This is a genomic window from Amycolatopsis sp. NPDC114504, assembly GCF_055633595.1.
The window spans coordinates 1-55,408 of sequence record NZ_JBVKDU010000006.1; the positions used below are offsets into that span (position 1 = coordinate 1).

57 protein-coding genes are annotated in these 55,408 nt (G+C 70.4%); 39 read left to right on the plus strand and 18 right to left on the minus strand.

Translation table 11 applies throughout. The features are described from left to right. Positions 1-359: 359 nt before the first annotated feature. The 3 genes from ACZ7PG_RS41670 to dnaE form a co-directional block, all read right to left on the minus strand. Positions 360-1,553, minus strand: a complete 1,194-nt coding sequence (locus ACZ7PG_RS41670) for a low temperature requirement protein A (RefSeq protein WP_470244730.1) — start codon at positions 1,551-1,553, stop codon at positions 360-362. A 420-nt stretch (positions 1,554-1,973) separates the two neighbouring features. Continuing rightward, positions 1,974-3,455 (minus strand): MFS transporter, encoded by a 1,482-nt coding sequence (locus tag ACZ7PG_RS41675; protein ID WP_470244731.1) that lies wholly within the window; start codon positions 3,453-3,455, stop codon positions 1,974-1,976. Positions 3,456-3,528: 73 nt separating this feature from the next. Continuing rightward, positions 3,529-7,113, minus strand: a complete 3,585-nt coding sequence (gene dnaE, locus ACZ7PG_RS41680) for a DNA polymerase III subunit alpha (protein ID WP_470244732.1) — start codon at positions 7,111-7,113, stop codon at positions 3,529-3,531. Between the two features lie 559 nt (positions 7,114-7,672). Here dnaE and ACZ7PG_RS41685 point away from each other — a divergent pair. Genes ACZ7PG_RS41685 through ACZ7PG_RS41705 form a run of 5 tightly spaced genes read left to right on the plus strand, consistent with a single transcriptional unit; the run spans position 7,673 to position 13,713 of the window. Beyond that, complete coding sequence (locus ACZ7PG_RS41685) at positions 7,673-8,320, plus strand: FadR/GntR family transcriptional regulator (protein WP_470244733.1); 648 nt, start codon at positions 7,673-7,675, stop codon at positions 8,318-8,320. Further along, entirely contained in the window at positions 8,317-9,738 is a 1,422-nt protein-coding gene (locus ACZ7PG_RS41690; protein ID WP_470244734.1) for an amino acid permease, read from the plus strand. Before ACZ7PG_RS41685 ends, ACZ7PG_RS41690 begins: the two co-directional genes overlap by 4 nt. After that, positions 9,735-10,655 carry an asparaginase gene (locus tag ACZ7PG_RS41695; protein WP_470244735.1) on the plus strand — a complete coding sequence of 307 codons (921 nt, stop codon included), beginning with the start codon at positions 9,735-9,737 and terminating at the stop codon, positions 10,653-10,655. The genes ACZ7PG_RS41690 and ACZ7PG_RS41695 overlap by 4 nt, the downstream gene beginning before the upstream one ends. Then, the gene (aspA, locus tag ACZ7PG_RS41700; RefSeq protein WP_470244736.1) at positions 10,655-12,046 is read left to right on the plus strand and encodes an aspartate ammonia-lyase; all 1,392 of its coding nucleotides are present in this window, start codon (positions 10,655-10,657) and stop codon (positions 12,044-12,046) included. The genes ACZ7PG_RS41695 and aspA overlap by 1 nt, the downstream gene beginning before the upstream one ends. A 50-nt stretch (positions 12,047-12,096) precedes the next feature. Then, a complete protein-coding gene (locus tag ACZ7PG_RS41705; protein WP_470244737.1) occupies positions 12,097-13,713 on the plus strand; it encodes a CocE/NonD family hydrolase in 1,617 nt (538 codons plus the stop codon). On the opposite strand, the gene ACZ7PG_RS41710 is transcribed toward ACZ7PG_RS41705, so the two are convergent. From ACZ7PG_RS41710 to ACZ7PG_RS41720, 3 genes are read right to left on the minus strand one after another with little or no spacing between them, the layout of a single operon-like run. Beyond that, positions 13,703-14,983 carry a hypothetical protein gene (locus tag ACZ7PG_RS41710; RefSeq protein ID WP_470244738.1) on the minus strand — a complete coding sequence of 427 codons (1,281 nt, stop codon included), beginning with the start codon at positions 14,981-14,983 and terminating at the stop codon, positions 13,703-13,705. The two genes, ACZ7PG_RS41705 and ACZ7PG_RS41710, sit on opposite strands and share 11 nt — an antisense overlap. Then, positions 14,980-15,489 (minus strand): hypothetical protein, encoded by a 510-nt coding sequence (locus ACZ7PG_RS41715; protein ID WP_470244739.1) that lies wholly within the window; start codon positions 15,487-15,489, stop codon positions 14,980-14,982. The genes ACZ7PG_RS41710 and ACZ7PG_RS41715 overlap by 4 nt, the downstream gene beginning before the upstream one ends. Positions 15,490-15,502: 13 nt before the next feature. After that, positions 15,503-15,925: a hypothetical protein gene (locus tag ACZ7PG_RS41720; protein ID WP_470244740.1), complete on the minus strand. Its 423-nt coding sequence runs from the start codon at positions 15,923-15,925 to the stop codon at positions 15,503-15,505. A gap of 147 nt (positions 15,926-16,072) precedes the next feature. Between ACZ7PG_RS41720 and ACZ7PG_RS41725 the strand changes: the two genes are divergently transcribed. Further along, positions 16,073-16,777, plus strand: coding sequence for a hypothetical protein (locus ACZ7PG_RS41725; protein WP_470244741.1), 705 nt, complete (start codon positions 16,073-16,075; stop codon positions 16,775-16,777). A 4-nt stretch (positions 16,778-16,781) separates the two neighbouring features. Here the strand turns inward: ACZ7PG_RS41725 and ACZ7PG_RS41730 are convergent, their stop codons facing one another. Next, a complete protein-coding gene (locus tag ACZ7PG_RS41730; RefSeq protein WP_470244742.1) occupies positions 16,782-17,534 on the minus strand; it encodes a metallophosphoesterase in 753 nt (250 codons plus the stop codon). Then, positions 17,531-18,160: a GntR family transcriptional regulator gene (locus tag ACZ7PG_RS41735; RefSeq protein WP_470244743.1), complete on the minus strand. Its 630-nt coding sequence runs from the start codon at positions 18,158-18,160 to the stop codon at positions 17,531-17,533. Before ACZ7PG_RS41735 ends, ACZ7PG_RS41730 begins: the two co-directional genes overlap by 4 nt. A 46-nt stretch (positions 18,161-18,206) precedes the next feature. On the opposite strand from ACZ7PG_RS41735, the gene ACZ7PG_RS41740 reads away from it, so the two are divergent. Further along, positions 18,207-19,367: an aminotransferase class V-fold PLP-dependent enzyme gene (locus ACZ7PG_RS41740; RefSeq protein ID WP_470244744.1), complete on the plus strand. Its 1,161-nt coding sequence runs from the start codon at positions 18,207-18,209 to the stop codon at positions 19,365-19,367. Here ACZ7PG_RS41740 and ACZ7PG_RS41745 read toward each other — a convergent pair. After that, positions 19,364-20,311 (minus strand): SDR family NAD(P)-dependent oxidoreductase, encoded by a 948-nt coding sequence (locus ACZ7PG_RS41745; protein WP_470244745.1) that lies wholly within the window; start codon positions 20,309-20,311, stop codon positions 19,364-19,366. The two genes, ACZ7PG_RS41740 and ACZ7PG_RS41745, sit on opposite strands and share 4 nt — an antisense overlap. A 40-nt stretch (positions 20,312-20,351) precedes the next feature. Beyond that, positions 20,352-21,488, minus strand: a complete 1,137-nt coding sequence (locus ACZ7PG_RS41750; RefSeq protein ID WP_470244746.1) for an acyl-CoA dehydrogenase family protein — start codon at positions 21,486-21,488, stop codon at positions 20,352-20,354. Between the two features lie 31 nt (positions 21,489-21,519). On the opposite strand from ACZ7PG_RS41750, the gene ACZ7PG_RS41755 reads away from it, so the two are divergent. After that, entirely contained in the window at positions 21,520-23,007 is a 1,488-nt protein-coding gene (locus ACZ7PG_RS41755) for an AMP-binding protein (RefSeq protein WP_470244747.1), read from the plus strand. Positions 23,008-23,021: 14 nt separating this feature from the next. Continuing rightward, positions 23,022-23,438: a cupin domain-containing protein gene (locus ACZ7PG_RS41760; RefSeq protein ID WP_470244748.1), complete on the plus strand. Its 417-nt coding sequence runs from the start codon at positions 23,022-23,024 to the stop codon at positions 23,436-23,438. Here the strand turns inward: ACZ7PG_RS41760 and ACZ7PG_RS41765 are convergent. Beyond that, a complete protein-coding gene (locus ACZ7PG_RS41765; protein ID WP_470244749.1) occupies positions 23,435-23,899 on the minus strand; it encodes a MarR family winged helix-turn-helix transcriptional regulator in 465 nt (154 codons plus the stop codon). The two genes, ACZ7PG_RS41760 and ACZ7PG_RS41765, sit on opposite strands and share 4 nt — an antisense overlap. Before the next feature lie 125 nt (positions 23,900-24,024). Between ACZ7PG_RS41765 and ACZ7PG_RS41770 the strand changes: the two genes are divergently transcribed. Beyond that, entirely contained in the window at positions 24,025-24,519 is a 495-nt protein-coding gene (locus ACZ7PG_RS41770) for a carboxymuconolactone decarboxylase family protein (RefSeq protein WP_470245677.1), read from the plus strand. A gap of 38 nt (positions 24,520-24,557) precedes the next feature. On the opposite strand, the gene ACZ7PG_RS41775 is transcribed toward ACZ7PG_RS41770, so the two are convergent. Next, positions 24,558-25,022, minus strand: a complete 465-nt coding sequence (locus ACZ7PG_RS41775; RefSeq protein ID WP_470244750.1) for a hypothetical protein — start codon at positions 25,020-25,022, stop codon at positions 24,558-24,560. Between the two features lie 148 nt (positions 25,023-25,170). On the opposite strand from ACZ7PG_RS41775, the gene ACZ7PG_RS41780 reads away from it, so the two are divergent. Both ACZ7PG_RS41780 and ACZ7PG_RS41785 read left to right on the plus strand, forming a co-directional pair. Beyond that, positions 25,171-26,616 carry an MFS transporter gene (locus ACZ7PG_RS41780; protein WP_470244751.1) on the plus strand — a complete coding sequence of 482 codons (1,446 nt, stop codon included), beginning with the start codon at positions 25,171-25,173 and terminating at the stop codon, positions 26,614-26,616. Between the two features lie 73 nt (positions 26,617-26,689). Beyond that, the gene (locus ACZ7PG_RS41785; protein ID WP_470244752.1) at positions 26,690-29,587 is read left to right on the plus strand and encodes a tetratricopeptide repeat protein; all 2,898 of its coding nucleotides are present in this window, start codon (positions 26,690-26,692) and stop codon (positions 29,585-29,587) included. Between the two features lie 328 nt (positions 29,588-29,915). Here ACZ7PG_RS41785 and ACZ7PG_RS41790 read toward each other — a convergent pair whose 3' ends face one another. Next, the gene (locus tag ACZ7PG_RS41790; RefSeq protein WP_470244753.1) at positions 29,916-30,443 is read right to left on the minus strand and encodes a tetratricopeptide repeat protein; all 528 of its coding nucleotides are present in this window, start codon (positions 30,441-30,443) and stop codon (positions 29,916-29,918) included. 410 nt (positions 30,444-30,853) lie between these two features. Between ACZ7PG_RS41790 and wzm the strand changes: the two genes are divergently transcribed. Beyond that, positions 30,854-31,816: a galactan export ABC transporter permease subunit Wzm/RfbD gene (gene wzm, locus ACZ7PG_RS41795; protein ID WP_470244754.1), complete on the plus strand. Its 963-nt coding sequence runs from the start codon at positions 30,854-30,856 to the stop codon at positions 31,814-31,816. A 116-nt stretch (positions 31,817-31,932) separates the two neighbouring features. On the opposite strand, the gene ACZ7PG_RS41800 is transcribed toward wzm, so the two are convergent. The 3 genes from ACZ7PG_RS41800 to ACZ7PG_RS41810 form a co-directional block, all read right to left on the minus strand. Then, positions 31,933-32,643, minus strand: a complete 711-nt coding sequence (locus tag ACZ7PG_RS41800; protein ID WP_470244755.1) for a hypothetical protein — start codon at positions 32,641-32,643, stop codon at positions 31,933-31,935. A gap of 71 nt (positions 32,644-32,714) precedes the next feature. Beyond that, on the minus strand, positions 32,715-33,215 hold the full coding sequence (locus ACZ7PG_RS41805; protein WP_470244756.1) for a hypothetical protein: 501 nt from the start codon (positions 33,213-33,215) through the stop codon (positions 32,715-32,717). Positions 33,216-33,605: 390 nt separating this feature from the next. After that, complete coding sequence (locus ACZ7PG_RS41810) at positions 33,606-34,163, minus strand: hypothetical protein (protein WP_470244757.1); 558 nt, start codon at positions 34,161-34,163, stop codon at positions 33,606-33,608. Positions 34,164-34,456: 293 nt separating this feature from the next. Here ACZ7PG_RS41810 and ACZ7PG_RS41815 point away from each other — a divergent pair, with 293 nt between their 5' ends. Further along, positions 34,457-35,089: a GNAT family N-acetyltransferase gene (locus ACZ7PG_RS41815; RefSeq protein WP_470244758.1), complete on the plus strand. Its 633-nt coding sequence runs from the start codon at positions 34,457-34,459 to the stop codon at positions 35,087-35,089. An 89-nt stretch (positions 35,090-35,178) separates the two neighbouring features. Beyond that, entirely contained in the window at positions 35,179-36,069 is an 891-nt protein-coding gene (locus ACZ7PG_RS41820; RefSeq protein ID WP_470244759.1) for a phosphotransferase family protein, read from the plus strand. Here the strand turns inward: ACZ7PG_RS41820 and ACZ7PG_RS41825 are convergent. Beyond that, positions 36,029-37,444 carry an XRE family transcriptional regulator gene (locus tag ACZ7PG_RS41825; RefSeq protein ID WP_470244760.1) on the minus strand — a complete coding sequence of 472 codons (1,416 nt, stop codon included), beginning with the start codon at positions 37,442-37,444 and terminating at the stop codon, positions 36,029-36,031. The genes ACZ7PG_RS41820 and ACZ7PG_RS41825 overlap by 41 nt on opposite strands. Positions 37,445-37,582: 138 nt before the next feature. Here ACZ7PG_RS41825 and ACZ7PG_RS41830 point away from each other — a divergent pair, with 138 nt between their 5' ends. Then, the gene (locus ACZ7PG_RS41830; protein WP_470244761.1) at positions 37,583-37,783 is read left to right on the plus strand and encodes a hypothetical protein; all 201 of its coding nucleotides are present in this window, start codon (positions 37,583-37,585) and stop codon (positions 37,781-37,783) included. Here the strand turns inward: ACZ7PG_RS41830 and ACZ7PG_RS41835 are convergent. Next, positions 37,780-38,127 carry a GntR family transcriptional regulator gene (locus ACZ7PG_RS41835; RefSeq protein WP_470244762.1) on the minus strand — a complete coding sequence of 116 codons (348 nt, stop codon included), beginning with the start codon at positions 38,125-38,127 and terminating at the stop codon, positions 37,780-37,782. The genes ACZ7PG_RS41830 and ACZ7PG_RS41835 overlap by 4 nt on opposite strands. A 116-nt stretch (positions 38,128-38,243) precedes the next feature. On the opposite strand from ACZ7PG_RS41835, the gene ACZ7PG_RS41840 reads away from it, so the two are divergent. The 23 genes from ACZ7PG_RS41840 (at position 38,244) to ACZ7PG_RS41950 (ending at position 55,119) form a co-directional block, all read left to right on the plus strand. Then, positions 38,244-38,504, plus strand: coding sequence for a hypothetical protein (locus ACZ7PG_RS41840; RefSeq protein ID WP_470244763.1), 261 nt, complete (start codon positions 38,244-38,246; stop codon positions 38,502-38,504). A gap of 1 nt (position 38,505) precedes the next feature. Beyond that, on the plus strand, positions 38,506-38,742 hold the full coding sequence (locus ACZ7PG_RS41845; protein ID WP_470244764.1) for a hypothetical protein: 237 nt from the start codon (positions 38,506-38,508) through the stop codon (positions 38,740-38,742). Between the two features lie 115 nt (positions 38,743-38,857). After that, positions 38,858-39,556, plus strand: coding sequence for a hypothetical protein (locus ACZ7PG_RS41850; protein WP_470244765.1), 699 nt, complete (start codon positions 38,858-38,860; stop codon positions 39,554-39,556). Between the two features lie 53 nt (positions 39,557-39,609). Beyond that, entirely contained in the window at positions 39,610-40,146 is a 537-nt protein-coding gene (locus ACZ7PG_RS41855; RefSeq protein ID WP_470244766.1) for an NUDIX domain-containing protein, read from the plus strand. Further along, a complete protein-coding gene (locus ACZ7PG_RS41860) occupies positions 40,143-40,535 on the plus strand; it encodes an SsgA family sporulation/cell division regulator (protein WP_470244767.1) in 393 nt (130 codons plus the stop codon). The genes ACZ7PG_RS41855 and ACZ7PG_RS41860 overlap by 4 nt, the downstream gene beginning before the upstream one ends. A 51-nt stretch (positions 40,536-40,586) precedes the next feature. Then, the gene (locus ACZ7PG_RS41865; RefSeq protein WP_470244768.1) at positions 40,587-41,213 is read left to right on the plus strand and encodes a hypothetical protein; all 627 of its coding nucleotides are present in this window, start codon (positions 40,587-40,589) and stop codon (positions 41,211-41,213) included. A gap of 4 nt (positions 41,214-41,217) precedes the next feature. Further along, entirely contained in the window at positions 41,218-42,177 is a 960-nt protein-coding gene (locus tag ACZ7PG_RS41870; RefSeq protein ID WP_470244769.1) for a hypothetical protein, read from the plus strand. Beyond that, positions 42,177-42,539: a hypothetical protein gene (locus ACZ7PG_RS41875; protein ID WP_470244770.1), complete on the plus strand. Its 363-nt coding sequence runs from the start codon at positions 42,177-42,179 to the stop codon at positions 42,537-42,539. Before ACZ7PG_RS41870 ends, ACZ7PG_RS41875 begins: the two co-directional genes overlap by 1 nt. Continuing rightward, on the plus strand, positions 42,532-42,879 hold the full coding sequence (locus tag ACZ7PG_RS41880) for a hypothetical protein (RefSeq protein WP_470244771.1): 348 nt from the start codon (positions 42,532-42,534) through the stop codon (positions 42,877-42,879). The genes ACZ7PG_RS41875 and ACZ7PG_RS41880 overlap by 8 nt, the downstream gene beginning before the upstream one ends. A 2-nt stretch (positions 42,880-42,881) precedes the next feature. Continuing rightward, complete coding sequence (locus tag ACZ7PG_RS41885; protein WP_470244772.1) at positions 42,882-43,196, plus strand: conjugal transfer protein TraH; 315 nt, start codon at positions 42,882-42,884, stop codon at positions 43,194-43,196. Beyond that, the gene (locus ACZ7PG_RS41890; RefSeq protein WP_470244773.1) at positions 43,193-44,482 is read left to right on the plus strand and encodes a hypothetical protein; all 1,290 of its coding nucleotides are present in this window, start codon (positions 43,193-43,195) and stop codon (positions 44,480-44,482) included. Before ACZ7PG_RS41885 ends, ACZ7PG_RS41890 begins: the two co-directional genes overlap by 4 nt. A gap of 111 nt (positions 44,483-44,593) precedes the next feature. Further along, a complete protein-coding gene (locus tag ACZ7PG_RS41895) occupies positions 44,594-46,831 on the plus strand; it encodes an FtsK/SpoIIIE domain-containing protein (protein WP_470244774.1) in 2,238 nt (745 codons plus the stop codon). Positions 46,832-47,073: 242 nt separating this feature from the next. Next, the gene (locus tag ACZ7PG_RS41900; protein WP_470244775.1) at positions 47,074-47,562 is read left to right on the plus strand and encodes a hypothetical protein; all 489 of its coding nucleotides are present in this window, start codon (positions 47,074-47,076) and stop codon (positions 47,560-47,562) included. A 144-nt stretch (positions 47,563-47,706) separates the two neighbouring features. Beyond that, the gene (locus ACZ7PG_RS41905) at positions 47,707-48,081 is read left to right on the plus strand and encodes a hypothetical protein (RefSeq protein ID WP_470244776.1); all 375 of its coding nucleotides are present in this window, start codon (positions 47,707-47,709) and stop codon (positions 48,079-48,081) included. A 100-nt stretch (positions 48,082-48,181) separates the two neighbouring features. Then, entirely contained in the window at positions 48,182-48,832 is a 651-nt protein-coding gene (locus tag ACZ7PG_RS41910; RefSeq protein WP_470244777.1) for an HNH endonuclease family protein, read from the plus strand. Between the two features lie 86 nt (positions 48,833-48,918). Then, the gene (locus ACZ7PG_RS41915) at positions 48,919-49,341 is read left to right on the plus strand and encodes a RapZ C-terminal domain-containing protein (protein WP_470244778.1); all 423 of its coding nucleotides are present in this window, start codon (positions 48,919-48,921) and stop codon (positions 49,339-49,341) included. A 21-nt stretch (positions 49,342-49,362) separates the two neighbouring features. Further along, positions 49,363-49,662, plus strand: coding sequence for a hypothetical protein (locus ACZ7PG_RS41920; protein ID WP_470244779.1), 300 nt, complete (start codon positions 49,363-49,365; stop codon positions 49,660-49,662). Further along, positions 49,659-50,579, plus strand: a complete 921-nt coding sequence (locus ACZ7PG_RS41925; protein WP_470244780.1) for a bifunctional DNA primase/polymerase — start codon at positions 49,659-49,661, stop codon at positions 50,577-50,579. Before ACZ7PG_RS41920 ends, ACZ7PG_RS41925 begins: the two co-directional genes overlap by 4 nt. Then, positions 50,576-51,109, plus strand: a complete 534-nt coding sequence (locus ACZ7PG_RS41930) for an AAA family ATPase (protein WP_470244781.1) — start codon at positions 50,576-50,578, stop codon at positions 51,107-51,109. Before ACZ7PG_RS41925 ends, ACZ7PG_RS41930 begins: the two co-directional genes overlap by 4 nt. Further along, positions 51,109-51,393 carry a hypothetical protein gene (locus tag ACZ7PG_RS41935; RefSeq protein ID WP_470244782.1) on the plus strand — a complete coding sequence of 95 codons (285 nt, stop codon included), beginning with the start codon at positions 51,109-51,111 and terminating at the stop codon, positions 51,391-51,393. Before ACZ7PG_RS41930 ends, ACZ7PG_RS41935 begins: the two co-directional genes overlap by 1 nt. A gap of 90 nt (positions 51,394-51,483) precedes the next feature. Next, entirely contained in the window at positions 51,484-51,840 is a 357-nt protein-coding gene (locus ACZ7PG_RS41940; RefSeq protein ID WP_470244783.1) for a hypothetical protein, read from the plus strand. After that, positions 51,840-53,435, plus strand: a complete 1,596-nt coding sequence (locus ACZ7PG_RS41945; RefSeq protein WP_470244784.1) for a DNA cytosine methyltransferase — start codon at positions 51,840-51,842, stop codon at positions 53,433-53,435. The genes ACZ7PG_RS41940 and ACZ7PG_RS41945 overlap by 1 nt, the downstream gene beginning before the upstream one ends. A 37-nt stretch (positions 53,436-53,472) precedes the next feature. Next, positions 53,473-55,119, plus strand: a complete 1,647-nt coding sequence (locus ACZ7PG_RS41950; protein ID WP_470244785.1) for a hypothetical protein — start codon at positions 53,473-53,475, stop codon at positions 55,117-55,119. The last annotated feature ends 289 nt before the right edge of the window (positions 55,120-55,408 follow it).

Consider the following 55,408-nt stretch of genomic DNA (forward strand, 5'->3'; position numbering starts at 1 on the left):
CAATCATTCTCAAAGGAACCTCATACGAGGTTCTATATAAGCTCTACTGGCTTAGTTCACTAGCACACTGTTGAGTTCTCAAGCAACACACCTCGGATCGCGCCGCTTTTACACGACCTTATCCTCAGCATTTGTTTCAAGCTTTGTTGTTCCGAGGCTACCACCTCGGTTCAGGACCACCCACTCTACCACCTTCGTGGGAGCTTGGTTCGTGGCCCCGGCGGCCGCCCGGTTTCCCTGGCGACTTGGAGAACTTTACATGCCCCGAAACGGCCTCGCACAGGGGGGTCCCTTAATTCGCGCCGGGCCCCTGACCTGCGTCGATCCGGCAAGACGATCCGGCACAGCGATCCGGCGAGCTACGACTGGAGCTGCCCGTGGGTCGCGACGACCGTCAGCGCGACGAGCGCGGCCGTCAGCGCCGCGGCGACGTGGATCGGCGCCGGCGTGAACGACGCCGCGACGACGAGCACCGCCGTCACCGGGAAGCCGATCGCGATCGGGCGGCACTCGTTGGTCGGCCCGATGTGCAGCAGCCACACGCTCAGCAGGAAGACCGCGACCGGCAGCGTGGTCGGCAGCGCCGCGGCCACCCCGCCGAGGTCGTGCAGCGCACCCGTGTCGTAGGCGACCGCCACCTCCAGCCCCGCGCCCACCGCCGCGGCGGACGCGAAGATGAAGTAGTGGCCGTACCCCCAGCTCATCGACGTGAACATGGTCGGACGGCGGACGAGCCGCGCGTGCCCCGGCCGGTCGAAGTACAGCCACCACATGGAGAACACGAGCACCAGCCCGGCCGCGGCCAGCGAGATCAGCGCACCGACGTGCCCGGGTTCGGCGGTGCCCTCCTTGATCGCGTTGGTCGCGCTGAGGATCACCTCGCCGAGCACGATCAGGGTGAACAGGCCGTACCGCTCGGCGATGTGGTGCGGGTGCCAGGTGGTCCCCTGCCGCCGCTCCGCCCAGACCGGGACGGCCATCTCCAGCACCGCGAACACGACGAAGGCGGCCAGCCGCACTCCCTGCGGCAGCCACAGGTAGGAGACCCACAGCACCTGGACCACCGCGATCCCGGTCGCGTAGCGCAGCGCGGCGGGCCGGCACCCCGGATCCGACCGCGCGGCCCGCAGCCACTGGAACACCATCGCCAGCCGCATCAGCACGTACCCGACGACCATCAGCCGGAAGTCGCCGTCGAACGCGCGCGGCACCGCGGCCGCGACCGTCAGCCCGCCGGCGATCTGCACGAGCGTGGCCAGCCGGTACGGGACGTCGTCGGTGTCGAACGCCGAAGCGAACCAGCTGAAGTTCAGCCAGCCCCACCAGACCGCGAAGAACACCATGGCGAACGACGTGACGCCGTGGGCGGCGTGGCCCTCGGCCAGCGCGTGGTGCAGCGACGTCGCGGCCTGGCCGACGGCGACGACGAAGCAGAGGTCGAACAGCAGTTCCAGGGGCGTCGCGACGCGGTGGTGCTCACTGCTGTCGCGCGATCGCATCGGCCGGTACCAGACCCGGATCCCGCTCCCCGGCCGCGGCGGCTGCTCGGTCATCGAAGCTCCTGCGCTCGTGCCTGTCGGACGCGGTCATCCCAACATGATCACGAGCCGGGCGGAAGCACGACACGAAGAACGGACGGGCCCGGTTCCCCCTCACCCGGGCCCGCCCGCTGCCGTCACGCGCCGGCGGCCACCGATGGGCATCCCTTCCGCGAGTGCCGGACGGTCCCCCGCGGACGCCGACAACTCACTGGATGGAAGGTGACCGAGTGTGTCCATTCCCTCGTACTCCGGACGCCTCGATCGCTCGTGCCGGTCACCCCATCCCCGGGTGGCCGACCGATTGCCACTGTCGGTAGCCGAAGCCGCGCAGTGAAGGCTCCATAAGATCTACCCGGTTGCTCTGCGTAGCACCAGTGTCTTTCCGTGCTCGTCACTCGGATGGAGCATCGCTAATCTGCCGAAAGTAGTGTCTCAGCCCCGTTGGACGTCCGCGGCGGACGTCTCGGTCCGTCGGGCCTCGCGTTCCTCGTCGGAAGATTGCGCACGGTGGCGCCGCGCCCTCAGCTCGGCGATCGCGAGGGCCAGCGCGGCGCACGTCAGGCCGGCCGCGCAGCACAGCGCGACGGTGAGCGCGAGCGGGTAGTCCATCCCCGCGCCGACGACGGCGCCGAACACCGACGCGAGCACGGCGGTGCCGATCGCGGTGCCGATCCGCTGGCCGGTCTGCAGCGCGCCGCCGGCGACCCCCGCCATCCGGACCGGCACGCACTCCAGCGTCAGCGTCGTGTTCGGCGGGATCACCATGCCGCCGCCCACCCCCGCGAACAGCAGCGGGAGCGCGAACGCCCACCCGGACGCCGACGGCGGGACGAGCTCGGCCAGCAGCGCCACGGCCAGCAGGCCCACCGCGACCATGGCCAGCCCGGTGACGGTCAGCCGCCGGCCGAGGGTCGGCACGAACCGCCCGGCGACCGCCGCGGACACCGACGAGCCGAGCGCGAACGGCGTCACCGACAGCCCGGACTGCAGCGGCGTGTAGCCGAGGCCCTGCTGGAAGAACATCGCGAAGACCAGCCAGATCCCGGCGAACCCGCAGAAGTAGAGCGCGCCGACCGCGGACCCCGAGGCGTACCCCGGCGTGCCGGTGAACAGCCGGGTGTCCAGCAGCGGCGTCCGGCCGCGCCGGACCACCGAGCGCTCCCAGCGCACGAACGCGAAGCCGGCCACCAGCGCGACGACGAACATCCACCACAGCCGCGCCGGGCCGCCGTCGTCGGACTCGATGACCGGGAGCAGCACGCCGAGCACGGCGACCGCGAGCAGCACGATGCCCAGGAAGTCGATCTCCGAGCGCACCCGGAACTGCTTCTTCTCGCTGCGCGGCAGCAGCCGCAGGGCCAGCGCGAACGCGACGACGCCGATCGGCACGTTGACGTAGAACACCCAGCGCCAGCCGTCCTGGGCGCCGAAGAGCGCGAGGATCACGCCGCCGAGGATCGGGCCGACCGCCGTCGAGATCCCGACGACCGCACCGAACATCCCGAACGCGCGGCCGCGCTCGGCGCCGCGGAAGAGGTCCTGGATCAGCCCGGTGTTCTGCGGGGTCAGCAGGCCCGCGGCCATGCCCTGGGCGAGCCGCGCGATCACGAGCGTCGTCTCGTTCGGCGCGGCCCCGGCCAGCGCGCTGGTGATGACGAACGCGGCGAGCGCGCCGAGGAACATGGTCCGGCGGCCGAACGCGTCGCCGAGGCGGCCGCCGGTGACCAGGACCAGCCCGAACGCCAGCGCGTAGCCGGAGACGACCCAGCGGATCCCGCCGCTGCTCGCGTGCAGCCCCGACTGCATCGACGGCAGGGCGACGTTGACGATGCTGACGTCGAGCAGCCCCATGAACCCGGCCGTCAGCGAGACGGCGAGTGCTTTCCAGCGGCGGGGGTCGGGTTCGTGGGTCATCGAGCCCAGCAAACACGAAGGGCGGGAGCCGCGCGCGTTGTCCGCCCGCGGTCCCGCCCATTTCGCGCCGAACCTACGTACTCGCGGTGATTCCGCGGATGCCCTTGAGCTCGCCGATCAGCATGGAGCTGACCTTGACCGGGTAGTCGTGGAGGGCGAACACCGTCTGGTTCCGCCCCACCAGCTTGAGGTGGACCATCGTTTCACCCTTGTGGGCGAGCAGGGTGGACCGCAGCTCGCTCACGACCGACTGGTCGATCTTCTCCGCCGCGGCGAGCAGGACCAGCGGCGGCTCGTCGTCGCCGTTGCCCGTGCCGACCTCGGACAGGTCCAGCGTCGCGAGGCCGCCGCCGAAGACCGACATCTTGTCTTCGCGCCAGTTGATCCGGCCCTTGACGAGCACCGCGTTGTCCTCGATCAGCTCGCTCGAGAACAGCGCGTACGACTTCGGGAAGAAGAGCACTTCGAGGGAGGCGTCCATGTCCTCGACCGTGCAGATCGCCCAGGGCTCGCCCTTCTTGTTGACGCGCCGTTCGAGCGCCGTGATCAGCCCGGAGATGACGATCTCGCCCTCTCGCGGCGGATCGGCGAGGATCCCGGCGATCGGCTTCGGGGCGTGCTTGCGCAGGATCCGCTCGGCGCCGTCCAGCGGGTGCGCCGAGACGTACAGGCCGAGCATCTCGCGTTCGTAGGCGAGCAGCTGCTTGCGCGGGTACTCCTCCTCGCCGAACTTCAGGTGCGCGAGCGGCGACGACGACGGGGCCGCCTCGCCCTCGTCGCCACCGAAGCCGAACAGGTCGAACTGGCCCATCGCCTCCTGGCGCTTGAGCGGGACGACGGCTTCCACCGCGTCTTCGTGGACCTGGATCATCGACAGCCGCGTGTGGCCGAGCGAGTCGAACCCGCCCGCCTTGATCAGCGACTCGATGACCCGCTTGTTGCAGGCCACGAGCTCGGACTTGTCGAGGAAGTCGATGAAGGAGGCGTACTTGCCCTTCTCCTCGCGGGTCTTGATGACCGACTCGACCACGTTCGCGCCGACGTTGCGGACGGCACCCATGCCGAAGCGGATGTCCTCCCCGACGGCCGCGAACCGCAGGGCCGACTCGTTGACGTCCGGCGGGAGCACCTTGATGCCGAGGCGGCGGCACTCGGACAGGTAGACCGCCGACTTGTCCTTGTTGTCACCGACCGAGGTGAGCAGGGCGGCCATGTACTCGGGCGTGAAGTTCGCCTTGAGGTACGCCGTCCAGTAGGAGACCAGGCCGTACGCGGCCGCGTGGCTCTTGTTGAACGCGTAGCCGGCGAACGGGAGGATCGTGTCCCAGAGCGCCTTGACGGCCTCGGCGGAGAACCCGCCCGGGACCAGGTCACTGGCCTTCATCCCGGCTTCGAAGCCCTCGTACTCGAGGTCGAGGACTTCCTTCTTCTTCTTGCCCATCGCGCGGCGGAGCACGTCCGCGCGGCCCATCGTGTAGCCGGCCACCTTCTGGCCGATGTGCATGATCTGCTCTTGGTACACGATCAGGCCGTAGGTGTCGGCAAGGATCTCCCGCAGCGGCTCGTCGAGCTCCGGGTGGATCGGCTTGACCTTCTGCCGGTTGTTCTTCCGGTCGGCGTAGTCGTTGTGCGCGTTCATGCCCATCGGGCCGGGGCGGTAGAGCGCGCCGACCGCGACGATGTCGTCGAACACCGTGGGCTCCATGCGGCGGAGCAGGTCTCGCATGGGCCCGCCGTCCAGCTGGAACACGCCGAGCGTGTCGCCGCGGGCGAGCAGCTTGTAGGTCTCCGGGTCCTCGACGCCCAGGGTGTCGAGGTCGATGTCGATCCCGCGGTTGGCCTTGATGTTGTCGATCGCGTCGCCGATGACCGTGAGGTTGCGCAGGCCCAGGAAGTCCATCTTCAGCAGGCCGATGGCCTCGCACGACGGGTAGTCCCAGCCGGTGATGATCGAGCCGTCGTCACGCTGCCAGAGCGGGATCGCGTCGGTCAGCGGGTCGCACGACATGATGACCGCGCAGGCGTGCACGCCCGCGTTGCGGATCAGGCCCTCGAGGCCGCGGGCGGTCTCGAAGATCGTCTTGCACTCTTCGTCGGTCTCGACCAGCGCGCGGACCTCGGCGGCCTCGCCGTAGCGCTCGTGCTTCGAGTCGACGATGCCCGAGAGCGGGATGTCCTTCGCCATGATCGGCGGGGGCAGCGCCTTGGAGATCTTGTCCGCGATCGCGTAGCCGGGCTGACCGAAGTGGACCCGCGCGGAGTCCTTGATCGCCGCCTTGGTCTTAATGGTGCCGAACGTGATGACCTGGGCGACCTTGTCCGAGCCGTACTTGTCGGTCGCGTACCGGATCATCTCGCCGCGCCGGCGGTCGTCGAAGTCGATGTCGATGTCGGGCATCGAGACGCGCTCGGGGTTCAGGAACCGCTCGAACAGCAGCTTCTGCGGGATCGGGTCCAGGTTCGTGATGCCCAGGACGTACGCGACGAGCGAGCCGGCGGCCGAACCACGGCCCGGGCCGACCCGGATGCCGACGCGGCGGGCGTAGCTGATGAGGTCGGCGACGATCAGGAAGTAGGCCGGGAAGCCCTTCCCGATGATGACGTCGAGCTCCTTCTCGATCCGCTCGGGGTAGCCCTCGGGCGGGCCGCCCGGGAAGCGCCACGCGAGGCCCTTCGCGACCTCTTCGCGCAGCCAGCCGCCCTGGTCGTAGCCTTCCGGCACCTCGAAGAACGGCAGCCGGTCCTTGTGCGCGTAGACGTCGTCGTAGGACTCGACGCGCTCGGCGATCAGCAGCGTGTTGTCCGACGCGCCGGGGACTTCCTTGTCCCAGTACTCGCGCATCTCGGCGGCGGCCTTGAGGTAGTAGCCGTCGCCGTCGAACTTGAACCGGGTCGGGTCGTTGAGGGTCTTGCCGGCCTGGACGCACAGCAGCGCCGAGTGCGTGTCGGCCTGGTCCTTGGTGACGTAGTGCGAGTCGTTCGTGGCGATCGGCTTGAGGTCGAGCAGCCGGCCGACCTCGAGGAGGCCCTCACGGACCGACCGCTCGATCGGCAGGCCGTGGTCCATCAGCTCGAGGAAGAAGTTGTCGGCGCCGAAGATGTCCTTGTAGTCGGACGCGGCCTGGATCGCCGCTTCCTTCTGGCCCAGCCGCAGCCGGGTCTGCACCTCGCCGGACGGGCAGCCGGTGGTCGCGATGATGCCGGTGTGGTTCTCCGAGATCAGCTCGCGGTCCATGCGCGGCTTGCGGTAGTAGCCCTGCATGCTGGCCAGTGAGGACAGCTTGAAGAGGTTCCGCAGCCCGGTCGCGTTCTGCGCGAGCATCGTCATGTGGGTGTACGCGCCGGCGCCGGAGACGTCGCCGCCCTCGCCCAGCTCGTCGGACCCGCGCTGGTTCGACTGTCCCCAGAAGACCGGCTTCTTGTGGAACCGGCTTTCCGGCGCGACGTAAGCCTCGATGCCGATGATCGGCTTGAGGCCGTGCTTCTTCGACTGCTGGTAGAACTCGTCGCCGCCGTACATGTTGCCGTGGTCGGTCATGCCGACGGCGGGCATGCCGAGGCGCGCCGCCTCCGCGAAGAGGGGGGCGATCTTCGCCGCACCGTCGAGCATCGAGTACTCGGTGTGGACGTGCAGGTGGACGAAAGAATCGTTCGACACCAGCGAAAACCTCCCCTTGGTGAGTGGGACCGGCGCGCCCGGGTCCCCCAGCCTATCCCGCACTCGCCGGGCTCGATTGTGCGCCTCCGGAGCCCGCACCGGGCGGCACGACGCGCCACCGATTCGGGCGGTGATGATCACGCTGCAGCCGGTGGCGACGGGGCGCTGTCGGGTGGTGACACGGGGACGCCGAGGCGGCCGGCCGGCGGTGGGGCGCGGCGTGCCGGGGCCGGTGGCCGACGCTCGCGGGACTCGGCTCGGTGAGACCCCGGCCACCCGAACGGGTGGTCGGCGGCCGCCTCGCGCGCCTGGGCCTCGTAGCGGATACCGGGGCGCAGCCCAACGCCGGCGAGGCAGCCGGACGGCCAGGCGCTCGACAAGCGATGATCACGCTGCAGCCGGTAGCCGGAAGCTCGCGCTCCAGGAAGGCGCCGGGTGAGGTCAGCCACAGCCGCCCCGGCTCGCGTTGACAGCCGCCCCTCCGGAACCGAGCATTCCCCGCATGAACCTGTCTGACAGCCAGACAGCCGGACAAGGTGGTCCCCGGCGGGTCAGTGCCATGGAAGCCGTGCTGGCCCACCTGCGTCGGCTCATCGAACGCGGCGACTACCCGGTCGGCGCCAAGCTTCCCTCCGAAGCGGCCCTGAGCAGGGAGTTCGAGGTCAGCCGGTCGGTCATCCGGGAAGCGCTGCGCGGGCTGCAGGCCCTCGGCATGACCGAGTCCAAGACCGGCAAGGGCACCTTCGTCACCGCCACCGGGCCCGCCGACAACCCCACCTTCGGGCCCTACTCCGCCCGCGATCTCATCGAGGTGCGCCGGCACGTCGAGATCCCGGTCGCGGGCTACGCGGCCGTCAGACGCAGCCAGGACGACCTCGACCTGCTCGGTCACCTCGTCGAGCGGATGGACGCCGAGACCGACAACACCGCCTGGGTCGCGCTCGACTCGCTCTTCCACATCACCATCGCCCAGGCCTCGGGCAACCCCGTCTTCGGGAAGGTGATCGAAGAGATCCGGGACGCGCTGGCCCGCCAGTCCGCCTTCCTCAACCAGCTCGGCGACCGGCGCGCGCAGTCGAACGTCGAGCACCGCGCCATCGTCACGGCCATCGCGAGCGGCTCCGAAAAGGACGCCGTCGCCGCCATGACCGCGCACCTCACGCACGTCGAAGCCACCCTCACCAGCATCGTGAACGGGGACCAGTGACCGAAAAGACCCTCACGGCCACCCCTGCGGACGCGGGCGACGCCGGCTACAGCAAGGCCCTCAAGCCGCGGCACGTGAACATGATCGCCATCGGCGGCGCGATCGGCACCGGGCTCTTCCTCGGCGCCGGCGGGCGGCTCGCCCAGGCCGGGCCCGCCCTCGCGATCGTCTACGCCGTGTGCGGCCTCTTCGCCTTCTTCGTCGTCCGCGCGCTCGGTGAGCTGATCCTCTACCGCCCCTCCAGCGGCGCCTTCGTCTCCTACGCCCGCGAGTTCATGGGCGAGAAGGGCGCGTACGTCGCCGGCTGGATGCACTTCCTCAACTGGTCGACCACCGGCATCGCCGACATCACGGCCATCGCGCTCTACGCGCACTTCTGGTCGTTCTTCTCGCCGGTCCCCCAGTGGGTGCTCGCCCTGATCGCGCTCGCCGTGGTCCTGACGCTGAACCTCGTCTCGGTGAAGCTGTTCGGCGAGATGGAGTTCTGGTTCGCCATCGTCAAGGTCGCCGCGCTCGTGCTGTTCATGGTGATCGGGATCTTCCTGCTGGTGACGCAGACGCCGATCGACGGCAGCGTGCCCGGCCCGCAGCTGATCACCGAGCACGGCGGGATCTTCCCCACCGGGCTGCTGCCGATGGTCCTGATCGTGCAGGGCGTGGTGTTCGCCTACGCCTCGGTCGAGCTGGTCGGCGTCGCCGCCGGCGAGACCGAAAACCCGGAGAAGATCATGCCGAAGGCGATCAACTCCATCATGTGGCGGATCCTCGTCTTCTACGTCGGCTCGGTCGTCCTGCTGGCGATGCTGCTGCCGTGGAGCTCCTACACCAAGGACCAGAGCCCGTTCGTCACCGTGCTCTCGCACCTGGGCGTGCCCGCCGCCGACAGCGTGATGAACCTGGTCGTGCTCACCGCCGCGCTGTCCAGCCTGAACTCCGGCCTCTACTCGACCGGCCGGATCCTGCGGTCGATGGCCAAGGCCGGCTCGGCGCCGAAGTTCACCGGCGTGATGAACCGCAACCAGGTGCCCTACGGCGGCATCCTGCTGACGGCGTCGGTCTGCGTGCTGGGCGTCGGGCTGAACTACCTGGTGCCGAAGGAGGCCTTCGACATCGTCCTCAACTTCGCCGCGATCGGCATCCTGGCGACCTGGGCGATCATCGTGGTCTGTCACCTGCTGTTCGTCCGCAAGACCAAACAGGACCGCCTCGAGCGGCCCGCGTTCCGGCTGCCGTTCTCGCCGTACACCGAGATCGCGACGCTCGTGTTCCTCGCCGCGGTCGTCGTGCTGATGGGCTTCGACGAGACCGGCCGGATCACCCTGCTGGCGCTGCCCGCGATCGCCGTCGCGCTGGTCGTGGGCTGGTTCGTAGCCCGCAAGCGGATCGACATGCGCGCGTTCGACGAGGAGGGCCTGTGAACCACGAACCGCTGGTCGAGCTGATCCGCGACGGCATGGTCGAGGGCGTGCACCACGGCTCCGCGATCGTGCTCGCCCCGGACGGCACGACGCTCTTCGCCGCGGGCGACCCGGACGCCGCGATGTACCCGCGGTCGACGGCGAAACCACTGCAGGCCGCGGCGATGGCGCGGCTCGGGCTGCGCCTGTCCCCCGCCGGGTTCGCCATCGCGGCGGCCAGCCACTCCGGCGAGCCGATGCACCTCGACACCGCCCTCGAAGTGCTCGGCGGACGCTCCCCCGGCGCGCTGGGCAACCCGGCCGACTTCCCGTACGACCCGGTCGAGCGGGACGTCTGGGTCGCGGCCGGGCGGGCGCCGAGCCGGCTCGCCCACAACTGCTCCGGCAAGCACGCGGCGATGCTCGCGACCTGCGACCTGAACGGCTGGGGCCCGGACGGCTACCTCGACCCGGGCCACCCGCTGCAGCGCGCGATCGCCGCCACCGTCGAGGACCTGACCGGGCACGGCATCGAGCGGGTAGCGGTGGACGGCTGCGGCGCCCCGCTCTTCGCGACAACGCTGCGGGGGCTCGCCACCGCCGTCGCGAAGATCGCCACGGCCGCGCCCGGCACGCCGGATCACCTGGTCGCCGACGGGATCCGGAAGCACCCGGAGCTGGTCGGCGGCAGCCGCCGCGACGTCACCGCCGTCATGCGCGCGGTGCCGGGGCTGATCGCGAAGGACGGCTTCGAGGCCGTCCAGATCGCCGCGCTGCCGGACGGCACGGCGATCGCGTTCAAGATCGCCGACGGCGGCGACCGCGCCCGGCAGCCGGTGCTGGCCGCGGCGCTGAAACTCTGCGGGACCGATGTCCCGCCCGGGCCGGAAAACCTGCGCGTGACCGGAAAACTCGCCGCCTCCGCTGGGAGCCTCTGATGACCACCCGCCGCGAACACGACCTGCTCGGCGACAAGGACGTCCCCGCCGACGCGTACTGGGGCGTGCACACCGCCCGCGCCCGCGAGAACTTCCCCATCACCGGCACCACGATCGCCGCCTACCCGCACCTGATCGAGGCGCTGGCCGCGGTCAAGGAGGCCGCGGCGCGCGCGAACGCCGAACTCGGGCTGCTGGCACCCGAGATCGCCGACGCGATCGGCGAAGCCTGCCGCGAGATCCGCGAAGGCGCGCTGCACGGCGAGTTCGTCGTCGACGTCATCCAGGGCGGTGCCGGGACGTCGACCAACATGAACGCCAACGAGGTCATCGCGAACCGCGCGCTGGAGCTGCTCGGGCACGCCAAGGGCGACTACCACGTCGTGCACCCCAACGAGCACGTCAACCTCGGGCAGTCGACGAACGACGCGTACCCGACCGCGGTCAACGTCGCGACGATCCTCGCCGTGCGCGAGCTGTCGGAAGCGATGATCGTGCTGGAGAAGGCGTTCGCCGCCAAGGCCGTCGAGTTCCACGACGTCCTGAAGATGGGCCGCACGCAGCTGCAGGACGCCGTCCCGATGACGCTCGGCCAGGAGTTCGGCACCTACGCGGTGATGCTCGGTGAGGACCGGCTGCGACTCGGTGAAGCCGTCGCGCTGCTGCACGAGATCAACCTCGGTGCCACGGCGATCGGCACCGGCCTCAACGCCGCGCCGGGGTACGCCGAAGCCGCGTGCCGCCACCTGCGCGAGATCACCGGGCTGCCGGTCGTCACCGCCGCGGACCTGGTCGAGGCGACCCAGGACTGCGGCGCGTTCGTGCACCTCTCGGGTGTGCTCAAGCGGATCGCCGTCAAGCTGTCGAAGAGCTGCAACGACCTTCGGCTGCTGTCCTCGGGCCCGCGCGCCGGGCTCAACGAGATCAACCTGCCGCCGGCGCAGGCCGGGTCGTCGATCATGCCCGGGAAGATCAACCCGGTGATCCCCGAAGTGGTGAACCAGGTCGCGTTCGAGGTGATCGGCAACGACGTCACCGTGACGATGGCCGCCGAAGCCGGGCAGCTGCAGCTCAACGCGTTCGAGCCGATCATCCTGCACGCGCTGTCGGAGAGCATCACGCACCTGGGCGCGGCCTGCCGGACGCTGGCGACGAAGTGCGTCGCGGGGATCACGGCGAACGTCGACGTGCTGCGCTCCTACGTCGAGAACTCGATCGGGCTGGTCACGGCGCTCAACCCGAGCATCGGGTACGCGGCCGCGACGGAGATCGCGAAGGAGGCGCTGGCGACCGGGCGGGGCGTGGCCGAGCTCGTCGTCGAGAAGGGCCTGATCCCGGCCGAGGAGCTCGCGAAGCTGCTGCGTCCGGAACGGCTCGCCCGCGCGAACTGAGGTACCGTCGGATCCGGAAGGACCTACTCCACTTCGGAAGGCGGGCGCCCGTGCTGGACCGACTTGTCGACAAGATGCTCGGACTCCCCCGCGCCGAAGGCCCGAAGCCGGTCGTGACGCGCGATCTCACCGTACCGATGGCCGACGGCGTCACGCTGCTCGCCGACCGGTACGCCCCGGCCGGGACGACGTCGGCGCCGGTGGTGCTGATCCGCACGCCGTACGGGCGCAAGGGCATCCTGTCGAAGCTCTTCGGCGACACGTTCGCCCGGCACGGGCTGCAGACGGTCATCCAGAGCACGCGCGGTTCGTTCGGCTCCGGCGGTGAGTTCCGGCCCTTCCACCTCGAGCGCGAGGACGGCGTCGCGACCGCCGAATGGCTGCGCGCGCAGCCGTGGTGCGACGGGACCATCGGGATGGCCGGCGCCAGCTACCTCGGGCACACGCAGTGGGCGGTCGGCCCGTACCTCGACCCGCCCCTGGCCGCGATGTGCCTCGGCGTCACGGCGTCGGAGTTCGTCTCGACGTTCTACCCGGGCGGCGTGCTCGCGGCGGACAACATGGTGTCGTGGTCGGCGATGATCGGCCGCCAGGAAGAGCGCTTCGCCGCGCTGCCCAACCCGCTGCAGAAGCGGAAGACGCGCAAGGCGATGTCGTTCCTGCCGCTGAGCCGCGCCGACGTCGCCGCGATCGGCAAGCCGGTGCAGTTCCTCCAGGACATCACCGAGCACTTCGTGCCCGAGGACCAGTACTGGGCGATGTCCGACCACAGCGCCGAAGTCGCGAAGCTCGACGTCCCGGTGTCGATGGTCACCGGCTGGTACGACCTGTTCATCGGCTCGCAGCTGCGCGACTTCCGGACGCTGTCCGAAGCGGGCAAGGCGCCGCGGCTGACGATCGGGCCGTGGGCGCACGGCGAGCCCGGCAGCATGGGCCCGATGATCCGGGACCAGCTCGGGTTCCTGCGCGCGCACCTGCTCGGCGACCGGACCTTCCTGCAGCGCGCCCCGGTCCGGCTGTTCCTGCAGGGCGCCGGCACCTGGCTCGACTTCGAGTCGTGGCCGCCGCCGTCGACGGCGACCGCGTCCCACCTGCGGCCGATCGGCGGGCTCGGCGAACGGGCCGGCGACGAGGCGCTGCCCACGACGTTCACCTACGACCCGGCCGACCCGACACCGGCGGTCGGCGGGCCGCTGCTGACGGGCGAATGGAAGCAGCGCGACAACCAGGAGGTCGAGGCGCGGCCGGACGTCCTGGTGTTCACCGGCGAGCCGCTGCCGTCGGACCTCGACGTCATCGGCGAGGTGACGGCGACCGTGCACGTGCGCACGGAGATCGGGCACGCCGACGTCTACGTCCGGCTGTGCGACGTCGACGCCGGCGGGGTGTCCCGCAACGTGACCGACGGGATCCTCCGGCTGCGGCCGGGCTTCCCCGCGGACGGCGTGGTGACGGCGGAGGTGACGCTGGACCCGACGGCCTACCGCTTCCGCCGCGGCCACCGGCTGCGCGTCCAGGTGGCGGGCGGGGCGTTCCCGCGCTTCGCGCGCAACCACGGGACGGACGAGCCGGTCACGTCGGCGGTGACCGGGAAGCCGAACCGGTTCGAGGTGTTCCACGACGCGGCCCGGCCGTCGAAGATCACGCTGCCGGTGTTCACCGGCTGACCAGGCGCGCCCACGGCCGCCGCAGCAGCGGCCAGGTAACGAGGAAGAGGGCGGCCGCCGCCCAGACCGGCCAGCCGGCGGCGGCCCAGAGCCCGAGCGCGCGGACGGTGCCGGACTCGCCGAGCTGCAGCCAGGCGGCGTTGGCGGCGAGCAGCAGCCAGCCGAGCTGGACCAGCCAGCCCACGGGGTAGCAGGCGATGGCGGCCAGCGCCGTGGCTCGCGGGCCGGCGTCGAGCAGGCGACGGCGCAGGGCCATCGGCGGGTGGGTAAGCGAGGCCGTCACGCGGCGGGGGTTCGTTGTGCCGAGCCGGGTGGCCGCGGCGGCGCCGGCGACGTGATCGGCGGCGAACTCGGCGCTCCAGGCCCCGGCGACGGGCAGGGTGACGGCGGCCAGCAGGGTGCCGAGCGCGGTGAGCAGCATCAGGCCGAGGCCGCCGAGGAGGTCGGCGGGGGCGTACCGGGCGCCGTCGAGGACGTCGGCGAACCACACCGCCCCGACGGGTACCAAGGCGGTCCACACGAAGAGGCCGAACCAGTGCCGGACGACGAACCCCAGCGGGCTGGTGGCGCCGGCGAGCAGGGTGTCGCCCTGCCGGCAGTGCGCGAGTTCATGCCGCACAACGGCTTCGGCGGCAGGGCGGTCACGCCTCCAGAGAACGACGAGCGGCGCGAAGATGGCGAGCCGCGGCCGGCGCGGGCGGCGGAGGTAGGCGAAGGCGAGCAGATCGGTGCGCCGGAGGTTGGCGCGCACTTCGACTTCGGGCAGCCAGTCCCGGGCGTACGCGGCGATGGCGGCGAGGGTGGGGGTGCGGAGATCGTCGCCGAGGCGGTATCGCCGTTCGACGAGCCGCCCTCGGACGCTTGCCCCGGCCACGGTCGCGACGGCGGCGAGGAGGACGAAGGCGGGGACGAGGTCGACCAGGCCGGCTACGCGGAGGAGGTCGCTGCCGGGGACCGCGGCGGCCGGGTTCGGGGTGGCGCCTAGGAGGTCGAGGAGGGTGTCGCGCCAGGCGGGGAACCGGCGTGGTGCGGTCCAGCAGATGGCGGTGAGGAACCAGAAGAGCAGCCAGGGCGGGGCTGGGGAGAGCGGCAGGGCGGGCGGTGTGGGGTGGGGCTGCGGGCCGGGTGTGCCAGCGGCTCCGGCCGGCGGGAAAGGCAGCGCGGGAGGCGCCGGGCCGCGCTGCGAGGGTCGGTGGCTGCCAGGGCCGGGCCCAAGAGCAGCGGCGCCGGCCATCGATCCCGCGTCCCCAGTCGGCTCCCCCGGCGTCACCGGTTCTGCTTCTCCGGCGCCACCGCCGCCAGAAACGCCCTCGTACCCGCGCCATCCGCGATCAACGCTCGGACTATGCGGAACGTCAAGACCTCGCTCTCGATCGGCGGCACCCCCGCCGACGTCAGCTCCGCGATGATCGTGTCGATCAGCCTGCTCAGCTCCGGCGATCCCGGCTCCTCCGGCTCGGCCGGCTTCGCGCGGTGGCGGCGGTCCCACAGGTCGCCCAGGTTCTTCAGCAACGATGAGACGCTGCTCAAGTTGCCACCCAACGCCGCCCAGATCGCGGGGCCCGCCAACGTCACCGCCGCCAGTACGTGGGGGAACAGCACCATCGGCGCCGTCACGTCGAAGCCGCCCGGGACCGGGTTCGCTCGCGCGAACAACTCCCGCCGGGATGCCCCACCCGTCACGTACGCCGTCGTCAATGCCGGGACCAGCTCCGCCTCGTCCGGTGTCACCACCGCCGCCACGCGCACCGCCCAGCCGATGACCTCGTCGTGCACCCGCTCCACCCTCCTATGCGAACGCCTCGTGGAACTCCACCGCGTACGGGCCCGGCACGAACTCGCCGCCGAGACCCAGTTCGACCAGCACCGTCGCGCCCGGGGCGACCGCCGACCCGGTCTGCCCGACCAAGTCCGCGACCTTCGTCCCCGCGACCGACAGCGTCAGCCGGAACAACCCCGGCCGGGGCCGGCTCGCCCGGTTCGTCACCGTGATTTCGCCGGTGAAGAAGCCGGTTCCGTCGTCACCCACCCGGGCACCGCTCAGCTCCCACTGCCGGTCGGTCGCCCGCGCCGGGACGTCGGCGAGAGACGGAGCCGCGGGCACGCTCACCGGCGCGTCCGGCCGGCTCAGGTGGAGCACGAACCCGAGCAGCGCGGTGACCGCGACCACCCCGAGCGCGCGGAACCCCGCGCGGCGGACGACGCCCGGCACCCGATCCTCCACTGTGGACGGACACCCGGGCCGGGTGTCCGTCCGGGAGTCGCACACACGGGCGAAGCCGTTACAAGCCCGCCGTAACGCCTTCGCGGCACGCACCGTCTACGCCGGTGACAGGACCGCCCGAGGTCAGGATTTCCCTTGATCGGCAACCGAAAGATCATCACCGTGCTGGCCGCCGGGCTGGTGCTCGTCGCCGGCTGCGACGGCGTCCGGCAGGTCGCGAGCCCGGCGTCTTCCTCGACCACGGAAACGCCGTCGACGACCGAAACACCGCCGACGACGACCGCCGAGACGACCACGACCAGCTCGGCGGAAACCACGACCGAGGAGGAAACCACGACCTCCGAGACCGAAGAAGCGAGCCGGAGCACCACCGGCTCCTACGACGTCACGCTCTCCGGCTCGGTCTCGGGCCACTCGTTCCGCCGGTCCGCCACCCTGCGCATCGTCGAGACGATTTCCTCGACCGGCACCACGAACGACGTCAACCCGGTCGACGTCTGCCTGGTCTCCGGCAACCCGGCCGCACAGCCGCAGCCCGGCGCGATCCGGCTCGGCTCCAACTCCGGCTGCCTCCCCGGGACCGGCGCCGCGGACCTCGACCTGGCGAGCGTCGACGCGGACGGCGACACGATCGACGTCGAACCCGTGGAGTCCATGGCCGCCACCGGCGGCAACCTCTTCACGACGTCGTCGAGCATCGCGGCGTGCCCGTTCTTCCCGGTCTCGGGGCGGTTGAGCGTGACGGTCGACGGCGGCGACGTCTCCGGGAGCGTGGAGGTCACCGGCTACGGCGGTGCCATGTGCGGCAACACGGTCTACGACGCGAAGATCTCCGGCTGAGCCGTCAGCCGAGGACGATCCGCTGGTGGCTGGTCACCCGGCCGTCGTCGTGCAGGACGTGCAGCAGCAGCGAAGGCGGCCGCTCGTAGTCCAGCGGGCCACCTTCGTCCCAGCCGCGCCCGGCACCCGGCTCGACCGGCAGCAGCGACTGCGAAACCACGCCGGGCGCGATCCGCAGCGGCACGCCGGCGAACATCGTCGACGCGCCCGTGTGCACGTGCCCGGCCAGCAGCGCCACCACGCGCGGGTGCCGGTCCAGCACCGCCGCCAGCCGGTCCTCGCCCGACTGCCGGATCGCGTCCACCAGGGGGACACCCACCTCGACCGGCGGGTGGTGGAACGCGACGAACGCCGGGCCGTCGCCGCCGGAGAGCGTCTCGTCGAGCCACGCCAAAGTCGAGTCGGCCAGGAAACCCGCGCCGCGGCCCGGGATCGTCGAATCGCACAGCGCGAACAGGACGCCGTCGACCTCCCGGGCGACGTCGATCGGGTCGTCGGAAGCCGGCAGCCCCAGCAGTCCCGTGCGGAACGCCGCTCGGACGTCGTGGTTGCCCGGGCACACCAGCACCGGCGCCGGGTGCTTCAGCAGCTCGGCGGCGCGCGCGTACTCCGACGCCGCGCCGTGGTCTGCGATGTCGCCGGTGACGACGACCGCGTCGACCGCCAGCCCGCCGAGGTACGCCATCACCGCGGCGACGCGCTCTTCGGCTCGCGGCTCGTCGTCGAGGTGCAGGTCGCTCAGGTGCGCGATGATCATCTTTCGTCCTTCCCCAGGTACGCCAGTGCTTTCACCCAGTTGCGGACGAGCACCGCGGACGCGGCGGGCAGGTCGCCGTCGCGCAGGGCGGCGGCGATCCGGCGGTGCTCGCCGATGCTCTCCCCGGCGCGCTCCGCCCCGCCGAAGTAGCACGATTCGTACCGCTTGAGCAGCGGCTTCGTCTGCTCGATCAGCCGCAGCAGGTGCGGGTTCGGGCAGCGGGACAGCAGCAGCGCGTGCCAGCGTTCGTCCACTTCGGACAGATCGGCGCCGGTCGGCGCGGCGCTCATCTCGTCGGCGACGGCGTCGAGCGCGTCGGGCAGCCCGGCCAGCTCGAGCGGCGACGTCCAGCGCAGGGCGAGCGCTTCGAGCTCGGCGACCAGGGGGTAGAGGCGGCGGGCCTCGTCGAGGTCGAACGGCGGCACCAGGAACCCCCGGCCGGGCGCGGAGACGAGCAGGCCGCGGTCGGCGAGCCCGATCAGGGCCTCCCGCAGCGGCGTCCGGCTGACGCCCAGCTCGCGGGCCAGGTGCACCTCGTTGACGCGGGCGCCGGCGGCGAGCCGCCCGTCGAGCACGCGGGCGGTGATCTCCTCGGTGAGGTCGCTGCGCAGCGGGGTCCGGGCCATGGCGGGCAGTATTGCATACAGAAGGCCGCTACTGTATTCAGTTCACATGACCTTCGACGTCGACCGCGCCCGCCGTGAAACGCCCGGCTGCGCCGAAGTGGTCCACTTCAACAACGCCGGCTCCGCCCTTCCGCCGGCCGTCGTGACCGACACGGTCGTGGCGTACCTGCGTCACGAAGCCCTGGTCGGCGGGTACGAAGCGGCCGCCGAGGCGTCGGATCGCCTCGACGCGGTGTACGCGTCGGCGGCGCGGCTCGTCGGCGGCGAGCCCGACGACATCGCGATCACCGACAACGCGACCCGCTCGTGGCAGGCGGTGTTCTACGCGCTGCCGTTCAAGACCGGCGACCGGATCCTCACGTCCCGCGCGGAGTACGCCAGCAACGCCATCGCGTTCCTGCAGGTCGCGAAGCGCACCGGCGCCGTCGTCGAGGTGATCGGCGACGACGAGTCGGGGCAGCTGGACGTCGAGGAGCTGAAGCGGCGCGTCGACGACGACGTCAAGCTGATCGCCATCAGCCACGTGCCCACCCAGGGCGGGCTGGTCAACCCGGCCGAGGAGATCGGCGCGGTCGCCGAGGCGGCCGGCATCCCGTACCTGCTCGACGCGTGCCAGTCGGCCGGCCAGGTCGACCTCGACGTCGCGCGCCTCAAGTGCGACGCGCTCTCGACGACCGGCCGCAAGTACCTGCGCGGGCCGCGCGGCACCGGCTTCCTGTACGTGCACCCGCGGCTGCGCGACCGGCTGGAGCCCGCGATGCTCGACCTGCACTCGGCGAGCTGGGAGTCGCCGGCGGAGTACGTCGTCGACCCGACGGCCAAGCGCTTCGAGGTGTGGGAGCGCGACTTCGCGGCGGTGTTCGGCCTCGGCGCGGCGATCGACTACGCGCTCGGCTGGGGGTTGCCCGCCATCGAGACGCGCGTCGCCGCGCTGGCCGCGACCCTGCGCACCCGGCTCACCGAAGCCGGGGCGCGCGTGCACGACACCGGCGCCCGCAAGTGCGGCATCGTCACCTTCAGCGTCGACGGCACCCCGGCCGAGGAGATCAAGGCGCGGCTCGCGGAAGCGGGCATCAACACGTCGATCTCGTCGCGGACGTCGGCCCAGTTCGACTTCACCGCGCGCGACCTGCCGGACATGGTCCGGGCGTCGGTGCACTACTACAACACCGAGGACGAGATCGACCTGCTGGTGGGAAAGCTCTAGAAGGCGTTGACGCCGGTGAGCTGCGCCGACACCGTCCACAGCCGCTCGGCCAGCTCCGGGTCGATCGCGTAGTCCTTGACGCCCGTGCGGCCGCCGTCGGCGGGGGCGGGCTCGGCGATGTCGCAGTCTTCGAGGTAGACGCCGCCGAGGCCGTCGAGCTGCGGGGACGTCGCGGCCCAGACCTGCGTCGCGGCGCCCTGCTCCGGGGTCTTCGCGCCGCCGGTGACCCGGCCCTCCGCGTCGACCATGCCGGCGTCGACCAGCTCCTGACGGTCCAGATGCCGCACCAGCTCGGTCAGGATCCGGCCCGGGTGCAGGGCGAACGCGCGGACCCCGCGGTCGCGCGCCAGCTTGTCGAGCTGGACCGCGAAGAGGACGTTCGCGGTCTTCGCCTGGCCGTAGGCGAGCCACTTGTCGTAGCCCTGCCGGAATTCGAGGTCGTCGAAGCGGACCGGGCCGTAGTGGTGCCCGCGTGAGGACACCGAGACGACGCGGGCGCCCGGGGTGAACGCCGGCCAGAGCCGGTTCACCAGGGCGAAGTGCCCGAGGTGGTTGGTCGCGAACTGCGCTTCCCAGCCCGGCCCGACGCGCGTCTCCGGCGACGCCATGATCCCGGCGCTGCCGATGAAGATGTCGATCCCGCGCCCGGAAGCGAGGAACCGCTCGGCGAAGGCGCGGACGCTGCCGAGGTCGCCGAGGTCCAGCACGTCGATCTCGACGTTGTCGAAGCCCCGCAACGCTTCCTCCGCCGTGGCACGGCGCCTTGCCGGGACGACGACGTGCGCGCCCGCGGCGGTCAGCGCCCGCGTGGTCTCCAGGCCGATGCCCGAGTAGCCGCCGGTGACGATCGCGAGCTTGCCGGTCAGGTCGCGGCCCGCCACGACCTCGGCCGCGGTGCTCCCGTCCCCGAACCCGGAGCCGATCTTGTGCTGTGCGGTGGTCATGTCCCCGACAGTAAGAGCTGGAGTGAACTCCAGCGCAAGCTCAGTCCTTGAGCAGCTGCCGCGCGATGACGAGCTTCTGGATCTCGCTGGTGCCTTCGTAGATCCGGAACAGCCGCGCGTCGCGGTAGATCCGCTCGACCGTGACGCCGCGGACGTAGCCCATGCCGCCGTGCACCTGGACCGCGCGGTCGGCGACGCGGCCGAGCATCTCGGTGCAGAACAGCTTCGCCGACGACGGCCCGAGCTTGCGGTCCTCGCCCGAGTCGTACTTCGCGGCGGCTTCGTGCACCATCGCGCGGCCGGCCGCGAGCTCGGCGTGCGACTCGGCCAGCAGCGCCTGCACGAGCTGGTACTCGCCGATCACGCGGCCGCCCTGCCGCGCCGTCCGCGCGTACTCGACGGCTTCGGCCAGCGCGCGTTCCGCCATGCCGACGCACAGGGCCGCGATGTGCAGCCGGCCGCGGGCGAGCGAGGCCATCGCGATGCCGAAGCCCTTGCCCTCCTCGCCGATCAGCGCGTCGGCGGACACCTCGACGTCGTCGAAGACCACCTCCGACGTCCACGCGCCGGCCTGGCCCATCTTGGCGTCGTGCGGGCCGACCGTGACGCCGTCCGCGCCCGCGCACACCAGGAACGCCGAGATGCCGCGGCTGCCGGTGCTCTCGAGGTCGGTGCGCGCGAACGCGACGAAGACCTCGGCCAGCGGCGCGTTGGTGATGAACCGCTTGGTGCCCGACAGCCGGTAGCGGTCGCCGTCGCGGACCGCGCGGCTGGTCAGCCCGCCCGGGTCCGAACCGGCTTCGGCCTCGGTGAGCGCGAACGACGCGATCGCCTGCCCCGCGGCCAGCCGGGGCAGCCAGCGGGTGCGCTGGTCCGGCGTCCCGTAGTGCACGATCGCCTGGCCGGCGATGCCGTTGTTGGTGCCGAACAGCGACCGGAACGCGGGCGTCGTGTGGCCGAGCTCGATCGCCAGCCGGACGTCTTCGGCCATGCCGAGGCCGAGGCCGCCGTACTCCTCGGGCAACGCCCAGCCGAACAGGCCCAGCTCGGCGGCCTTCTCCCGGATCTCCGCCGGGATCTCGTCGCGCTCGTCGATCTCCGCCTCGCGCGGCACGACCTCCTTGCGCACGAAGTCCCGCACCGCACCGAGCACCTGCCCGAAAAGCTCCGCGTCCATGCGTCGCACCGTACCCGGTAGCGTGCGGCGGGTGAGCACCTTCTTCGACGTGGCAGAGCAGCACCCGGACCGCCTCGCGGTGCTCGCGCCGGACGGCACGCCCGCGACGTTCGGCGAGCTGGCCGCGCGGGCGAACCGGCTGACGCACGCGCTGCGCCGGCTGGACCTCGGCGAGGGCGACGGCGTCGTCGCGATCGTCCACAACGGACTCCCCTACTTCGAGCTGCTGTTCGCCACGCTGCAGGCGGGGATGTATTTCACCCCGGTCAACTACCGGTCCTCCCCCGCCGAAATCGCTTACGTGGTCGAGAACAGCGGCGCGCGGGTCGTCGTCGCGGACGCGGACATCGCGCGCGGCTGCGACCTCGACGTGCCCCGGTTTTCGGTCGGCCCGGCCGAGGGCTGGGGCGACTACGCGGCCTGGGGCGAGGACGAGCCGTCGACGCCGCCGGAGCCGCGGACCGCCGGCCAGACGATGCTCTACACGTCGGGCACCACCGGCCGGCCCAAGGGCGTACGGCGCGCGCTGAGCGGGAAACCGCCGTCGCTGCACCCGATCCACCGCGATCTGCTGGCGGCGTTCGACGTCGAGCCGGGGCCGGGCGTGCACCTCGTGGCCTGCCCGCTCTACCACGCCGCGCCGGGCTCGTTCGCCGTCAACGCGATGCACCTCGGGCACAGCGCGGTGCTGATGGACCGCTTCGACGCGGAGGAGACGCTCCGGCTGGTCGAGCGGCACCGCGTCACCGGCACCCACCTGGTGCCGACCATGTTCCACCGGATGCTGCGGCTGCCCGAGGACGTCCGCGCGCGGTACGACACGTCGAGCCTGGTGAGCGTGATCCACGGCGCGGCGCCCTGCCCGCGCGAGGTCAAGGAGCGGATGATCGGCTGGCTCGGCCCGGTGGTGCACGAGTACTACGGCGCGTCGGAGGGCCTGATCTGCGGCGTCACCGCGTCGGAGTGGCTGGCCGCGCCGGGAACCGTGGGCCGGCCGCTGACCGGCGTCCGGCTGAAGATCCTCGACGACGACGGTGCCGCGGTGCCCGACGGCGAGCCGGGCACGATCTGGTTCAGTTCGGCCCACACCGCGATCGACTACCTCGGCGACCCGGAGAAGACCGCGGCCGGCCGGTCCGGGGAGTACATCACCGTCGGCGACTTCGGGTACCGGGACGCCGAAGGCCGCGTCTTCCTGCTCGACCGGCGGACCGACCTGATCCTCTCCGGCGGCGTCAACATCTACCCGGCCGAGATCGAAGCGCGGCTGCTCACGCACGCGGACGTGGCCGACGCGGCGGTGATCGGCGAGCCCGACGAGGAATGGGGCCAGCGGGTCGTCGCCGTCGTCGAGCCGGTGCCCGGTGTCGTCGCGGACGACTCCCTCGCCGAGCGGCTGGCCGAGCACTGCCGCGGCGAGCTGGCCGGGTTCAAGACGCCGAAGCGGTTCGACTTCACCGATCGCCTGCCGCGCACCGAATCGGGCAAGATGATGCGGCGCACCCTGCGCAAGACTTGAGGGGGAACTGCCCGATGCGCAAGACCGTCACGCTCTTCGCCACGACCGCGCTGGCCGTCACGCTGCTGTCCGGGACCGCGTCCGCGACGCCCGGCAGCGGCGTCGCCGGCACGATCCTGGCCCAGAAGACCATCGGCCACACCGACTACACGCTGCGGGAGATCACCATCCAGCCCGGCGGCTACACCGGCTGGCACTTCCACGACGGCACGCTCTACGCGTACGTGAAGGCCGGGACGCTGACGCACAACCTCGCCGACTGCAGCCTCGACGGCGTCTTCGGCACCGGCCGCGCGTTCACCGAGAAGCCCGACCAGGTGCACATCGGCCGCAACCTCGGGACGACGCCGCTGGTGTTGGAAGTCCTGTACGTGCTCCCGGCGGGCAGCCCGCTCTCGGAGGACGCGCCGGACCCCGGCTGCGGCTTCTAGCTGCTGAACCAGCCGGCGGCGTCGAGCCGGTAGGCCGCCGGGCCGACGACCGCGCGCAGGTCGGTCTCGAGCGCGCTCATCCGCTCGGCACCGACCGTGCGGGCCCAGTCTTTGCGCAGGTCGTCGAAGATTTCCGCGGACTTCGTGAGCGCGTCGACGCCGTGCGCGGTGAGCCGCACGATCTTGCGCCGCGCGTCTTCGGGGTCGTCGGCGCGTTCGGCGTACCCGAGCGTCTCGAGCCGCTCGACCGTCTTGCCCGCCGCCTGCTTGGAGACGCCGAGCCGGCGGCCGATCTCCGACGCCGTCGCGCCCTGGACGCCGATGGCCTGCATCGCGAAGCCGTAGGACGGGCGGACGTCCGGGTGCCCGCGACGCGCGAGCTCGGCGTGGAGGCGGTCGATGAGCGTGCGGAAGCCGCCGAAGAGCAGGAAGGGCAGCTCGTAGCCGGGCGCGTCGGTCACTGCCTCTTGCCCTTTTCGACAACCAGGTTTACTGTTTCGACAACCACGTTGTCGATACTACGTCTGGAGACGTCTTGTTCCCCGATCACACCCCGGAGTCTGCACCTCCCGCCGCCCGCCCGGCGATGGCGGCCACCGCGAAGAAGTTCGGCCGCGTCCCGGCCGCCGTCGCGCGCATGGCGACGTCACCCGAACTGCTGAACGGTTTCCTGAAGCTCAACGCGCTCTTCGAGTCCACGACGCTGCCGGCACTGGACCGCGAAGTGCTGGTCATGACGGTGTCGGCCCGCAACGGCTGTCACCTGTGCGTGGCGATGCACACGGCTGCACTGCAGGGCTTGTCCGCCGCACCGGAGCTGGTTTCGGCACTGCGGGCGCAGTCTTCGCTTCCTTCGTCGCGGCTCGAGGCGTTGCGGCGGTTCGTCCTGACGGTCATGGACACGACGGGCGACGTCCCGCCGGCCGAGCTGACCGCGTTCACCGACGCCGGCTACACGACCCGGAACGCGCTGGAGGTGGTGCTGGGCATCGGAACGTACACGCTGTCGACGTTCGCGAACCGCCTGACCGACGCCCCGCTGGACGAGGCTTTCGCCGCGCACGAGTGGCATGCGGCGTGAGAGGGGCCGCCGTCACCGGCGGCCCCTGCTCCGAGCACTCAGAACGGCCGGGAGAAGTTGCCCAGGACGTAGCAGTCCGGCGGCAGCCCGTGGGTGTCCTGGAGGTACGAGCACCGGGTGATCCGGATCCGGTCGAAGCCGCCGACCAGGTTGGGGTCGCCGAGGTTGAAGTGGATGGACCGGACCCCGCGCGGGTAGTCGTCGAAGGTCACCGTGCGACCCTCCGACGCGATCTTGGTGGAGCCGCGCATGGCGTCGAACACGATGTTGATCATCATGACCGGGTTCGCGTCCCCGCTCATCCGCCAATCCGAGATGTGGACGTTGCCCTGCACTTCCGCGACCCGGTTCCACCAGGTGAACGAGCCGTTCGTGCCGTAGCCGTACCCGACGTCGAACGTCGTCGAGTCGCCCACCTGCCCGGCGCTCGCCGTGCCGGTGGCGGCCACGAGACCGCCGGCCATGGCCAGGCCCAGGAACAGTGCGCGCAGTTTCCGATTCATCGATGACCCCTTCACGTCCGCGCTTGTCGCCGACTACTCGCGCGCGAGACCCCGGAGGTTTATGTGACCCAGGTCTCACTCCCGCCGTGTCCGGCCCGCGCGACCGGCTCCGACCCCCCGGTGACCACACCACCGAGAAGGAGTCGACATGGACAAGCCGGCCGGACGGCGGGAGTGGCTGGGGCTGATCGTGCTCGTGCTGCCCACCCTGCTCGTCGCGATGGACATGACCTCGCTGTTCCTCGCGCTGCCGCAGCTCAGCGCCAACCTCGGGGCGAGCGCCACCGAGCAGCTGTGGATCACCGACAGCTACGGCTTCGTCGTCGCCGGGTTCGTGATCACCATGGGCACCCTCGGCGACCGGATCGGCCGCCGCCGGCTGCTGTTCATCGGCGGCGGCGCCTTCGCGGCTCTGTCGGTCGTCGCCGCGTTTTCCACCACGCCGGCGATGCTCATCGTGGTCCGCGGCGCGCTCGGGGTCGCCGGGGCGACGCTGATGCCGTCGACGCTGGCCCTGATCACGAACATGTTCCGCGACGAGAAGCAGCGCGGGAAGGCCATCTCGATCTGGGCGACGTGCCAGTTCGCGGGCGGCTCGGCCGGCCCGGTGCTCGCCGGGTTCCTGCTGCAGCACTTCGCGTGGGGCTCGATCTTCCTGGTCGCCGTCCCGGCGATGGGTCTCCTGCTGGCCGCCGGCCCGGTCCTGCTGCCGGAGTTCCGCGCGCCGGCGTCCGGACGGCTCGACTTCGCCGGCGTCGGGCTTTCGCTGGCCGCCGTACTGCTGATCGTGTTCGGTCTCAAGCAGCTGACCATCGGGGAGCTGCTCGTGCCCCTCGCCGCGATCGGCGCCGGGACCGCGCTCGGCGCCGTCTTCGCCCGCCGCCAGCTGACGACGTCGTCGCCGCTGCTGGACCTGCGGCTGTTCCGCAACCGGCCGTTCACCGCGGTGCTGGTCGCGCTGGTGGTCGCCGGCGTCGCGATGGCGGGTGTCGGGCTGCTGGTGACGCAGTACCTGCAGAGCGTCCTGGGGTATTCGCCGCTGCTGTCGGCGCTGCTGTTCGCGCCGATGGGCCTGGGCGTGGCGGCGGGCACGATGACGGCGCCGTCCCTGACCCGCTGGACAACCCCGGCGACGGCGATCGCAGGCGGCTTGGTGGTCTCTTCCTGCGGTGGCGTCCTGCTGGCCTTCACGGACGGCTTGCCGCTGGTGATGCTGGGGATCGCGGTGCTGACGCTGGGCACGGGCCCGCTGTTCGCGCTGGGGATCGGGCTGGTGATGGGTGCGGTCCCACCGGAGCGAGCGGGCTCGGCGGCCTCGATGGCGGACACGGGCAACTACCTGGGCGGCTCACTGGGCCTGGCCCTGATCGGCCTGACAGCAACGGCGGTCTACCACGGGGTGTTCCCGGCCGGAACGACGCTGGCGGCGGACGTGACGCGCCCGGAGGTGGCGGACCAGGCGAAGGAGGCGTTCACGACGGCGGTGAACGTGACGGGCGTGATCGCGGCGGTCCTGTTCGCGGGGCTGGCGCTGTTGGTGTGGACGATGAGCCGCACGGAGACGGCCGTCCCGGAGCCGGCGAAAGTCGGATGAGCACGGCCGGCCGGCGGTCCGCCCGGGTGTTGCCGCACCGAGGCCGGAAGCCGGGCAGCTACTGTCGTCCGCCATGCGACGCGTGGTCATGGTCCGGTCGGTCGGTCGGTCGTGGCACCCCGTGGCGGCCGTGGTGATCGCGGCCGGCTTGGGTGTGGTGACCAACCTCGTCACCGACAGCGCCACCTGGGTGCTGGTGTGCGCCACGGTGGTGCTGGTCGGAGCGCAAGCCGGCTTCTCGGTGTGGCAGGGCGTGCGTGATCAGCAGGCCGCGCGGGCGGCGCGTGACCTGGTGCTGGCGCCGTTGCGGCCGCCGCCACCGGAGGTGCCTGAGCCGGGAGCCGAGGGCGTGCCGGCGGCGGTGGCCTGGCTGACCGCGCCGTTCACCCCGACCCGGTTGTGGGGCCGGGCGAAGTCGCGCGACGCGCTGGTTTCCTGGTGCGTGGAACGGGCGCCGGAGGCCGGCGTGGCCCGAGTGGTCGCCGGACCGGCGGGGGTGGGCAAGAGCAGGCTGGCGTTGGCCGTGGCGGAGTCGTTGCCCGCAGGATGGGCCGCGGGTTGGCTGACCGGACCGGTCGACGGCGTGCTGGAGCGGGTCGTGGCGGCCGGTGATCCGACGCTGGTCCTGGTGGACGACGCCGACCGGGTGCCTGGTCTGGAGCGGCTGCTGCTCGCGGCGCTTCGCAACCCGGCACTGGTGCGGCTGCTGGTGCTGTGCCGGGATCCGAAGGCACTCCGGTTGCCGGACACGCTACTGCCGCGGGTGTTCGGGGTCGACCGGCTGGCAGCGATTGGCGAGGAGGCCGATCGGCGCCGCTGGTTCGAGGAAACGACCATCGCCTACGCCGCCACGTTCGGTGTCCAGCATCCGGAGCTACCGGATCGCCCGGTCGGCACGAACCAGGACACGATGCTGATCCTGCATGCCCGCGCCCTGCTCACCACCCTCGGGAACACCGACGCCCGCGAACTGTCCATGGCCACGCTCATGGCCGAGCTCGTGGACCGGGAAACGCGGACCTGGGAGCCGGGGTCGGGCTCTCTGCCGTCCGGCTGCGACGTCGATGTGCTGGCCGAGGCCGTGACCGTCCTGATGCTGATTCCGGCGAAGAGCACCGAGGAGGCCGCGGAAGCACTGCGGCGAGTTCCTCAGTTCGCCCCGGACGCCGCCCACGAGTCCCGCTTCGCGGTGGCTCGCTGGGCACGCAACCGCTACCCGAACGGGCCGGACGAGCGCCTGGGGGTGCGCCCGCACCTGGTCGGCGACCGCCTGATGCTGAACACGCTCGGCCGCACCGAGCTGCTCGAGCCCGGCGACATCGCCGTCGCCACTCCGGTCCTGGTGCGCGCGCACGGCGAATTCCCCGACGCGCTCGAGCTGCTCATCGCACTCATCGACCGCGACGGCTCCCCGCTGTCCCCGGTCGTCACCGCGCTCCTGGACACCAGTGCCCCCGACCACGCCGTCGACCGCGCGATCGCCGCTTTGGTCGACCACACCCGCATCACGGACCCCGAGCACCTGGCCCATACCTTGACGTCTCCCGCGGACGGCCGCTTCCCGCACATCCGGGCCGCGCTGGCCGCTCTGTTCGCCGAACACTGCCGAAAGCTCGCCGAGGCCGAGCCCGGACGTCACCTCCCCGACCTCGTCGCGGCGCTGTTCGCTTTCTGCGGCGCCCTGGACCACTTGGGCCGCTACCGGGAAGCGCTCCCCGTGGCCGAAGAAGCGGTCACCGTCTGCCGGGAGCTGGCCGCCGCCGATCCCGGCCACCTCCCCGACGTCGCCCACGCCCTCAGCAACCTCGCGACCATCCTCGATCGTCTGGGACGGGGCAGGCACGCACTCGTCCCGGCCGAGGAAGCCGTCGCCATCTGCCGGGAGCTCGCCGAGACCGACCCCGGCTCCCACCGCTCCGACCTCGCTCAGTCGTTGGGGGACCTCGGGGCCACCCTGCGCAGCCTCGGGCGCTACCGAGAGGCGCTGGACGTGGCCGAGGAAAGCGTCACCCTGCACCGGAAACCGGCTGACGCCGAACGGGGACCCCATCGCCCCGGCCTCGCTGATTCACTGGGCAACCTCGCCGGGATCCTGCAAGCCTTGGGCCGTTTCGAAGAGGCTCTCGACTTGACCACAGAAGGCATCACCATCCGGCGGGAACTCGCCGAGACGGAACCCGGACGTCACCTGCCCCGGCTGGCCCGCGCCCTGATCGATCTCGGGACCACCATGCCCGGCCTGGGGCGGTACCAGGAGGCGCTCGAGCCCGCCGAGGAAGCCGTCACCATTTTCCGGGACCTCGCCGCGACAGCGCCCGAGCGCCACCTTCCCGACCTCGCCCACGCGCTCAGCAACCTCGGCACGACCCTGCACGGCCTGGGCCAGTACCAGAAGGCGCTGGAGCCCACCAAGGAATCGCTGGCCATCCGCCGCAAACTCACCGACGCCGAACCCGCGCGCCACCTCCCCGGCCTCGCCGAATCGCTCAGCAACCTCGGCGGCATCCTGCAGGGTGTGGGCCGCGTCCAGGAGGCACTGGGCCCGGGTGCGGAAGCCATCACCATTCGCCGCGGACTGGCCGGCACGGAGCCCGGACGCTACCTTTCCGACGTCGCTTATTCCCTGAACAACCACGGGTGCACCCTGCGCGCTCTCGGCCGTCACCGGGAAGCGCTCGACCTGAACGACGAAGCCGTCGTCATCCGCCGGGGACTCGCCGACGCCGAACCCCTGCGTCACCTCCCCGCCCTCGCCGAACTCCTGGTCAACCGGGCGTTCAGCCTCCGGGTCCTGGGGAGGCACGAAGAGGCGTTTCGCGCCGACCGTGGCGCAGTCGAAGCGTGGAAGGCCGCGGCCGCGATGAACCCCGAACTCCACGAACGAGCGTTCCGAAGAGAGACAGCTCGGCTTCGGCAGCGTCTGGTCCAAACCGGGCTTCCCGCGGAAGCCGTGCTGGCTGAGACGCCGTGATGGGCTCGGGGTTCGTCCGGTCGGTGGGCGCAGCAGGGTTCGAACCTGCGACCGCTCGGGTGTAAGTCAGGTGGTTCCTGCTGCTGACCTGCGAATCCAACGTTCCTCGCCGGTCGCGAGCACCATGTTCGGCCAGGTCAGTTCAGGACCGTTCAGCGTCATTGATGTCGCCGACTGATGTCATCGGAGCGAGCCTGCCTTCACCGCTCGCCCCCTGCTCCGGACTTCCGCTGGACGAGGTTTGAACGGATCTTGAACCTGCACTTTAACCTGCGCGCATCCACGACATATGACCGTTTTGGGGGCGCATTGGGGGTGCGGGGTCTCCTCAATCGAAAGCCCGCGTGTCGTCCGGTGCTTTCGCAGCACGCCTGAGCGCGCTCAGGTCGGCGGCGAGGTTACCGGCGCTGATCAGAGTGCTGGGGTGGTCGTCGCCGAGGACGCGCTTGCGGCGGGCGAGGGTGTCTTCATCCAGTTCGTAGGCTCGCTGGTGTTCACCCAGCGCTCTGAGGTCGGTGGCGAGGTTGCTCGCGCTTGCGAGGGTGTTGGGGTTGTCGTCGCCGAGGACGCGTTTGCTGCGGGTGAGGGTGTCTTCATCCAGTTCGTAGGCTTGCTGGTGTTCGCCCAGCTCTTTGAGGTCGGCGGCGAGGTTACTGGCGCTGATCAGGGTGCTGGGGTTGTCGTCGCCGAGGACGCGTTTACAGCGGGTGAGGGTGTTCGCATGCTGGGTGATCGGCCCGGACTGGGTCACCGGTCCGTTCGCGACTCCGACGACCTGGCTGTTCGTCGGTGGCGTCGGCGGGGCGTCGGAAGACTGCAGCCAGACGCTGACCCCAGCGCTGACCACCGTCAGCACCCCCACTACGACCCATGCCCACCAACTGTCCTTTACGTCGGTTGCGACGTTAATCGCCACCCCAAGGCCCGACGTAACTACCGCCGTGCCCAGCGCCCACGCCCATCGATGCCCTATACCGCTCACAAGCTCCAGGTTCGTTCATCAAGCAACCGATGCAACCGAGCCCTGCGGCAATCACCCAAACAGACTAGTGCTGGACTCAGCCGCGGTGTCGTGCCAACAGCGTTCAGCCTTCGTAGGGCAGCACGCTTCCACATCTCGACCAGCCTCTGAACTGCGCAGATGTCGGTCCGGCGGCCGACCAGCGGGATGAGGCGCGGCGAGCGGCGATCGAACGGGCGACCCGGTGCCCCCTGCCGGCCCTCCTGGGCAGGGGCGAGCTTGATGCTGTCGGTACGCTCGTGCGCGTGAGTGCCTTGAGTAGCGCAGCCGTCACCGAAGGTCAGGTTGAGGCAGTGCCGCCGACGTCGGACAGCAAGACGTTCGCGCGTGCCTTCGCCGACATCAAGGCCGGTTTCCGAGCCCGCGAGCTGTGGGGTCACCTCGGCTGGCAGGACATCAAGCAGCGCTACCGCCGCTCGGTGATCGGGCCCTTCTGGATCACGATCAGCCAGGCGGTCATCGCGCTCGGGCTCGGGCTGCTGTACTCGCAGCTGTTTCACTCGTCGATCGAGGTGTTCCTGCCCTACTTGTCCACCGGCTTTATCTTGTGGGGCTTCATCAGCGGCTGTCTGTCCGAGGGCATGGAGACGTTCATCGCCAACGAGGGGATGATCAAGCAGCTCCCGGCGCCGTTGAGCGTGTACATGCTGCGGACCGTGTGGCGGCAGACGCTGCTGCTGGCGCACAACATGATCGTCTACGTCGTGGTGCTGGTGATCTTTTTCAATGCGCTCGACGGGCCGTACTCGCTGACGAAGGGAGCGGTGACCCCTGCGTTCGATGCCTGCGCTGGCACGTTTTGCCACCCCGGGTTGAGTTGGTCGATCCTGCTGGCCGTTCCCGGCTTCGCGCTGTTGGCTCTGAACGCGGGCTGGGTGACGTTGCTGCTGGGCATCATCTCGACCCGCTTCCGCGACATCCCGCAGGTCGTCAACTCGCTGATCCAGCTGCTGTTCTACGCCACGCCGATCGTCTGGCCGGTCGATCAGTTGATGTCGGGCGGCGCCCGAGCCGGCGTCTCGTGGGCACTGCCGTACATCACGGCGAACCCTCTGTACCACTTCATTCAGGTGGTGCGTGCACCGTTACTCGGTCAGAGTTTCACGGTCGGTAACTGGGTCGTGGTCGGCAGCATCACCGTCATCGGCTGGTCCCTCGCGCTCGTCGCGATGCGCAACTACCGTGCCCGCGTCTCTTACTGGGTGTGACCCAACACGGTCAGCCCGGATAAGTCCGACGACCCGCGAGTAGCCCTACACGAAGACCGGCCAGCGGGGTCACGTTCGCGCTCCCGGCGCGCGCGTTGTACTGGGCCACAGGCAGGTCAATGGAGCAGGTAGTCGGGCACGCTGACCAGCACGTACCCGATGATCGCACCGATGGGTGACCACAGCATGTGGACTAGTGCGCGGCGATGGTGATGGATCATGGCGGCCAGATAGATGACCAGTGCGGCGGTGACAATCAGGGGCAGTGGCTGCGCGGAGACAACCGCACCGATCGAACCGATAACGTCAGGGTTGTCGATAATCGCCACGCCGGCGGAGGCGTTGATCAGGTCGCCGACGAGGATGCCGATCACGACGCCGATCGCGGTGCCTCCCGCGGACGTCGGCCGGAATCCAGCGAGTGTGATTATCGGCAGCACGACCCCGGCGGCGATCGCGGCCAGAAACCAAAAAGCAAGCCGTCCGATGACGGTGCCGTAATTAAGCGCGAACGGGCTGGCGATCATGTCTGTGGCGTAGTACGCGACGACTGCAGCGCACAGCAGCAGGACGGTTGCGGTCGCAGCCTCGGTAAAGCGCCCGCGAGTGGCGACCACCAAGGCGAGGCAGCCCCACACGGCAATGCTGTGCCCGACCAGGTGCCAGCCTGGATCGGCGTCCTGTGCGACCGCAGCGAACACTGTCACCGCGACTGTGACGGCGATCCCAAAGATTGTCACTGCCGGCGAGGTTCGCCATGGAGATGCCAGTGTCTTCAGCGACCTCCATGGCGAACCTTCGGTCAGCGACGAGAACAACGAATTCATGATTGCGACGATAGCAGTACTACGACATCTGTTCCATGCTTACCGACCACTCCTATTTCCGAGGAGGCTGGTCAGAATATCGTTTCGTAGACCTGGACGTTGAGGACAGAGTCGTTCCAGGCGCCAATGCCTGGGGTGTCGAGCCGAAAGTAGCCGAGCCCTGCTGCGTTGTTGGAGAGACGCACCGAATTGCAAGTACTGATTCCCCGGATCGAGGACAGGTGACCCGACCACCACGGGGTCGGGAAGATGCGGTACCCCGCCGAGTCGCAGGGGCCAGAGTCGCCGTAGATGACAGAGGAGGTGCCGCCGTAGTTCGCGTTCTCGTACCAGATCATGAGCGCCTGGTCGGCCAACGCGCTACTGCTGTGAGCAGCGAAAAGATGCGAGTGCGCATCGGACTGCGACACGGTTGAGCAGTACTCGGCCGCGATGGTTCTGGACCCGTCACCCGCTGGCGCACTCAAGTTTGCCGCGCAGAACTTGTTCGGCGTTGCAGCGTCCGAAGCGGGAGCTCCCAGCAGCGCGCCCACCGCAACGACCGCAATCGCGGCAGCAATTTTCTTGATCATCGTTCCCCTCTTTCCCTCATTGCCGATACCTAAGACAGAGGAAGGTGCGATGATGCGAAGACACACCGTTGCATAAACTGCAATCCGGCCGCGCTTCTTGATTGACCAACGATTCTCCCCCTGCGGCAGATGACGCTATCAGCGCGGCGGGAAGTCACCTATGCGCCAAAAGGGTGATCAATAAACGCGGCGGGACTCCAAGGAGTGAGCGCTTCACCGCCGGTTCGGTCGGCAGTTCAGCGTGGTCTGCCCGATGCAAACCCGAAGTTCGGAGCCTTGGAGCACGTGTGGCGCACAGGCTTGAACGTAGGCGAGTGAGACTAGGCCGCCGGAGTCAGCATGGCTGGTAGGCGGTGATCTGGTTTCCTTCGCCGTGCTGCTGGGTGAGCGTCAGGTGGCCGATCTGGGGGCCGGGTTCGGGGCCGGTCGTGCTGGCGAGTCCGCCGAAGTCGAGTGCGCAGGCGTCCACGGTGAGGGTGCCGGCCGGGCCGGGCGGGGTGGCCTGGCCGGGCAGCCACAAGCGGTTGACGTAGCCGCCAGCTGCTGCTGCGCGTCCGGTCTGAACACGAAGCACGCATCGGCGACCGCGTCGGGCGTGGGCCGGGCGATGCGTTCGGCCAGGAAGTTCACCATGCTCGCCGGGGTCCGCGGCAAGATCCGCGCCACGGCCTGCTCGTGCGCCTGGGCTAGCTGTTGACGCTCGACCTCCGCCGTCTGGGCCGCGTGCACCGCGAGCATCACCGTCGAGGTCACCAGCGGCGCCACACCGGCCGTCGCGGTGACGATGAGGTGCGTCCGCCGACGCCGCCACCAGCCCAGCCGTGCCCCGGCGACCGCGGCGAACCCCATCGCGCCGATCCCGGCGAGCAGACCCCACCACCACGGGTCGACGTAGCTGAGCAGGACGACGTCGACTACCAGCAGCGCCGTGGCGGCTGTGTAAGCCACCCCCAGCCGCCGCCGGACGCCCACCAGGGCAAGGCAGCACCAGGACTCCCCCGCCGATCGCCCACGGCAACCAGGGCCAGTCCGCCAGCACCCCGAGCATCGGCGCGACGACGGTGGAGACCGCCAGCAGCGGCCACCGGACGGCACGCTCGATCGCGGCCCGCCGGGTCCGGCGCGCGTCGTCGTGTCGCAGCGCGCGGAGGCCGGCCGCTTCCAACCTGTCGAAGAATTTTCCCTCACCCATCAGGCCAGGAGCCCGGTGAGCTGCGATGATGCGAGTTACGATCGAACACGTGAGCGATAGACCCAGTTGGCTGACCAGCACGCCGGACATGAGCGAACCCGATGACCTGCCGGTCCGGTCGATGCGCGAGTTCGTCTGGTGCCTCAACCGCAAGCACCGGCGAGTGCTGGCCGGCGGCAACGGTGGGTACCACCACGGGATGCATCTCTCGACGGTGTCGTGCAACCGATGCCGGGCGCGTCGGTGGCCGCGGTGCAGCTGGCTGATCGTGGACCACCGCACACCGATGCCGGTGGAGCAGGCCGACCGGCCGGACGACCGTCGCTCACAGATCCTGGTGGTCGCCCGCCGGCCCGCCGCCCGGGCCGGGATCGGTCGGCTCGAGATCCGTCTCCGAGACGCCGTCATCGCCACCGCCGATGTGCAGCTGTGCGGGGTCGACCACCGCGGCATCGTCCGTCACATCGAAGTGGACCCCGCGTACCGGCTGCGCGGGTTCGCCACCCTGCTGCTGGACGCCGCACAGGCGCGCGGACCCGACTACCACTGGTCGACGACAAGGCTCGACCAGTCCGAAGACGCGCAGGACTTCTGGGCCTACCAGGACCCCGCCGAACCCCTGCACCTGGGAGAACCGTACTACTGCACCCACATGCGAGAAGCCAACGGCGAAATGGGGTAACCCAACGCAGGGTTGCGCTCGCTTGAACAGCCCCCGCGACCCCATCGCTAGGGTTGCGGTTGAGTCGAACTGCAAAGGGAGGCGACAACGTGAGTCAGGCCGAGGGTTTGACCGAGGCGTCAGCACGCGAACTGGCTGACACTGCCTGCAAGAGGGCGGGCGTCGACGGCGCAAATGCCGAGCTCATCAGGATTGGTTCGAACGCGGTATTCCGGCTCCCGGACCATGTCATCCTTCGCGTCGGACGAGAGCGGGACGGGTTCGACAAAGCTCGACACCAAGTCGACGTAGCGCGTTGGCTTGCATCCGAAGAATTCCCCGCCAACCGTGCCCTGAATATTCCACAGCCGGTTGACGCGTTAGGCCATCCCGCAACTTTCTGGGAATCCGTTTCTGAAGAGGAGAAGTATGCGCCTATCGCGGATGTGGCCAGAATTATTCGCGATCTACATGAGTTGCACGCACCCGTCAGCCTTGACCTGACGACAATGAAGCCCTTCGTGGAGATCGAAGGCCGCCTTAATGAGGCGCGCAGTCTTGCTCGGGACGATGAAGCCTATTTGCGTGGGCGGATCAGAGAATTGAAGGCAAGCTATGAGCACCTTGAATTTCCGCTGCCGCAAGGCGTCATACACGGTGATGCGAACGTTGGAAACGTCATTCTCTCGCGAGAAGGCGTCCCCTACCTTATCGACTTGGATAGTTTCTGTGTAGGTCCGAGGGAGTGGGACCTAGTGCAGACTGCATTGTTTTACGAACGGTTCGGATGGCACACCGCCGAAGAGTATCGAACCTTTGTTGATACGTATGGATTCGACATCATGAAGTGGGTCGGCTATGAGACATTGGCTGGCTATCGCGAGATCGCCATGACTCTCTGGCTTGCAGGAAAGGACTCCGAGGACGCAGCTCAGGAGGTGCGTAAGCGGGTCTCTGCAATTAAGACAGGTGGAGACCGCCGCGACTGGGCGCCTTTTTAGCACCTTGCGGCGTCCACAGTCGCGCGGTGGACACCCTGTCGAAGAAGTCCTTGGCTTCTGCGGTCTGGCCGATCCCGGTGAGGCGCGTGCGAAATTCATCTACGTACGCGCCACATCGGGCGGATTTCAGCGACTCGCCAATGTCTATTGCCCTAAGGGCGACTTCGCAGGCTTTGCCTACATCTCCATTGTCAAGATGAGAGTCGGCAAGAACCATGGTTACAAAGAAATCGCTCCGCACGTAGCCGCTAGCCGTTGGCCCAAGAGACTGCGTTGCGTACGTGACTCCATCATTTGGGCGGCCGAGGTCCCGGTTGCAGTGGCCAAGTTCGGCGGCTAATTCAGCCTCGTTGAAGTACGAGAACCAGTCGGCAGGGTCATTCTCGGGATCACGCCTCTCGAACTCTTTAACGGCTGCCGCCATTGCCTTGTCGCATCCGGCCGAGTCGCCCAGTCGAGCAAGGGCCCGGGCTTCCATTGCATGAAAATGAGCGGCAGCGCTTGCCGATCCCGAAAGGGTTGTGCCCATTCGCGCTGTCCTCGCAAGGTTGGCCGCTTCTTTGTAGCGGCCCAGAAATGTCGCCTGATGACTCATCGCATCGAGGACGCTCGCGCCTAGCAGGCGGTCGTCGGCGCTTTCCGAGATCCTAAGTGCCTGAATGAAATACCGCTGCGCCAGTCCGTGCAGCCCGGCATCGTATGACATCCAGGCGCCCAGTAGAGTCGCTTGCGTTGCCGACTTGAAGAGTTTTGTTCTGACTGCCTTGTTGGTCGTTTGTCCTGCGAGCAGGCCAGTCAGGTCTGTTCGCAGGAATTCAATCAAGGCCCTTCGCGCGTGACCGCCTCCGTGTTCACCGTCGAGCGCGTCGAACATTTCGGTTGTCTTTTGGATCCCTCGGACGTCTGCTTCACCCACTTTGCGCTTACCAGTGTCGCTCAGGACGTCATCGCGTGTCGTTACAAGCCAGGACAACGCCGCTTCGTTCCAGGCAGCCGCATTCGCGGGAGCGTCGAGCAACGTCGACATGCTGTCGATATCTGCCTGCCATAGTCGCCCGACGGAGTTAACGCTGTCCGTGATTTGATCGGGATAGTCGAGCCCGAGGTCGGCTCGCACCTTCTGCGCCTTGCCGAAGCCAATCTCTGTCAGACCGATCCGCCGGCCGAGACGCTGCCCGAGTGCGCCTGCTATTGCCGCACGAGTCTTGGCATCGCGCGGCACCATCCCGTCGAGCCATCGGCGGACGTACGTGTGGCTGAATGTCTTGCCAGCCTGTCCTCCGACGGCTCGCGCGAAGACCTTGAGACCCACGGTCCCGTCCTCGCGCAGGTACCCCGCCTCCAACATCAGGGCTTCGAGTTGATCGTTGCCCACTCGCTCTCCTCCCCCTTCGACTGTGCCCCCACTGTACGAGTGTGCCCCCCAGTGTGCCCTGTTCGTGCAGCTCAGGGGCCTGTTTCATGGAGTCATCAACATCACCGGGCCGAAGCGCCCCGGCACCAGGAGGCGAAGATGACCAAGAACCCATTCAGCGTCAAGACTGGCGGAGGCGCACTCAGGAAGCTGATCGTCGCACTGGCAGTGCTAGCCCTACTAGCCCTGGTGATCAAGCATCCACACGACGCGGCCGGCATGGTCCATACGGCCAAGGACCAGGGGGGCGGAATCGTCGACAGCGTGGCGCAGTTCTTCCGCGATTTGGGCAATGGCTAGGCCTGGTCGCCGCGCAGCTGCTCCACGGACTCCCGTAGCGACTTCACCTCGGCTTGCAGGTCGGTGAGCTGGGATGACAGTTGCTCCAAGGTGGCCGGCTCGCGGCCGGGGGTGGCGGCAACAACCCGTCCAACGCCAGGCCGGGACATGATCCAACCCTCTTCTTGCAAGAACCCCAGCGCACGTTGGGCGGTGGCCACTGCGACCCCGAACCGTGCAGCCACGTCTCGCTGATTAGGCAGCTGAGACCCAGGTGTCAACGTTCCTGACTTGATCTCTTCTCGAAGCTGCTGCGCGATCCACTCGAACGTGGCCTGACCTGCGCGTTCCGCGTGGCTGTCCATGCTCCAGACCTTACCGAACGAGAACGTTCCGAACTAGTTCACTCGATCGGCCGATTCCAACTCCGAACTGATCCAGACTAGTTTGGAGACATCGCCAAGACGAAAGGATCTACCCGATGAGCACCACCCGCCCCAGCCGCCGCCAGATCGAGACGGACGCCACCGACCTGGATTTCGACCTGTACGCGGACACCACCGGCCTGGCCGGTGACGACGTCCTGGCCGACGACGGTGTCGCCGGGCTGGCCGATCTGGTCGACCTCTACGCGGAAATCGCCGAGATCGACGCCGCGCTGGCCGAGCTCGACGCCCCGATCGCCCCGGTGATCACGCTGCCGACCGTCGCGACGCTGCGCGAGTTGGGGGAGGTGGCCTGAGATGGCGGAGCGTCTGTTCGTCCCGGCTGCGTTCGCTCGGCTGCTGGCCACGATGCCGCCCGCCTCGGCCATCCGTGAGGACCGCGAGTACTGGCTGGACATCGCCTACACCACGATGCGTGGCGAGTTCACCGGCCCGCACGGGCTGAGCGCCATGCGCCTGGCGCGGGTGTTCCAGGCCGCGCTGGCCGCCACCCGCGAAGAAGCCAAGCGCGGCCCCTCGAACCTCGCGGCCTGACTTTCCCCGCACCGCCTTTCCGGCGCAGTTTCCGCGCCCCACAAAGCAATTCCGCATTCACCTCGGGGCACCGCCATGCCTGCACCCCGGCGCCACCCGCACGAAAGGACCGATCATGACCGCCACGCTCACCACCGCGATCGCGGCCCGGTTCACCGACCTGGCCCACACCCTGACCCGCAACGCCACGCTGCTGGCCACGGCCGGCCTGCCGGAGATCGTGACGAGTGCCCGGGTGAGCGTCTACGGCGACGTCGCGGCGCAGCTGCGCCTGCTGGCCGAGGACGCGCAGCAGGGGACCGAGGGCAACCCGCTGGTCGTCGTCCCGGCCGAGGGCAACGTCGCGGCGCAGGTGGCGCACCGGTTCGAGGCGCTGGCCGGGCTGCTGGCCGCCAACGCCCGCCTCCTGACCCGCCGCACCCGCGACCTGGTGATGCACCGCCGCGCCGGGGTGTACCGCGACGTCGCGGCGCAGCTGCGCCTGCTGGCCGCCACCGAGCGGGAGGCCGCGGTGGCCTACCGCCCGCACATCTCCCGGGCGCCGCTGTCCAACACCGCGCCGATCAGCCCGATCGCCACGTTGGCCGCCACCCGGGCCCCGCGGGTCCGGCGGGAGTTCCTCGAGTCGCTGGTGGCCGCGATCGCCAAGCGACGCGCACAGAGCTGGTCGGTGGCGCGGCTGACGCTGTGGCTGCGGACCACGCTGCGGGACCCGCAGACCGACGCGGTCCACCCGTGTGCGGAGCGGTCGTTCGTCTCCTACGTCACCGCGCTGTTGGCCGCCTCGCCGGTTCGCCAGCTGCGCGCCGCCTGATCCGCCGCCACATCCCCTCTGCCAGCTCCTTCCTTCCTGAAAGGACAGTCGATATGTCGTGGATTGGTTCGCTCGCTGCGAAGATCGCCGCCCGCTTCGATGACCGCGCCCCGGTGTTCTACGCCGCGGACATGGTCGCCTTCGCCCTGCGGGGCGGGAAGTGGCACGTGCTGGTGATCCAGCGGGGCTGGAACCCGCATAAGGGCAAGCTCGCCCTTCCCGGCGGCCACGTCGATGCGGGGGAGACCTCGCGGGAGGCCGCGGTGCGGGAGCTGGCCGAGGAGACCGGCGTCACGCTCCCGGCGTCAGCGCTGGTGCACCAGGTCGGGGTGTTCGACGCTCCCGGCCGCGACGCCCGGGGCCGGTACGTCTCCGTCGCCTACGCCGTGGTGTTCCCGGGGCAGGCGCCGGACCCGGTCGCCGCCGACGACGCCGCAGCGGCGGAGTGGATGCCGGTACGGGTGGCCGTCAAGGTCGCTGCCGCGGGCGGGTTCGCGTTCGACCACGACCGCATCCTCGCCACCGCGATCACGGCGGTCAACCTGCCCCGTTCGCTGCGCACGCAGCTGGGCCGGGAGGAGAAGCCGTGACGCAGCTGCGGTTTCCCTGCTCGGTGTGGCTGCTCGGCCGGGGCACGATCGAGGGCTGCTGGGAGTACCGCACCGCCGACCCGTGGGCGGTCACCCTGCACCTGGACGGGCAGCGGTGGATGTTCGCCCGCGAGTTGCTGTTCGCCGGTCTGACCGAACCGGCCGGGGACGGCGACGTGCAGGTCATGCCCGACACCGGCGGCCACACCGGCCTGCTCAACGTGCTGCTGAGCTCGCCGACGGGCGTCGCGCGGCTCCCGATGGCCCGCGCCACCGTCACCAGCCTGCTGGAGGCCGCCTACGCCTTGGTCCCGGCGGGGCGCGAGGCCGCCGCCGTCGACTGGCCGGCCGAATGGGCGCGCCTGGCCGCCCCGCCCGCTGCCGCCTGAGTTCTCGCGTCCCGCGCCGCCCCGTCTCGTGTCCTGTTTGGAGACTCCGTCATGTCCCTTGCCACGATCCGCACGGCAACTCCCGCCACGGTCCCCGCCACCGCGCCGGAGGCTGCCGACGATGACGCGCCGTTCTACCCGCCCAAGGCGCCCACCATGACGGTGGCACTGGCCAAGCAGATGGCCGCCACCGCCTACCACCAGGCCGAGCAGCGGGTGGCCCGGCTGGCTCGCCAGCTGCTGCCCCAAGCGGCCTGCCCGGATGACCGGATGCGGCTGCTGTTCCTCTACGCGGCCGAGGAAACCTACCTGGCCGGGGTGTTCCCCGCGGTCCACCCCGAGCACCCCGAGCGGTGGCAGACGGGCGTCACCGCCCACCAGCTCACCGGGGAGCTGGCCGGGATGATCGCCCACGCCGAAGAGACCATCGCCACCGGCCACCCCTACCGGCCCGGCGGGTTCGAGGCCGACACCGGCCGCCACGCCGCACAGGCGATGGCCTACTACGTCACCGACCCCAACCCGGTGAGCCGGGCGGGCGTCCTGGACGCACTCGCCGGCCACCTGCGCACCCGCGGGTTCCCGCCGCGCGCGGTCGAGCTGGTGACCGACGTCGCGGCGGCCCTGCGGGTGACCGCGATCAGCGGCAACCGGGCGCCGGTCATGCCCGCCGCCTGAGCCGATGAGCTCCCTGTCGGTGGATCTGAGCGGCGACTTCGACGGCTACTGCGATCTGACGCTCCCGGAGCCGACGCCGGAAGGCCGCCGCGCCTTCACCCTGATCTCCGACCTGATCGATACCGACACGGAGTCGTTCTTCGGCCGGGGGTTCTGTCACTGGCTGGCCGGTGCGGTTGCCTCGGTCACCGGTTGGGACTTGCTGACCGTCGATGTCCGCTGGGCCGGTGATGACACCTGGCGCCCCGCGCACAGCGGGGCGTTGACCCCGGCCGGGACGGTCCTGGACATCTTCGGCGACCACGACTGCGACGACGTGCGCGACCGCTACCAGGGCGACGACGTCGCCGAAACCCGCACCCGGGTCGTGCGCAGCCCCGACATGCCCGGGGACGTGCTGACCGGCGTCGACGACCTGCGCGGGGATCCCCTGTGGTGGGCGGACAAGTTGAACACCCCCGAGCTGCAAGGCCTGGTGCTGCACTTCGCCCGTCTGATCCTCACCAACCACGGCCACGGCGACCACATCGATCCTTCCGCGCGGCCGGGTTCCGCGCATGTGCCTGCACCGCAACCGAAATCCGACACGCCCGCACCTGCACCCGATCCGAAAGGGACAGTCATGTCTTCCATTCCTGAAGAAGTCGGCCGCCTCAACGCCGTCCTGCAGGCGATCCCCGTGGCCACGCTGGGGGCGCTGAGCGAATCCGAGTTGCCCCCCGAGGTCCGTGCGGCTCGTGACGCGATGAGCGGCCTGGGCAGCGAAGTGCTGGGGGTCCTGGGCAACACCGCGGGCGCCGCGGGCGCCGCGCAGTCGCTCAGCCACGCCATGGCGATGCTGGATCGAGCCAACGAAACCCAGCAGATCCTGAAGATGCACTACGGCAAGGCGTTGGCCTCTGCGCAGCAGGCCCACAGCCACGTTCAGGCCGCGATCATCCACCACGGGCAGGGAGCCCGGTGATGCCCGCGGCGAACCTCACCGACCACGACGACGCGGCGGGCACGGTGCTGCTGCTGCGCCGCCTGGTCGAACGCAACGGAACCTGGGTGCTGGTCAAGGTCTTCGCCGCCATGGCGGTCTGGCTGGGGCTGCACCTGACCCGCGCCGCGCTGGTCCTGGTGGTGCGGCTGCTGACCGGGGCGATGGCCCGCGCCGACCGCTACACCACCATCGCGGTCCTGACCCCGCCCACCGGGCGGGTGAACCACTACTTCGACGCCCACAACGGCACCGACTACGACCCGCACCACTTCGAGCACACCAGCCCGGCCGGGCACGGCCCGCCGGGACCGCGGATGCACTGGGAGGCAGCACATGCGTGAACTCCACGACGACCTCGACGACCTCAAGACCCGCGCCGGACGGTCCGACCGGGTGGTGGGCCCGGGCGAGATGTCCGGGCTGCTGACCGAGAGCGCGGAACTGCTGCCCGGGATGCTGCTCGGCACCGTCACCTTCACGGTGGTGGCGTTGCTGGTCACCACCGCCTGGATTGCTGTCGGCGCGATCGTGTTGGCGGTCGCGCTGGGGCTGCGGGCCCTGTGGCACACGGTGTTCCTCGTCCGCGCCGGGCTGGAGCTGCGCTCCCGGCTGGCCACCGACGCCCGCGAGCTGGCCGAGTGGGCGCGCGAGCACGGCGTCGACCACGAAGAGGGGTGGTGACCATGGCACGGGACACCCGCTGCCGCACGCGGCAGGAGACGGCGGTGGCGTGGACCAGCGGCCACGCGGCCGAGCTGGCCGGTGTGGTCGTTCCGCTGATCGGCGGGGCGCTGTTCACGCCGTGGCTGGACCTGATTTCCGTTGCCTGGGCCGCGATGTGGGCGGCGAACGAGATTCGGTTGCGCCGCACCACGGCCACCGCTCGCCAGGCCGCGGTGGCTACCCGCCCGGCCCGCCCCGCTCTGACCACCGGCACCGCCGCCGACGGCGGGCAGCCCCCGGCGCAGGCCGGGCCGCGCAAGGAGGCATCCCGATGAGCTGGTATAGCGACCGGGCCGAGCAGGCCCGTGCCGACCGCACCACTAAGGCCGAGCAGGACCGCGCCAACCGCCAGCAGCAGCTCGATCAGCAGCTGCGGATGACGCAGCTGAGCCTGGCCGAGTCCCGCCAGGACAAGGCCGACGCCCACGCCGACCGCGAAGCCGCCCGGGCGCGTCGGACCGCCCGCGCCACCGCGGCGCGGGCGTGGGCTGGGCGGCACGTGGTGGATCTGCTGATCTACCCGCTGATGATCGTCTCGGCCGCCATCGCCGTGCCGACCGCGGCGGTGTGGGGCGCGGCGAAGCTCGGCCACACCGGCGGGCTGCTGCCGGTCCTGTCGGAGTGGGGCATGGTCGCCTTCTCCATCGCCGTGCACGTCTCCCGCGTCCGGACCCCGGACCGCCCGGTGTGGGCGTTGCAGCTGGGGACGTGGTGCTTCGCCGCGGTCGGGTTCGCCATCGCCGTGATCCGCGGCGCCACCACTCCCGAGGGCGGCGGCTGGGATCTCGGGTTCGTGATGGGCCTGGTCTCGATCGCCGGGGTCGCGGCGCACCAGCTGGTGTCCGCCGCGCCGCGCCGGTCGGCGGCCGAGCGGGCCGCGCGCACCCTGGCGCGGCAGGAACTGGCCGAGCGGCGAGCCGAGCTGGCCACCCGCAAGGTGGCCGCCGCGCGGGTCGACGCCGCGCGGCGGGCCGCGATCGTGCACGCGGTGGCCGAGATCGACCCGGACGGCACCGCCCGGCTGGTGTTCCAGTCCGGCCGCTACACGCTGCGCCGCGGGAAGTTGCACCAGGTGGCGGTCGCCGGCCTGCCGGTCGACCCCGCCCCGGCCGGGGAGGTCGGCGACACGGTCGCGGATGAGGCCGCCGCGTACCTGGCCGGGCTGCACTTCCGCAGCCTCGCCGACAACGGCGGAGAGGAGACGACCCCGTCGGACGAGGGGGAGGGGCCCGGCGGGGTCGCCACTCTCGACCCTAAGCCGCCTCTGCCCGACCTGCCGATCGCTGATGCGGGTGACACCCGCACGGACCAGCCCGACCAGCCGTCGCGCGCGGTTCCGGCGCGGCGCACACCGCCAGCGCGGCGCACGGCCCGGGCGAAGGTCACCGAGCCCAAGCGTCGCACGCTCGATCAGCTGCGCGAGGAGTTCAAGACCGCGCTCGCGGCGCGGCCGGCCGGGTTCGACCCGGACAACGGGGAATCGATCCGCCGCACCTTGCGGTGCGGCAAGAAGTTCTCGGTGCAGCTGCGCGACGACTACCGCGACGGCCGCATCGGCTGATCCCGACCCGCACCCGCCGGGCAGGGCCGAACCACCGCACCCCGTTGCCCGGGACGGTGATCGGGCCTGCCCGGCGGCGTGCGCGCCACCCACCGCAGGAAGGCACCAGCCATGAACCCGACCGACCACGACGACGAGAACACCACCGACACCACGCCCACCGTCGGGCTGGCCGGAGACCTGGCCACCGTGCACCACCTGCCCGCCCGCCCCGACGGCAGCGGTCCGGCGATCGAAGGCGAGATCGTCTCCGAGGAAGAGTGGGCGCTCTACACCGACCAGCAGGCGCAGCGGGCCTGGCGGTATGCCGAGTACCGCCGCCAGGGCGCGGCGGTGGTCAAGGCCACCCGCACCGCGGTCACCCACCAGCGCACGGTCGCGTCGGCGAAGTTCGCCGGGCGGCACACCGCCTACGTCTTCGGTGGCGCCGGAGTCGTCGCCAAACGCGTGTGGGAGGCCAAGACGAACTCCCGCTATGAGCGGCTGCTGCGCGCGGCGGAGGCGCGCGGGGATGCCGAGGAGCTCAAGCACTGGGAGGAGCGGGCGGAGCTGGCGAAGGAGAAGCGGCACCGCCGCGCGATGGACTGGCTGGACGTCCCGGTCAAGGTCGGCAAGGCGCTGCTGCTGGGCCTGCTGGTGTCGATCGTGGTGCTGTTCGGGATCGGCTGCCTGCTGGCCGTCTCGTTCAAGGACTTCTCGATGATCGGGGCACCGTTCGGCGCGGTCGCCGACGTGATCCGCTGGGTAGCCATCGCGGTGTCGGTGGCGTGGGGTCCGTTCCTGCTCGCGGCCCCGTGGATCGGACTGGCCGGGCTGCACCACATCGGCCGGCGAGCCGAGGCCACCCCCGGCTGGCTCGCCCGGTCCGACGCAGCGGGGTCGGACATGTCCACCCTGGTGACCGCGGACGGGATCATCGCCGCACTGCGCCACCTGGGCATCCCGGCGATGAACAAGGCGATCAAGGACGGATGGATTCCGAAGTTCGAGCTGAACCCGGCCCGGGAGGGGTCGGGGGCGTTCAAGGGGTACCGGGCGATCGTGGACCTCCCGATGGGTGTCGCGCCGACGATGGTCGCGGACCGGCGGGAGGTGCTGGCGAAGAACCTCAACCGCAACCCGGTCGAGGTGTGGGCGTCGGACTACGGACGCGAGAAGGGCGGCAAGGCCGGGTACCTGAACCTCTACGTCGCCGACTCCGGCGTGATGGACAAGCCGACTCCGGAGTACCCGCTGCTGCACGAAGGGTCCACGGACGTCTTCGCCGGAGTCCCGATCGGGATCACCCAGCGCGGCGACGTCGTGTCCATCCCGATCAACGGGTCCAACGCGGTCTTCGGCGGCCAGCCTGGCCAGGGAAAGTCCAACGCGGTCCGGGTCATGGTCCTGGGCGTGAGTCTGGACCCGCTGGCCGAAATCCGGGTCCACGTGTTCGCCATGAACGGCGACTTCGACGCCTACGAACCCCGCCTGTCCCGCTACGAGAAGGGAGCGACGTCCGAGCACGTCGAGTCCGCGCTGGACCACCTCGAAGAGCTGTACGCCGAAGTCGGACGCCGGGAAGGGCGGCTCGCCGAACTCGGGGCGAAGAAGCTGACCCGGCAGATCTCCGAGGCCCACGACGACATGCGCCCGCTGTTCGTCGGGTTCTCCGAGTGCCACGAGCTGTTCGGGCACTCCGAGTACGGCAAGGCGGCCGCCGAGCTGGCGGTCAACATCGTCAAGCGCGGCCGCAAGACCGGCGTCTCCACCGTCTACGACACTCAGTCCTCGCGGGCGAACGCGATCCCGTCGCAGCTGGTGGAAAACGTCGGTGCGAACGGGTGCTTCGCGGTCAAGACGTGGCGCTCGAACGACGGGTTCCTCGGGGACGGGTCCTTCGCGGCCGGGATCCGGGCGACGGAGCTGCGGTTCAACGTCGACCGGGGAACCATGGTCGCCACCGGCATGACCGATGAGCTGTTCGAGATCATCCGGACGTTCTTCGTCGAGGTCGACGACGACCGCGGGTGGGACGCCGCCGCCGATGTCATCGCCCGGGCCATGGCCCAGCTCAAGCCCGGCACCCCGGTGGCCGGCGCCCGGCCCGCGCGGGAGCTGGAAACCCCGCGTGACCTGCTGGAAGACGTCGCCGAAGCGCTCGGTGAGGACGAGAAGGCCAAGGCGACCGACGTCGTGGCCCGGCTGCGCCAGCTCGCCCCCGACCACCGGCCCTACCAGGGCCTGAACGCGGACAAGCTGGCTGCCCAGCTCGGTGCGCTGGGAGTCAAGGTCACCAAGGTCGGAGTCCTCACGGTGTTCACGGAGCGTGTCCGTAAGGCGCTGGCCGAGCGACCCACGGACGCCTAGGGAGGGAATCCGCCCGCGCTCGCCCCACCCCGCCGACAGCGGGGTGCGAGGCGAGCGGATTCCCTGCGCTCCCTCGTTCCCTTCGACCGCATCGTCGCTGATCAGACCTAGGGAACGCGCTCAACTGGCCGGGAAGGGAATTTTCCCTTCCCGACCCCGGATTCCCTTGCTCGTTCCCTTGCGAATCCGCGGTTCGTCACACCCACCGTTCGTCACTCTGTGTCATTTTCTGGGAGGTTGTCATGGGTTTGTTCAGCGGCGCCGCCACCCGCGACCGCAAGGCCGAGCGCGAGCGGGCGGAGACCGAGGCGACGGAGGCGATCGCCGCGCACGAGATCGGGCACGCCATCGGCTGCGCCGCCGCCGGGATCGAGGTCCGCTGGGTCCGGCTGACCGACCACGGTGGGCAGGTCTCCCACGCCGAACCGGACTCCGGCGACCAGGCGCAGGTCGACGGCGCGCTGGTGATGACCCTGGCCGGCTGGGCCGCCGGGGCGGAGTGGGTGCACCGTCACCACGGCTACTCCCGCTCGGCCGCGTTGTCCTGGGCGCGGCAGGGTTCCCGCTCGGACTGGGCCGAGTTCCGCCGCATGAAGCGCTACGGCTCCCACGGCGGTGGCTGGTACGAGCGGGAGGCGCAGAAGCTGGTGCGCGCCAACTGGTCCCGGATCGAGAGCTACGTCCGCCAGCTGCTGCGCATCGGCCGCCTTCCCGGCGGCTACTTCACCTGATCCTGCCCCGTCTCGCCGACGTCGTCCGGCGAGCACCGAGCCCCGCCCCCTTGAACGGCCGCCGGACCGGTGGCCGGCGCTTGTCATGCCCTGCCGGTCCGGCGCCACCCACCCACACACCACCGACCACAAAGGAGCTTCGCCATGTTCCTGTCTCCGCCCGACCTCTCCACCACCGACGCCTACGCCTGCCGGGGGGTGCACACCCCGACGGTGGTCGTCGATGACGACGGCGCGGTGCTCGCCGTCGGGGCGACCCGGCCCGCGGACGCGCTGGAGATGATCCGCGATGCCGCGCCCGGCGGGCTGGTCCCGACCCGGGAGGACGCCGCGGTGTTCCGGCTGCGCTGGTTCGCCTACACCCACCCCGACCGGCCCGGCGACCCGGTGACCCGCCCGGCCGCACCGGGCGAGGACGGCGCGTTCCCGGTCGTGATCTGGCGTGCGGTCGACGTGGCCGCCGCGCGGTTCACCACCGGCACCCGCACTGCGGTGGCCGAGCTGGCGGTGGCGGCATGAGCGCGAACGACTCCGGCGCCTGGCACGACAAGGTGCAGCGCGAGCAGGAGGAAATCCAGCGCCAGCAGCGCGAAGCCGCGCAGTGGGGCGGGGCCAAGTGATGTTCACCCGGACGCTCACCGGCGTCACGGTCGCCGTCGCGATCGCCGCCACCCCGGCCGGATGCCGGGGCTCGAGTATCGGTGGCGGGCACACCGCCACCGTCGGCAGCAGCAGCCCGGCGGCGCGGGCCGACGTCGACACCGCGCGCCACCGGCTGGCCGAGCTCGCGGTGGCGCCGGAGGACACCGGCAACCACTACCGCCGCGCCGACTGGCCGCACTGGGACCAGGTCGGTGGCGGCTGCGACGCCCGGGAGAACGCGCTACGCACCCAAGGCCGCGCGGTCACCACCGGCCCCGGCTGCCGGATCACCGGCGGCACCTGGGTTTCGCCCTACGACGGGGTCACCGTCACCACGCCGGGCGCGCTGGACATCGACCACATGGTGCCGCTGGCCGAAGCCGCCCGCTCCGGCACCCGCGCGTGGTCCCGCGCGGACCGGGCGCACTACGCCAACGACCCGGCCGTGCTGGTCGCGGTGACCGCGAAGTCCAACCGCAGCAAGGGCGATCAGGACCCCGCGCACTGGCTGCCCGCCCTCGATCGGTGCGGCTACCTCGCCCGGTGGGTCGCGGTGAAACACACCTACCGCATGACCGTCGACCGGGCCGAGCACGCCGCCATCGCTGGCGTGCTCGCCCACTGCTGACCCCCGCCTCGCCTACGTCCGGAAAGGACAACCGATGAACGGAATCGGCTTCGCCTCCCTGCCCACCGCCCGCGACGACGAACGTGGTGGCCTGGTCATCGCGCCGCACCCGAGCGACGGCGCCCTGCGCGTGCGGCTCACCTCGTTCGGGCACCTGCACGACCTGCCCACCCCCCGCCGCGCATCTGGTGCTCAACGTCCGGGACCTGTTCGTCGACCCCCACATCACCCCGGCTCTGCGGGAGCTGACCGGGCGGGACGAGGAGATCCGCGCCAACGTCCTGGACCAGTTCGGGGCAGTGTCGTACGTCCGCTCCTACGCGGCGGTGATCGCCGACACGGCCACGGCCGCGTATCCGGGGGTGGTCGAGGTCGCGGTCGGCTGCGCCGGAGGACGGCACCGGTCGGTGGTGATCGCCGACGCGATCGGCGCGCTGCTGCATCACCACCACTTCCTCGGGACCGAGATCCGTCACCGCGACATCCACCGCCCCGTCGTCCGCCGCTGACCCGCCGGGCGGTGATCGGGCGTGGCGGGCACGGAGAAGTACCGCGCGGCCGACGTCACCGCGTGGCTGACCGACAACACCGGTGCCGAGAGCGACCCGGCGCGGCGCGCGGGGCGAGCGGTGGCCGGGGCGTGGAACGCCCGCGAGTTCTACGCCTCGGCCACCTTCCCCGCCCTGGTGCGGCTGCTGCGCGCGGCCGGGGAACCGCCGTCCGATGTGGACAGGCTCGCCGGGGCGCTGGCGCGGGCGTTTCGGGTGCACCTGCACGACGTCGCGGCCTGGGATCCCCGGCCGCACTGGCGAAAGGAGATCGGCCTATGAGCGACGCGCAGCGCGCGGCACTCGAACGGGTCGCGCTGGACATGGCTGGCAGAGGGTGGGCGGTGTTCCCGATCCAGCCCGGACGCAAGTTCCCGCCCGCCTGGCACCGCAAAGCCACCTGCCCCGGCCACGGCCCGTGCGCCGCCGGGCACGTCTTCCCGGAGCACCTGGCCACCACCGACCCGGAGGTGATCTCCCGGGTGTGGGCGAAGGTCCCGTACAACGTCGCGGTCTACGCGGGCAAGTCCGGGCTGCACATCGTCGACTGCGACGTCCGCAAGCCCGACGAGCCACCCGGGCCGGACGGGTGGGCCGAGCTGCAGGCGCTCGCCGGCCAGCGCGGCGGGCCGCTGCCGGACACCTGGACCACCTTGACGCCCAGCGACGGGTGTCAGCTGTGGTTCACCGTCCCGCCCGGGTGTCGGCTGGCGTGCACGGTCGGGTCGATCGCGCCGCACGTGGACACCCGCGGCTGGGGCGGCTACGCCATGGCGCCGGGCTCCGTGCGCGCCGACGGGTCCTACGGGCTGTTCGACGACACCGCCCCGATATCGCTGCCGGGGTGGCTGGTCCAGGCCAACGTCGAACGCGGCGCCACGGCCACCTCGGGGCGCACTGAGAAGCCCGTAGCCGCCCCGAGCGCGTACGCCGCGAAGGCGGTGCAGGCCGAGTGCGACCGCGTCGCCACGGCCCGGCAGGGGACCCGCAACCGGGTCCTCTCCACCGCCGCCTACGCGCTCGGCCAGCTGGTCGGGGCGCGGCTGCTGGACGAGCACTACGCGCGGGCCGAGCTGCGGACCGCGGTCGCGGCCTGGAACACGCCCGACTCCGCCGTCAAGGACGACGGGGTGATCGAGACGTCACTGGCGGCCGGGATCGACAACCCGCGCCGCGTCAACCGGAAGGAGGCCGCGTGAGGCCCACCCCGATCGCCACCATCGGCGCGGCCGGCGCCGGGAAAACCACCCGACGCCACCAGCACGTCCCGCCCATGGCCACGGTGATCTCCCTCGACGAACGCCGCGCCAAGCTGTCGCCGTGCGGGTGCTCGGCCGACCCGTCGGTCAACGCCGCCGCCGTCGAGACCGCCACCGCCGATACCCGCGCGGTACTCGCCTCGCACGGAACGGTCGTGTGGGACACCACCGCCTACCTGCCGCGGTTTCGCGCTCACCTGCTCGACGTGGCAGCGGAGTTCGACGCCCGCACGGTCGGGCTGGTCGTGCTGCCGCCGCTGCTGACCGTGCTCGCCCAAAACAGCCGCTGCGACTCCCGGGTGTGCGCGGTGTGCGGCACGGCACGGCGGGTCCCGGACCCGACGGTGTGGGCGATGCACGCCGCGATCACCGATGCGCTGCCGAGCTTGCACCGCGAGGGCTGGCACACCCTGCACTTCCTGTCCCTGCCGCCGTACCTGCGCCACCGACACCACGGAAGGAACCTCTGATGGCCGCGATCGTCCACCGCTGTGCCTGCGGGCACCTCGACAGCTTCCACACCACCAGCAGCGACGACACCCGCCCGTGCATGGACGAGCGATGCGCCTGCACCGACCTGGAGCCCGGCGCCCCGGAGGTCATCCCGACCTGGCGCTCGGCCACCCCCACCGGGCAGGCCGAACCGGACCCGATCGTGATCGAGCCCGGCACCCTCGACCCGACCGGCCTCGGCCGGCTGTGCGACTGCGACGACTGCTGGGCGCTCTACACCGACACACCCGAGGCCGCCTGACCACCGACCACATCGGACACGAGCAGAGGGCCGGGCACCGCGCGTGCCCGGCCCTGCTCGTGCCCGCCACACCGAAAGCGAGCCTGCGCCATGACCACCACCCAGCCGTACGTCACCCCGCACACCGCCGCCATCCTGACCCGGATCGCCGCCGAACGCGCCCGCCAGGACGCCCTGTGGGGCGAGCAGAACCACCCCGACGGCACCGGCCCCGACGTCACCCTGACCGGCCTGTCCCGCCGCGCCTCCGACGCCGCCCGGTTCACCACCGAAATGGCCCGCGCCGAGGGCCGCCTCACCTGGCTGCACATCCTGCGCGAGGAGGTCTACGAAGGCTTCGCCGAACTCGACACGAGCGACCTGGCCGAGGAGCTGGTCCAGGTCGCCGCCACCGCGGCGTGCTGGGCCGAGGCAATCGAACGCCGCACCGGAAAGGCGGCCGGCTGATGACCGTCACCACCTACCACGAGTTCGCCGGGTTCGGCGGGGACACCACCGGCGTGATGGCCGTGCCCGGCACCGAAGGCATTCTCGGGGCGAACCACAACCCCGACGCGATCGCCACCCACGCGCTGAACTTCCCCGGCATGGACCACTACGAAGGCGACATCGCCAAGGCCGACATCGGGAAGTTCCCGCGGGCGGACTTCTTCTGGGCCTCGCCGTCGTGTCCGCCGTGGACGGACGCCCGGGGCGAGAAGCGGGACTTCGACCAGTCCACGCAGGGCGTGCTGTTCGACCCGGTGACCGGGCCGCGGGCGCTCAACCCGGAGACCGCGCGGGCACGGGCGCTGATGGAAGAGGTCCCGCGCTACCTGCAGGCGATGAACCGGCGCGGCACGCCCGTGCTCGGTGGCGTGACGGAGAACGTGGTCCAGGTCGTCAAGTGGGACCAGTTCCGCCGGTGGCGCCGCGAGATCGAAGCCGAGAACTACCGCACCCGCGTGATCGCGCTCAACGCCATGCACGTCACCGGCCCCACCCTGGGCAAGATCGCGCAGTCCCGCAACCGGTTCTTCCTCGCCTACTGGCACGTGTCCCTGGGCCGGGACCCGGACTGGGACAAGTGGCTGCGCCCCAGGGCCTACTGCCCGGACTGCGACCAGGTAGTCAGCGCGGTGCAGGTGTTCAAGAACCCGCGCAACACCATGGGTGTCTACGGCATCCGGCACGGCCAGTACGTCTACCGGTGCCCGCACCGCAAGTGCCGTCATCGGATCGTCGAACCCGCGGTGCTCCCGGCCAGCAGCATCATCGATTGGTCGCTGGATCCGGGGCAGCGGATCGGGGAACGGGTCGACGACCACGGCCGGCCGGACCCGCTGTCGGAGAACACGATGGACCGGATCAAGGCCGGGCTGGCCCGTCACGTCGGGGCGCTGTTGACCCCGGCCGGGGGCACGTGGCGTCAGCACGCCACCGGCGTTGGTGAGCCGCTGCCGACGCGCACCACCCGCGAGACCGATGGGCTGGTGTGCCCGCCGCTGCTGGTCTCGTGTGCGGCGCGGGCCGGGGTCGACACCGCCACCACGGTGGAGCAGCCGATGCGGACGCAGACCTGCCGCCGCGAAACCGCGGTGGTGGTCCCGCCGTTCATCTCGATTCAGCGCAACGGCGGATCGGCGGAGATGGCCTACCCGGTGGATGGGCCGATCCCGACGGTGTCGGCCGGAGGGAACCACCACGGCCTGGTTGGCCCGCCGAACAGTGCGGCGGAGCTGGCGTTGCTGATGGCCTACTACGGCAACGGCGGCACCCAACCGGTCGACGACCCGATCGGCACGCTCACCACTCGCGACCGGTACGCGCTGATCGGCGGCACCCCGCCGGTCGATTCCTGCACGTTCCGGATGCTCGACCCGCACGAGATCGCCGCCGGAATGGGGTTCCCGGCCGACTACAAGGTCCCGCCGAAGGTGGCGAAGTCCAAGCGCAAGTGCGTTCGCGGCTGGGGCAACGCGGTCCCGCCCGCAATGGCCGAAGTCCTCGGCTCGGCCGTGATCGAGGCGATCACCGGCGAACCGCTGGAACCCGCCGCGTAAGCGCGGCATGCACCACCCGCACAACGGAGGGAACGCCATGGCCAGCACGAATTCGCAACGACTGTGGTCGGTCGGCCCAGGTGGCCGGCCACGGCTGCGAACTGGGGCCGCGCCGGAAACCATCCGGGCACTGACCGCCGCGCTGGACGGCCGCATCATCCCCGACACCTACGTCTCCGACGGCGCACCCGTGGTCGTCGAACAGATTTCCGGCGCGGCCGACCCGACCGCCGGGGATGACGACGTGGCGCTGCCGGTGGCCGCGTCGGTGCTGAAACCCGCGCTGCTGGCCAACTTGCTGGCCACCCACACCGACGTGATCCAGAACAAGGTGAACGAGAAAGGAGACACCTACGACGTGGAAATCTCGCCGCCCGTCAGCGTGCTGGGGGCCGTGCTCGCCGGCCGGTCCTGGCCCGGTCTTCCCGTGCTGCGCCGGATCATCTCCACCCCGGTGCTGCGCCCGGACGGGACGCTGCTGCAAAAGCCCGGCTACGACCCGGCCACCGGCTTTTACCTCACCGCCAACGGCTACCTCGACCCGATCCCGGACCGGCCGAGCGCGGACCAGGTGGCCGAGGCGCGGGAATTCCTGCTGGAACGGTTCCTGCACGATTTCCCATGGCGGTCGCCGGCCGACCGCGCGAACTACCTGGCGTTGCTGGTGACGCCGCTGATCCGGCCGTTCACCAACGCGCTGTCCCCGTTCGGGATGATCGAGGCATCCATGCCCGGCTCCGGAAAGACGATTCTCGCCGGGTGCGTCGGGTTGCTGGTCGGGCAACGGGTGCTGACCTGGACCGACTCCGATGAGGAACTGCGCAAGTCCATCACCACCGTGCTGTCGGATTCGGTGGGGGTGGTGGTGTTCGACAACCTCACCGAAGGCGAGACGGTCAATTCCGCGGTGCTGGCCCGGCTGGTCACCGAGCGGACCTGGTCGGACCGCAGGTTGGGGACGAACGTGTCGAGCAACTTCGCCAACGATCGGTTGTGGCTGGCCACCGGCAACAACCTCCGCACCGGCGGGGACATGGCCTCGCGCACAGTGTGGGTGCGGCTCGATCCGAACTGCCCGCGCCCCGAGGCCCGCACCGGGTTCACGATCCCGAATCTCGACTCCTGGATTCTCGACCCGGTCAACCGGGCGACGGTGCTGCGCCACGTCCTGACGCTGGTGCTGGACTGGACGGCCAACGGTGCGCCTATCGCGACGAACGTGCCGCAGATGCGGCAGTTCACCCGCTGGGCGCAGTACCTGGGCGGGTTCCTCGCCCACCACGGCGTGGGCGGGTTCCTGAGCAACGCCGACGCCGACCGGGGCCTGGATGAGGACCATGCGGAGTGGTACTCGTTCCTGGCCACCTGGCGGGAGCTCTACGGCGGTGAGGTGGTGACGGCGCAGCAGCTGCGCGCCGACGCCGAACCCGAGTACGGCGCACCGGATCGGTGGAAGGGGACGTTCCCCACCACCGCCGCGGGCAAGCCCCTGACCGCGAAGTCTCTGGGAAAGAAGCTGGCAGGGCAAACAGACCGCTGGCGCGGCGATCTGGTGTTACGCAGTGCAATCGACGCGCACAACAAAATCAAGCTCTACAAGGTGCAGCACATCACCGAAGTTGAGCAGACCTCGGAAACAAACCCCGCAAACCCCGCAAACCCCGCAACTGACTCTGGAAAGTAGCTCTGAGCAGGAGAAACGCTACGACGGATTGTGCGGGGTTTGGTCGAGTGAGAGGAACCGTCAAACCCCGCAAACCCCGCAGACTGCGGGGTTTGCGGGGTTTAGAGGTCCGGTCGGCAACCTCAAACCCCGCAGACAGGTCCGCAGGTCGCGGGTGCTTTTGCGGGGTTTGCGGGCTTGCGGGGTTTGGTTCCGGCCTCCCACGCTCAGTGCCACCCCCTCTCTGCCAGCCTGCCCAGCCCGACAGGCACGCAAAGTAACCGAATCCACCACCTCAACCGATTGGCCG

Bases quoted from the DNA above. Each gene is read 5' to 3' on its own strand.
- ACZ7PG_RS41670 (WP_470244730.1), bottom strand. From the start codon at position 1,553: ATGACCGAGCAGCCGCCGCGGCCGGGGAGCGGGATCCGGGTCTGGTAC.
- ACZ7PG_RS41675 (WP_470244731.1), bottom strand. From the start codon at position 3,455: ATGACCCACGAACCCGACCCCCGCCGCTGGAAAGCACTCGCCGTCTCG.
- ACZ7PG_RS41685 (WP_470244733.1), top strand. From the start codon at position 7,673: ATGGAAGCCGTGCTGGCCCACCTGCGTCGGCTCATCGAACGCGGCGAC.
- aspA (WP_470244736.1), top strand. From the start codon at position 10,655: ATGACCACCCGCCGCGAACACGACCTGCTCGGCGACAAGGACGTCCCC.
- ACZ7PG_RS41730 (WP_470244742.1), bottom strand. From the start codon at position 17,534: ATGATCATCGCGCACCTGAGCGACCTGCACCTCGACGACGAGCCGCGA.
- ACZ7PG_RS41735 (WP_470244743.1), bottom strand. From the start codon at position 18,160: ATGGCCCGGACCCCGCTGCGCAGCGACCTCACCGAGGAGATCACCGCC.
- ACZ7PG_RS41740 (WP_470244744.1), top strand. From the start codon at position 18,207: ATGACCTTCGACGTCGACCGCGCCCGCCGTGAAACGCCCGGCTGCGCC.
- ACZ7PG_RS41745 (WP_470244745.1), bottom strand. From the start codon at position 20,311: ATGACCACCGCACAGCACAAGATCGGCTCCGGGTTCGGGGACGGGAGC.
- ACZ7PG_RS41750 (WP_470244746.1), bottom strand. From the start codon at position 21,488: ATGGACGCGGAGCTTTTCGGGCAGGTGCTCGGTGCGGTGCGGGACTTC.
- ACZ7PG_RS41760 (WP_470244748.1), top strand. From the start codon at position 23,022: ATGCGCAAGACCGTCACGCTCTTCGCCACGACCGCGCTGGCCGTCACG.
- ACZ7PG_RS41770 (WP_470245677.1), top strand. From the start codon at position 24,025: ATGGCGGCCACCGCGAAGAAGTTCGGCCGCGTCCCGGCCGCCGTCGCG.
- ACZ7PG_RS41775 (WP_470244750.1), bottom strand. From the start codon at position 25,022: ATGAATCGGAAACTGCGCGCACTGTTCCTGGGCCTGGCCATGGCCGGC.
- ACZ7PG_RS41780 (WP_470244751.1), top strand. From the start codon at position 25,171: ATGGACAAGCCGGCCGGACGGCGGGAGTGGCTGGGGCTGATCGTGCTC.
- ACZ7PG_RS41785 (WP_470244752.1), top strand. From the start codon at position 26,690: ATGCGACGCGTGGTCATGGTCCGGTCGGTCGGTCGGTCGTGGCACCCC.
- ACZ7PG_RS41800 (WP_470244755.1), bottom strand. From the start codon at position 32,643: ATGAATTCGTTGTTCTCGTCGCTGACCGAAGGTTCGCCATGGAGGTCG.
- ACZ7PG_RS41805 (WP_470244756.1), bottom strand. From the start codon at position 33,215: ATGATCAAGAAAATTGCTGCCGCGATTGCGGTCGTTGCGGTGGGCGCG.
- ACZ7PG_RS41830 (WP_470244761.1), top strand. From the start codon at position 37,583: ATGACCAAGAACCCATTCAGCGTCAAGACTGGCGGAGGCGCACTCAGG.
- ACZ7PG_RS41835 (WP_470244762.1), bottom strand. From the start codon at position 38,127: ATGGACAGCCACGCGGAACGCGCAGGTCAGGCCACGTTCGAGTGGATC.
- ACZ7PG_RS41840 (WP_470244763.1), top strand. From the start codon at position 38,244: ATGAGCACCACCCGCCCCAGCCGCCGCCAGATCGAGACGGACGCCACC.
- ACZ7PG_RS41845 (WP_470244764.1), top strand. From the start codon at position 38,506: ATGGCGGAGCGTCTGTTCGTCCCGGCTGCGTTCGCTCGGCTGCTGGCC.
- ACZ7PG_RS41850 (WP_470244765.1), top strand. From the start codon at position 38,858: ATGACCGCCACGCTCACCACCGCGATCGCGGCCCGGTTCACCGACCTG.
- ACZ7PG_RS41855 (WP_470244766.1), top strand. From the start codon at position 39,610: ATGTCGTGGATTGGTTCGCTCGCTGCGAAGATCGCCGCCCGCTTCGAT.
- ACZ7PG_RS41865 (WP_470244768.1), top strand. From the start codon at position 40,587: ATGTCCCTTGCCACGATCCGCACGGCAACTCCCGCCACGGTCCCCGCC.
- ACZ7PG_RS41870 (WP_470244769.1), top strand. From the start codon at position 41,218: ATGAGCTCCCTGTCGGTGGATCTGAGCGGCGACTTCGACGGCTACTGC.
- ACZ7PG_RS41875 (WP_470244770.1), top strand. From the start codon at position 42,177: ATGCCCGCGGCGAACCTCACCGACCACGACGACGCGGCGGGCACGGTG.
- ACZ7PG_RS41880 (WP_470244771.1), top strand. From the start codon at position 42,532: ATGCGTGAACTCCACGACGACCTCGACGACCTCAAGACCCGCGCCGGA.
- ACZ7PG_RS41885 (WP_470244772.1), top strand. From the start codon at position 42,882: ATGGCACGGGACACCCGCTGCCGCACGCGGCAGGAGACGGCGGTGGCG.
- ACZ7PG_RS41890 (WP_470244773.1), top strand. From the start codon at position 43,193: ATGAGCTGGTATAGCGACCGGGCCGAGCAGGCCCGTGCCGACCGCACC.
- ACZ7PG_RS41895 (WP_470244774.1), top strand. From the start codon at position 44,594: ATGAACCCGACCGACCACGACGACGAGAACACCACCGACACCACGCCC.
- ACZ7PG_RS41900 (WP_470244775.1), top strand. From the start codon at position 47,074: ATGGGTTTGTTCAGCGGCGCCGCCACCCGCGACCGCAAGGCCGAGCGC.
- ACZ7PG_RS41905 (WP_470244776.1), top strand. From the start codon at position 47,707: ATGTTCCTGTCTCCGCCCGACCTCTCCACCACCGACGCCTACGCCTGC.
- ACZ7PG_RS41910 (WP_470244777.1), top strand. From the start codon at position 48,182: ATGTTCACCCGGACGCTCACCGGCGTCACGGTCGCCGTCGCGATCGCC.
- ACZ7PG_RS41925 (WP_470244780.1), top strand. From the start codon at position 49,659: ATGAGCGACGCGCAGCGCGCGGCACTCGAACGGGTCGCGCTGGACATG.
- ACZ7PG_RS41935 (WP_470244782.1), top strand. From the start codon at position 51,109: ATGGCCGCGATCGTCCACCGCTGTGCCTGCGGGCACCTCGACAGCTTC.
- ACZ7PG_RS41940 (WP_470244783.1), top strand. From the start codon at position 51,484: ATGACCACCACCCAGCCGTACGTCACCCCGCACACCGCCGCCATCCTG.
- ACZ7PG_RS41945 (WP_470244784.1), top strand. From the start codon at position 51,840: ATGACCGTCACCACCTACCACGAGTTCGCCGGGTTCGGCGGGGACACC.
- ACZ7PG_RS41950 (WP_470244785.1), top strand. From the start codon at position 53,473: ATGGCCAGCACGAATTCGCAACGACTGTGGTCGGTCGGCCCAGGTGGC.